Genomic DNA, 55,506 nt, shown 5'->3' on the forward strand with positions numbered 1-55,506 from the left:
GACCGCCAGCTCCGACTTGTTGCCGGGGGCCAGCACGATGTGACCCTCCTGGTTGGAGATCGCCATCAGCGCGGTGCCGCGCAGCCGGGACTGGATCCCCGAGCGGCGCAGCAGCTCCAACTCGGCGGCGCGTTGCCGCACATTGACCGTCAGCGTCGAGGCGATCGCGAAGAACACCAGCAGCGTGCCGTAACCGCCCACCACCCCCGCCGCCAGCCCCAGGGTGTCCGCGCTCACCGCGTCGACACCGTCGCCCGCCGCCGTGTCGTGCAGCGAGTTGAACGTCATGACGACCCCCGCGCCGAGGAAGGCGGACAGCAGGGTCGCGAGGAACTGTCCCGGCCGGTGCCGCACCGACCGCATGGCCAGAGCCCACATGGCTCACACCCCCGCGGTCAGGTCGTCGCCCAGGTGCGCCAGCCGCTCGGCCACCGCGTCCGGCGTCGGACCCCGCAGCTCCCCGGCCACCCGGCCGTCCGCGAGGAACACCACCGTGTCGGCGTACGAAGCGGCGACCGGGTCGTGCGTCACCATCACCACGGTCCGCCCGTGCACCCGCACCGCGTCCCGGAGCAGCCCCAGCACCTGCCGCGCGGCGCGGAGGTCCAGCGCGCCGGTCGGTTCGTCCGCGAAGACCACCTGCGGCTCGGCGACCAGCGCCCGCGCGATCGCCACGCGCTGCCGCTGACCGCCGGAGAGCTGGTGCGGCCGGTGCCCGAGCCGGTCGCCGAGCCCGACCGAGGCGAGGATCTCCCGGGCCCGCCGCCGGTCCACCCGGCGCCCGGCCAGCTTCAGCGGCAGCACCGTGTTCTGCGCGACGGTCAGGGTCTCCAGCAGGTTGTACTCCTGGAACACGAACCCGACCCGCCCGCGCCGGAACCTGGTCAGCTCCGTCTCCGTGCCGCCGGTCAGCTCCGTACCGTCCACGCGCACGATCCCGGCGTCCGGCCGCTCCAGGCCGGCCGCGCACCGCAACAGCGTCGACTTGCCCGACCCGGACGGCCCCATCACCGCGGTGAACGTGCCCGGTCCGAGGCCCAGTGTCACCCCGTCCAGCGCGGTCACCGCCCCGTCGCCGGTGCCGTACGTCTTGCTGACCTTGACCAGCCGCAACGCCTCGCGGGACATCGCCATCACCTTCCCCGACGGCACACCCTGTGCCTCGCCCACGACGCTACGAGCGCGCCGGTTCGGGCACAGTGGGCGCAGGGCCCGGATCCCGGGGTGTACTCAGCGCCACCCCGGGTCCGTCGTACCGTGCGCCAGCACCACCTCCAGGGTGCGCGGACCGTGCACCCCCTCCACCCGGTCCAGCTCGATGTCGCTGGTGGCCGAGGGGCCGGAGATCCAGGTCAACGGGCGGGCCGCGGCGAGCCGTTCGAGGGCCTGGGGCACGGAGGAGACCACCTGGCCGGGGACCCGGACGACACAGATGTGGTGGTCCGGCACCAGGGTGATCCGGCGGCGGCCCTGGTCGGGGGAGCCGTCCAGGACGAGGGTGCCGGTCTCGGCGATCGCGACGGCGCAGCCGGTGACGACACTGTCCACGCGGTCGAGGTCGGCCGCGGTGGCTTCGGCCAGGTCCGCGACCCGGGGGACGTCCGTCCGCGCCAGCCAGCCCTCGTCCAGCCCCGGCGGCACGACCACCGACCTGGACCCGCGCGCGGCGAGCAGCCCGGCGAGCACCGCCGGCAGCTCGTCCTCGGCGCACCGGTGCACCAGGGCCCGGTAGTCCGCCAGGTTCTCCGCCAGCAGCTCCACCGTCTCAGGGACGCTCCGCGCCCCGTGCTCGCGCAGATAGTCCCGCTCGTACGGTGCCTCCTCGCGCGGTACGTCCGCCAGCGCCCGCCGCACCCGGCCCAGAATCCGTTCCCTGCTGCTCACTTGGCCCCGTCCTTCCCACCGCGCGTGCGCTGCCACCAGTCCCGGAACGGTTCGGCCGGCACCGCCGGCAGATCCCGCCCGGCGCTCCACGCCCGGCCCGGACCGGGCAGGGTGCGCGGATGGAAGCGGCGGGTGCGCGAGGCCAGCCGCTGCCCGGTGCGCAGCGCGCCCGGATGCGTGAACGCCCACTGCGCGGCCCGCATCGCCGCCCGCTCGGCGGCATGTCCCTTGGCCGGTTTCAGGACGACCTTGTTGCCCTCGCGGACCGCCGGCCCGCCCTGCACCACCCGCTCCCGCAGGTGCACCAGCACCTCGGGGATGTCGATGGCCACCGGACACACCTCGTAGCAGGCGCCGCACAGCGAGGAGGCGTACGGCAGGGAGGCGTCGATCTCGCTCGCCGTACCGCGCAGCTGCGGGCTGAGGATGGCACCGATCGGGCCCGGGTACACCGACCCGTAGGCGTGCCCGCCGGCCCGCTCGTACACCGGGCAGACGTTCAGACAGGCCGAGCAGCGGATGCAGCGCAGGGCCTGGCGGCCGACCTCGTCGGCGAGGGTGTCGGTGCGGCCGTTGTCGAGCAGGACCAGGTGGAAGACGCGGGGGCCGTCGCCGTCCGTGATGCCGGTCCACGTCGACGTGTACGGGTTCATCCGCTCGGCGGTGGAGGAGCGGGGCAGGGTCTGGAGGAAGACCTCCAGGTCCTGCCAGGTCGGCACGATCTTCTCGATGCCGACCACCGAGATCAGCGTCTCGGGCAGGGTCAGGCACATCCGGCCGTTGCCCTCGGACTCCACCACCACCAGCGTGCCGGTGTCCGCGACCACGAAGTTGGCGCCGGAGATGCCGACCTTGGCGCGCAGGAACTTCTCCCGCAGGTGCAGCCGGGCCGCCTCGGCCAGCTCGGCGGGGGTGTCGGTCAGCCCCTCGGGGGCCGGGCGGCCCCACTCGCTCATCTCCCGCTGGAAGATCTCCCGGATCTCGCCGCGGTTGCGGTGGATGGCCGGCACCAGGATGTGCGAGGGCCGGTCGTTGCCCAACTGCACGATCAGCTCGGCGAGATCGGTCTCGTAGGCCCGGATGCCCTCGGCCTCCAGCGCCTCGTTGAGCCCGATCTCCTGGGTGGCCATCGACTTGACCTTGACGACCTCCGACTCGCCGGTCGCCTTGACCAGGCCGGCGACGATCCGGTTGGCCTCGTCGGCGTCGGCGGCCCAGTGCACGATGCCGCCCGCCGCCGTCACCGACTCCTCCACCTGCTCCAGGTAGCGGTCCAGGTGGCGCAGCGTGTGGTCCTTGATCCGCTTGCCGGCCTCGCGCAGCTCGGCCCAGTCGGAGACCTCCGCGACCGCCTTGGCCCGCTTGGCCCGGATGGTGTGCGTGGCGTGCCGGAGGTTGCCCCGCAGGGTCGGGTTCCGTACCGCCTCGTGCGCGGCCTTCGGGAAGGCCGGGTGGGCGGGCGGGGGAAACACCGGCATTCCTACGAACGTGCCGCTCATGCCGCCGGCTCCTCCTTCGTGCTGGCCAGAATCTCGGCGATGTGCACCGGCCGCATGCCGGTCCGCAGCCGGCTCATCGTCCCGCCGATGTGCATCAGACAGGAGTTGTCGGCCGCGCACAGCACCTCGGCGCCGGTCGACTCGGCGTTGCGCACCTTGTCGGTGCCCATCGCCAGTGACACGTCCGCGTTCTTCATGGCGAAGGTGCCGCCGAACCCGCAGCACTCCTCGGCGCCCGGCAGCTCCACCAGGTCGAGCCCCTCGACCGCCCGCAGCAGCGCCAGCGGCCGCTCGCCGAGCCCGAGGGAGCGCAGCCCGTGACAGGTCGGGTGGTACGTGACCGTGTGCGGGTAGTACGCCCCGACGTCCGTCACCCCCAGCACGTCCACCAGGAACTCCGTCAGCTCGTACGTCTTCGGCACCACCGGCGCCAGGGTGGCCGCGAGGGTGTCCCCGCGCCCCTCGGCCCGGGCCCGATCGCCCAGCCGCGGATACAGCTCGCGCACCATCGCCCCGCAGGAGCCGGACGGCGTCACGATCGCCTCGTACTCCCCGAATACCTCGGAGAAGTGCCGGGCCATCGGCTCCGCCTCGTGCCGGTAACCGGTGTTGTAGTGCGCCTGCCCGCAGCAGGTCTGACCGGCCGGGAAGTCGACATCGACGCCCAGCCTGGTCAGCAGTTTCACCACCGCGCGCCCGGTATCGGGATAGAGCGTGTCGTTGACGCAGGTCAGGAACAAAGCGACACGCATCGCGGCTCCTTGCTGTTGATCATCGGATGAAAGAAGGGTAGTGCGGTGGCCGGGAGCCGGGACAGACCCCGGTCACCGCTCGGCGAGTCGGGACGCGGCGGCCCGCCAGCGGGCGCCGTCCCCGCGCGGCTCGTAGCGGACCGGCCGCTGGGTACGGACCAGCAGGTCCCGCATCCCGGCCAGGTCACCGACCAGCCCGCCCGCGCGGGCCTGCACGAGGACGTTGCCGAGCGCCGCGGCCTCCGCCGGACCGGCCACCACCGGCAGCCCGCAGGCGTCGGCGGTCAGCTGGCACAGCAGCGCGTTGCGCGCCCCGCCGCCCACGATGTGCACGACGTCCACCGGGTGCCCGGCGAGCCGCCGCGCGTCCTCGACCGCCCCCCGGTGGGCCAGCGCCAGCGAGTCCAGGATGCACCGGGTGATCTCGGCGGGCGTGGCCGGCACCGGTTGCCCAAGGGCCCGGCACGCCGCGGCGATCCGCTCCGGCATCCGGCCCGGCGCGAGGAACGCCGCGTCCCCCGCGTCCACCACCGACCGCAGCTCGGGCACCTCGCCGGCCGCCCGCAGCAGCTCGCCCAGGTCCGTGACGCCCCAGGCCCGTACGCACTCCTGGAGCAGCCACAGCCCCATGATGTTCCGCAGGTAGCGGACCGTGCCGTCCAGTCCCAGCTCGTTGGTGAAGTTGGCGGCCCGGCTCTCCTCGGTCAGCACCGGCGCGGTCAGCTCCAGACCGGCCAGCGACCAGGTGCCGGTGCAGATGTACGCGAACCGCTCGTCCGTCGCCGGCACCGCGGCCACCGCCGAGGCGGTGTCGTGCGAGCCGACCGCCGTGACCGGCACCGGCCCGGTCAGCCCCGTCTCCTCCAGCACCTCGGGCCGCAGCAGCCCCGCCGGATCACCGGGCAGCCGCAGCGGCGGGAACAGCCCGAGGTCGACGCCGAGCCGCTCGGCCACGTCGTGCGCCCAGTCCCGGGTGCCCGGGTCGATCAGCTGGGTGGTGGAGGCGTTGGTCAGCTCGGTGCCCTGCTCGCCGGTCAGCCAGTACGTCAGCAGATCGGGGATGAGCAGTGCCCTCCGCGCCTGCGCCAGCTGGGCCGTGCTACGGGCGGCCGTCAACTGGTAAAGCGTGTTGAACGGCGCGTACTGGAGCCCGGTCGCCGCGTACAGCTCGGCGGCCGGCACCGTCGCCCACACCTTCTCCGCGACCCCCTCGGTGCGGGCGTCGCGGTAGTGCACCGGGTTGCCGAGCAGCGCCCCGTCCGCGTCCAGCAGCCCGTAGTCCACCGCCCAGCTGTCCACGCCGACGGAGGCGACCTGCCCGGCCGCCCGCAGCCCGTCCAGCACCCCGGCGTACAGCCCCAGCACGTCCCAGCGCAGCCCCTCGGGCACCCGCACCGGCCGGTTGGGGAACCGGTGCGCCTCGGTCAGCTCCAGGGTGCCGGGGCCGACGCGGCCGACCATGACGCGCCCGCTGGACGCGCCGAGGTCGACCGCGGCGTACGAGGTCATGTCCGGGCTCATCGCAGGAACGCGGCGGCGACGCCGGCGTCGACCGGGACGTGCAGGCCGGTGGTGTGCGTGAGGTCACCGCCGGTCAGCGCGAACACGGCGTTCGCCACGTGCTCCGGGAGCACCTCGCGCTTGAGCAGCGTGCGCTGGGCGTAGAACTCGCCCAGCTTCTCCTCCGGCACCCCGTAGACGGCCGCCCGCTTGGCGCCCCAGCCGCCCGCGAAAATGCCCGAACCGCGCACCACTCCGTCGGGGTTGACCCCGTTGACCCGGATGCCGTGCTCGCCCAGCTCGGCCGCGAGCAGCCGCACCTGGTGCGCCTGGTCGGCCTTGGTGGCGGAGTAGGCGATGTTGTTCGGACCGGCGAAGACGGCGTTCTTCGAGGCGATGTAGACGATGTCGCCGCCGAGTTCCTGCGCGATCATCACCCGGGCCGCCTCCCGCGAGACCAGGAACGACCCGCGGGCCATGATGTCGTGCTGGAGGTCCCAGTCCTTGGCGGAGGTCTCGAGCAGCGGCTTGGAGATGGAGATGCCGGCGTTGTTCACGACCAGGTCGACCCCGCCGAACGCGAGCACGGCGGCCCGGAACGCGGCGGCGATCTGCTCCTCGTCCGTCACGTCCACGGTCACCGCGACGGCCTTGTCCGGCCCGCCCAGCTCCTCGGCCACCCGGGCCGCGTTGTCCCCGTTCAGATCCGCTACGACGACACAGGCGCCCTCGGCCACCAGCCGCTCGGCGATCGCCCGGCCGATCCCGCTGCCCGCGCCGGTCACCAGCGCGACCCGGGTGGCCAGCGGCTTGGGCTTCGGCATCCGCTGGAGCTTGGCCTCCTCCAGAGCCCAGTACTCGATCCGGAACTTCTCCGACTCCTCGATCGGCGCGTACGCCGAGACCGCCTCGGCGCCCCGCATCACGTTGATGGCGTTGACGTAGAACTCGCCCGCCACCCGCGCCGTCTGCTTGTCCTTGCCGAAGGAGAACATGCCCACGCCCGGCACCAGCACGATCGCCGGGTCGGCGCCGCGCATCGCGGGGGAGTCCGGCGCGGCGTGCCGCCGGTAGTAGGCGGCGTACTCCTCGCGGTACGCGGTGTGCAACTCCTTCAGCCGGGCGATCGCGTCCGGCAGCGGCGCGTCCGGCGGCACGTCCAGGACCAGCGGGCGGACCTTGGTGCGCAGGAAGTGGTCCGGGCAGGACGTACCGAGCGCGGCGAGCCGCGGGTGCTCGGCGCGGGAGACGAAGTCCAGCACCACGTCGGAGTCGGTGAAGTGGCCGACCTGCGGCCGGTCCTGGGCGGCGACCGCCCGGACGTACGGCGCGAGGGCGGCGGCCCGCTCCCGCCGCTCGGCCTCGGGCAGCGGCGCGTACCCCTCGACGACGGGCCCGAACGGCTCGGCCTTCCCGCGCTCCGCGAGGAACTTCTCGGCGGTCCGGATGATGTGCAGCGAGTTGCGCTCGCACTCCTCGGAGGTGTCGCCCCAGGCGGTGATCCCGTGCCCGCCGAGCACACAGCCGATGGCCCCCGGGCTGGCCTCCTTCACCGCCGCGATGTCCAGCCCGAGCTGGAAACCGGGCCGGCGCCACGGCACCCACACCACGGTGTCGCCGAAGCACTCGGCGGTCAGCTTCTCGCCGTCCGCCGCGCAGGCCAGCGCGATACCGGAGTCGGGGTGCAGATGGTCCACGTGCGCGGCCTCGACCAGCCCGTGCATGGCGGTGTCGATGGAGGGCGCGGCCCCGCCCTTGCCGTGCAGGCAGTAGTCGAACGCGGCGACCATCTCGTCCTCGCGCTCGACGCCCGGGTAGACCTCCTTGAGCGCCCGCATCCGGTCCAGCCGCAGCACGGCGAGCCCGGCCTCGGTCAGCGTCCCGAGGTCACCGCCCGACCCCTTGACCCACATCAGCTCCACATCACCCCCGGTGACGGGATCGGTCTCGGTGCCTTTCGCGGAGGCGTTGCCCCCCGCGTAGTTGGTGTTGCGGGAATCGGAACCGAGCCGATGGGAACGAGCGATCAGTGCGTCGGCTTCGGGGTGGGGTGCCATGTCTTCCAGTCCTTTTCAAACGAGGGAGATGTATCCGAAGGGGCGCGGGGAACTGCGCGACCAGCCACAACCGGCCCGCAGCCCGCGAAACAGCAGAACCCGGCAATCGCTTACGCGCCCCACCCCGCCTGCTCCCCGCCAACCCGCTCGGCGACGACCTGCTCCGCCCACCCGGACGCCTTGTACGCCTTCAGCGGCTCGGGGTCCAGCCCCATCTCCTCGCGCACCTCGCGCAGCAGCGGCCGCACATCCGTGTTGTACGCGTCCATCACCACCGCGTTGGCCTCCAGCACGTCCCCCGAAGCCTGCGCGGCGTCCAGCGCGTCCTGGTCCACCAGCAGCGCCTTCGCCGTGGCCTCCTGCACGTTCATCACCGACCGGATGATCGCCGGGATCTTCGCCTCGATGTTGTGGCACTGGTCCAGCATGAACGCCACGTCCGAGCCGAGCCCGCCGCCCCGCACCACCTCGTACATGATCCGGAACAGCTGGAACGGATCGGCCGCACCGACCATCAGGTCGTCGTCCGCGTAGAACCGCGAGTTGAAGTCGAACCCGCCGAGCTTCCCCTCCCGCAGCAGCGTGGCGACGATGAACTCGATGTTGGTGCCCGGCGCGTGGTGCCCGGTGTCGACGACGACCTGCGCCTTGTCGCCCAGCTTCAGGCAGTGCGCGTACGCCGTGCCCCAGTCCGGCACGTCCGTGGCGTAGAACGCCGGCTCGAAGAACTTGTACTCCAGCAGCATCCGCTGGTCGTCGCCGAGCCGCCCGTACACCTCGGCCAGCGCCTCGGCCAGCCGGTCCTGCCGCCCGCGGATGTCGTCCTGACCGGGGTAGTTGGTCCCGTCGGCGAACCACAGCTTCAGGTCCCTGGAACCCGTGGCGTCCATGATGTCGACGCACTCCAGCAGATGGTCCACCGCCTTGCGGCGCACCGCCGCGTCCGGGTGGCAGACACTGCCCAGCTTGTAGGCGTCGTCCTGGAAGGTGTTGGAGTTGATCGTGCCGACCCTCACCCCCCGCTTCTCGGCGTACCCGGCCAGCGCGGCGAAGTCGTCGACCCGGTCCCAGGGGATGTGCAGCGCGACGATCGGCGCCGCACCGGTGAACTCGTGGACCTTCGCGGCGTCGTCGACTTTTTCGAACGGGGAGCGCGGCACACCGGCCTGCGCGAACACCTTGAACCTGGTGCCCGAGTTCCCGTACGCCCACGACGGCGTCTCGACTGCCTGGGTCTTCAGCGCGGCCTTCACCGCGGCGAGCTCGGTCACGTCGGCTCCTGACGTCGGGTCGCACCGTGCTGCGTACGACCATGTGTGAAACGATTCAGAACGCGAAGCTATGAGGCCACCGAAGGGGTGTCAAGCCCTCTGGCCAAGCCGGACCCCCGTGATCCTGTCGTGACCTTCGGCTATCGAAAGTTTTTCGACCCGGACCCATTGACGTGACATGCCTCACCTGCCTAACGTCCCGGCAACCCAGTTGAAACCTTTCACGACGCCGTGAGGGCCGTCCCGCCGGCGTCGTCGAGGAGCCCCCATGACCCACCCGTCGTCCGATACGGGTCCGGCCCCGGTTCTCGCCCTGAAGGACGTGTCCAAGTCCTTCGGCGCGGTCCGTGCCCTGCGGGACGTCTCCCTGGAGCTGTGCCCCGGGGAGGTGCACGCCCTCGCCGGTGAGAACGGCGCGGGCAAGTCCACCCTGATCAAGACGCTCGCCGGAGTGCACCGTCCCGACGCCGGCCAGGTGCTGCTCGACGGTGAACCCGTCGTCTTCCACGGCCCCGGCGACGCCCGAGATGCCGGCATCGCCGTCATCTACCAGGAGCCGACCCTCTTTCCCGACCTGTCGATCGCCGAGAACATCTTCATGGGCCGCCAGCCGCGGCGCGCGCTCGGCCGGATCGACCACAAGGCCACCCACGCCGTCACGGCCGACCTGATGCGCCGCCTCGGCGTCGACCTCGACCCGGACCGCCCGGCGCGCGGTCTGTCCATCGCCGACCAGCAGATCGTGGAGATCGCCAAGGCGCTCTCCTTCGACGCCCGCGTCCTGATCATGGACGAGCCGACCGCCGCCCTCACCGGCAGCGAGGTGGCCCGCCTCTTCGGGGTGGTGCGCACCCTGCGCGAGGAAGGCGCGGCGGTGCTGTTCATCTCCCACCGGCTCGAGGAGATCTTCCAGATCTGCCGCCGGGTGACCACCCTGCGCGACGGCGCCTGGATCTCCAGCGAACTCCTCGACGGCATGACCGAGGACGACCTGGTGCGCCGGATGGTCGGCCGCGATCTGGACGAGCTGTACCCCAAGCAGGAGGTCACGCCCGGCGAGGTCGCCCTCAGCGTGCGCCGGCTGACCCGCGAGGGCGTCTTCACCGACGTCTCCTTCGAGGTGCGGCGCGGCGAGATCGTGGGCCTGGCCGGACTGGTCGGCGCCGGGCGCACCGAGGTGGCCCGCGCGGTGTTCGGCGTGGACCGCTGGGACGCCGGTGAGGTCGAGGTCGACGGCAAGGCGCTGGTGAACGGCGCGCCGTCCGCGGCCATGGCCGCGGGCCTCGCCCTGGTCCCCGAGGACCGGCGCGCCCAGGGCCTGGTGATGGACATGTCCATCGAGCGGAACATCGGCCTCACCGGACTCCGTACGTCCGTGAAGGCCGGCCTGGTGGACCGCGGCGCCGAGCGCAGCCGGTCCCTGGACTGGGCGGTCAAGCTCCAGGTGAAGTACGCCCGGATCGCGGACACCGTCAACACCCTGTCCGGCGGCAACCAGCAGAAGGTGGTCCTCGCCAAGTGGCTCGCCACCGGCCCCAAGGTGCTGATCGTCGACGAGCCCACCCGCGGCATCGACGTCGGCACCAAGGCCGAGGTGCACCGGCTGCTGAGCCGGCTGGCCGCCGACGGCGTCGCCGTCCTGATGATCTCCTCCGACCTGCCGGAGGTGCTCGGCATGGCCGACCGGGTGCTCGTGATGCACGAGGGCCGGCTGACCGCCGAGATCTCCCGCGCCGAAGCCACCGAGGAGACCGTGATGGCCGCAGCCACCGGGAGGGCCGCCGCATGACCGCCATCCCCAGGACCGCGCGCCCGGCCCCGGCCGCCCCCGGGCCGGCCGGCCGTACCGTCCCCGGTGCCCGGCGTACCGCGGGCAGTGCCTGCGGTAGGGCCTCGGTCGCTGGTGCCATCGTCCCCGGGTCCGTGTGTTCGGCGGGGACGGCAGCTCCCATGTTCTCCACCGGAGGGGTCACCGCCCCCGGTTCCCGGCGTACCGCGGGCGGTGCCCGCCGTAGGGCCTCGGTCGCTCGTGCCATCGTCCCCGGGCCCGCGTGTTCGGCGGGGACGGCAGCTCCCATGTCCTCCACCGGAAGGGCCACCGCCCCCGGTTCCCGGCGTACCGCGGGCGGTGCCCGTCGCAGGGCTCCGATCGCTGGTGCCACCGCCCCCCGGCCCGCGTATTCCGTCGGGACGGCAGCCCACATGACCTCCACCGGAAGGGCCACCGCCCCCGTGTCCCCGCGTACCACCGGGAGGGCCGCCGCATGACGGTGACCGCGCCCGACAAGACCCCCGTCGCCGAGGTGCCCAAGGCCGGCGCCACCCGGCTGGTCGACCGCGTCTTCAAGATGCGCGAGCTGGCCATCCTGGTCGTCTTCCTGGTGATGATCGCCGTCACCCAGGCCGGCAACAGCGAGTTCCTGTCCGAACAGGGCATCAAGGACCTGCTGCTCAACGCGACCATCCTGGTGCTGGTGGCCACCGGCCAGTCGCTGGTCGTCATCACCCGCAACGTCGACCTGTCGGTCGGCTCCACCCTCGGCATCAGCGCCTTCGCGGCCGGCACCTACCTCCAGGGCGGCGGCAACCCGGTCGTCGCCGTGGTCCTCGCCGTCCTCATGGGCGTCGGCTTCGGCCTGCTCAACGGTCTGCTGGTCAGCCTCGGCCAGGTACCCGCGCTGGTCGTCACGCTCGGCACGCTGTACATCATCCGCGGCATCGACTCCATCTGGGTCGGCTCCCGCCAGATCACCGCGGCCGACCTGCCCGGCGGCTTCGTCGACTTCGGCGCCGGCGGCATCTCCGCGGTGCCCTACCTCGCCCTGATCGCCCTGGTGGTCGTGGTGGGAACGGCGTACTACCTCAAGCAGTTCGGCAGCGGACGCGAGCTGTACGCGCTCGGCTCCAACCCCGAGGCCGCCCGGCTGGCCGGCATCCCGGTGCGCAAGCGCATCCTGGCCGCCTACACCTTCTGCGGCGCCCTCGCGGGCCTGGCCGGAGCCCTCTACCTGGCCCGGTTCGGCAACGTCGACTCCGGCACCGGCAACGGCTACGAACTCACCGTGGTCAGCGCGGTCGTGGTCGGCGGCGTCGTCTTCACCGGCGGCTCCGGCAGCGTCTACGGCGCCGCCCTCGGCGCCCTGCTGCTGACCAGCATCAACAGCGTGCTGCCCGCCCTCGGGGTCAGCTCGGTCTGGGTGATGGCGATCAACGGCATCCTGCTCATCCTCGCCATCGCGGTCGACCGGATCGTCGCCCTGCGGGTGGCGACCGCCCTGAAGAAGAGGAACGCCCGCCATGGCTGACTCGTCCCTCACGCGCGCCGTCCGCTGGGACACCGTCGTCGGCGCCCTGCTCGTCGTGGTCGTCCTGCTGTCCTTCGGCTTCGTCGACGGCTTCGGCAACTCGCTGAACCTGTCGTTCCTGATCGGCAACACCCTGCCGATCGCCCTGATCGCGCTGCCGATGACGCTGCTCGTGGTGGCCGGCGAGATCGACCTCTCCGTCGCCTCCACGGCCGGCCTGTCCGGCGCGGTGATGGGCGCGCTGTGGAACCAGGGCATGACCATCGAGACGATCATCCCGGTCTGCCTGGTCCTCGGCGTGCTGTGCGGCCTGGTCAACGGCCTGCTGGTGACCCGGCTCGGGCTGCCGTCGCTGGCCGTCACCATCGGCACCATGGCCGCCTACCGGGGCATCGCGCAGATCGTGCTCGGCTCCGACGCGGTCACCGACTTCCCCTCCCAGTACCTGGACTTCGCGGCCGGCCGGATCGGCGACACCTTCATCCCGTACGCCCTGCTGCCCTTCCTGGTGCTGCTGGCGGTCGCCGTGGTCGCGCTGCACGCCACCCCGTTCGGCCGGGCGCTGTTCGCCATCGGCGCCAGCGAGGAGGCGGCCCGGTTCGCCGGCATCCGGGTCAAGCGGCAGAAGCTGCTGCTGTTCGTCCTCACCGGCCTGCTGTCCTCCCTCACCGGCATCTTCTGGGCCCTGCACTACGCCAGCGCCCGCTACGACAACGCCACCGGCCTGGAACTCTCCGTCGTCGCCGCCGTCCTGCTCGGCGGCATCGACTTCGACGGCGGCAAGGGCACCCTCGGCGGCGCGATCGCCGGTGTGTTCCTGCTCGGCGCGCTCCAGAACGTGATGAGCCTCAAGGACGTCTCCGCCCAGTCGCAGATCGTCGTCACCGGCGTCCTGCTCGTCCTCTCCGTGCTCGGCCCCCGGGTCGCACGCCAGATCGCCGTCGCGCGGGCGGGGCGCCGGGCGGCCTCGCCGCCACCCCTGTCGAAGACGCCGGCCCCCACCTCGTGAACACCCCTCTCCAGAACTAAGGACCCCGCCATGCGCAAGTCGTCGATCCGCCGTACCTGTGCGGCCCTGGCCGCCGTCACCTCCCTCGCCCTCGCGGTCACCGCCTGCGGCGGCACCACCAAGAAGGACGTCGCGGACGAGGGCGGCTCGGCCGCCGCGGCCGGCAAGGCCGACCCGAACGCCGCCACCAAGAAGGGCCTGACCGTCGGCTTCCTGCCCAAGCAGGTCAACAACCCCTACTTCACCGTCGCCGACAAGGGCGGCGAGAAAGCTCTGAAGGAGCTCGGCTCCAGCTACAAGGAGGTCGGCACCTCCAGCGGCACCGACACCGCCGGCCAGGTCTCCTACGTCAACACGCTCACCCAGCAGCAGGTCGACGCGATGGCCGTCTCCGCGCAGGACCCGGGCGCCCTGTGCACGGCGCTCAAGCAGGCCATGCAGAACGACATCAAGGTCGTCACCTACGACTCGGACGCCAACCCCGAGTGCCGCAACGCCTTCATCTCCCAGGCCTCCGCCGACGACCTCGGCCGCACCCAGGTGCAGCTGCTCGCCGACCAGATCGGCAACAAGGGCGAGATCGCGATCCTGTCCGCCGCGCAGACCGCGACGAACCAGAACGCCTGGATCGAGATCATGAAGGACGAGCTGAAGGACCCGAAGTACAAGGACATCAAGCTGGTCAAGGTGGCCTACGGGGACGACGACGCCCAGAAGTCGTTCCAGCAGACCCAGGGCCTGCTCCAGGAGCACCCGAACCTGAAGGGGATCATCTCCCCGACCACCGTCGGCATCAAGGCCGCCGCCCAGTACCTGTCCGGCTCCAAGTACAAGGGCAAGGTCAAGCTGACCGGCCTCGGCACCCCCAACGACATGCGCAAGTACGTCAAGAACGGCACCGTCGACGAGTTCGAGCTGTGGGACCCGGCCAAGCTCGGCGAACTGGCCGCCCGCACCGCCGTCGCCCTGTCCTCGGGCCAGATCACCGGCAAGGAGGGCGAGACCTTCAAGGCCGGTGACATGGGCGAGTACACCATCGGCGCGGACGGCGTGATCAGCCTCGGCAAGCCGACCGTGTTCAACGCCGAGAACATCGACCAGTACAACTTCTGATAGCTCGTCAGTTCTGTTGGGAGGAGCGGTACTTCATGCAGCGTGTCTGTTTCCTGCTCAAGGTCCGCAAGGACAAGCTCGCCGAGTACCGCGAACGCCACGCCGCCGTGTGGCCGGAGATGCAGGACGCTCTCACGGCCACCGGCTGGCACAACTACTCCCTCTTCCTGAGAGACGACGGCCTGCTGGTCGGCTACCTGGAGACCGAGGACTTCGCGGCCGCCCAGGCCGGTATGGAGGCCACCGGGGTCAACGCCCGCTGGCAGGCGGAGATGGCCCCCTTCTTCGAGTCCCTCGACGGCGCCCGCCCGGACGAGGCGATGCGGCCGCTCACCGAAGTGTTCCACCTCGCCTGACCCACCCCCCCCACCCCCGGAGCCCCGCATGAGACGACGCACCCTGCTGGCCGGCGCCCTCGCGGCCCCCGTCCTGACCAGCACCGGAACCGCCCAGGCAGCCACCCCCGGTCCCTCCGTCACCCGCACCGGCACCACCACACTCGACCCCCAGGCCCTCTACTTCGTCTCCTACGACGGCCTGGTCAACAACAACTCCTTCCAGAAGAACGCCCTGCTCACCTACCAGGGCCACCAGTACGCGGCCTGGTACACCGCCGACCGGAACGCGGTCGTCGCCCGCCGCGCCCTGCCCGGCGGACCCTGGCGCACCGTCCGCATCGGCCACACCCTGCGCTACGACGACTCCCACAACGTCGTCAGCATGGGCGTCTCCCGCACCGACGGCCGCCTCCACCTCAACCTGGACTCGCACAGCGACGGCTTCACCTACGTCAAGTCCGCCGCCGGACTCCTGGACGCCCCGGCCACCACCAGCTGGACCGCGAGCCGCTTCGGCACCCCGGCGGCCACCCTCGACGGCCTCGCCCTCACCACCCAGTTCACCTACCCGCAGTTCGTCGCCACCCCCGAGGGCCGCCTCCAGCTCAGCTACCGGGCCGGCGTCTCCGGCAACGGCCGCAACGCGCTGGCCGATTACGACGGCGGCAAGTGGACCGCGCTGGGGGAGTGGAGCGCCTCGACCGGCGGCTACACCAGCGAGCACGGCAGCTCCACCGCCCGCAACATGTACCTGCACGGCATCGACTACGACCGGCGCGGCCGGCTGCACGCCTTCTTCACCTGGCGCGAGCAGAACGCCGCCGTGATGTGCTCCCCGGGCGGCCTCACCAACCACGACACCGGCTACGTGTACTCCGACGACCGGGGCCGCACCTGGCGCAACGACGCCGGGAGCGTCGTCGGCACCACCGGCGGCGGCGACCTGGTCTCCGTCACCGGTCCCGGCCTGGTCGTGGACCCGCTCAACCCCGACCACTCGCTGATGAACCAGGAGAGCCAGGCCACCGACTCGGCCGGCCGGCCGCACGCGGTCATCTCCTACGTGCCCGGCCGCTTCGGCCAGTGCACCACCGACTACGTCGCCGACCGCGTCGCCCACGGCCGCGCCTTCCACCTGCGCCGGACCGCCGCCGGTACCTGGCGGAAGACCGAGATACCGGTCCCGCTGAACTCCAGCCAGCGCACCCGGCTGCTCCTCGACCGGTACGACAACGCCTACGCGGTCCTCCCGTACGGCCGGATCGCCGCCGCCTCGCAGGCGTCCGGACACACCGACTGGCGGCTGCTGTTCGACGGCGCGGACCTGAACGCCTTCGGCGAGGTCCTCGTCGACGAGACCCGGCTGACCCAGGACGGCGTGCTCTCCGTCCTCTACCAGGAGCGGTCCACCGGCACCGCGCCCTCGCCGCTGCGCGTCGCCGACTTCCGGCTGCCCGTGTGACGTCCCGCCCGCCCGGGGCGGCGACGGTAGTGTGAAGGTCTTCCGGCCGCCACCCCGCGTCCCTCGCGCGTTTCCCTAGTTCGACCCTGGAGGTCCCTCCCCGATGGCCCAGTCGGTGGGTATCAAGGACGTCGCCCGTGCCGCCGGAGTCTCCGTGGGCACGGTCTCGAACGTCATCAACCGCCCGGACACCGTCGCCACCGAGACCCGGGCGCGCGTGCTCTCGGCGATCGACCGGCTCGGCTACGTCCGCAGCGAGTCCGCGCGCCAACTGCGCGCCGGCCGCAGCCGCATCATGGGCCTGCTCGTCCTGGACATGGGCAACCCCTTCTTCGTCGACGTCGCCCGCGGCGCCGAGCGCGCCGCCCGCGACGCCGGGCTCGGCGTGATGGTCTGCAACAGCGCCCAGAACCCCGGCGAGGAGGCCGAGTACCTGTCCCTCTTCGCCGAACAGCGGGTGCGCGGCGTGCTGCTCACCCCGGCCGAGGCCACCGGCCGCAACATCGACACCTTCCGGCGGCACAACATCCCCTTCGTCCTGGTCGACCGGGTCGCCGAGGGCACCACCGAGTGCTCCGTCTCCGTCGACGACATCGCGGGCGGCGCGCTGGCCGTGCGCCATCTCGCCGACGCCGGACACCGCTCCATCGCCTACGTCAGCGGCCCGCCCGGCCTCAACCAGGTCCGCGACCGCCGCACCGGCGCGCTGCGCGCCCTCACCGAGGCCGGTCTCGGCCCGGACGCGCTGCGTGAACTGCCCACCGAACGGCTCGACGTCGCCGCCGGGCGGGACGCCGGCGCCCGCCTGCTCGGTCTCGCCGACCGGCCCACCGCCGTGTTCTGCGCCAACGACCTGCTCGCCCTCGGTGTCCTGCAGGCCATGTACGCGGCGGGCGTCCAGGTCCCCGACGACCTCGCCATCGTCGGCTACGACGACATCGAGTTCGCCGCCGCCGCGGCCGTCCCCCTCACCTCGGTGCGGCAGCCCGCCCAGACCATGGGCGCCCTCGCCGCCGACCTGCTCCTGGAGGAGACCGAGGCGGCGGCGACCGGCGCGCCGCACCAGCACCGCAAGGTCGTACTCCAGCCGGAACTGGTGGTGCGCCGCTCCAGCCTCGCCGCCCGCTGACCGCGCGCGGACCGGCCGCCGGGCGAGGATCTCCCGGTGCCGGGGGCGGCGGCCGCAGGACCCTGTGCTCAACTGGGAACCGACCGAAAATCCGTTGCCCCAGCAGACCGGGAGTCCTCGTTGAGCGTCAGCTACCGCCAGCCCGGCGTCGTCCTCACCGACCGCCGCTTCACCGTCCCCCTCGACCACGCCGACCCCGGCGGGGAGACGATCGAGCTGTACGCCCGTGAGGTCGTCGCGAGCGACAAGGCGGACCGGGACCTGCCGTGGCTGCTCTACCTCCAGGGCGGCCCCGGCTTCGGGGCGAATCGTTTCATCGGCCGGCCCGCCTGGCTCGGCCGCGCCCTGAAGGAGTACCGCGTCCTCCTCCTGGACCAGCGCGGCACCGGCGCCTCCACCCCTGCCAACCGGCAGACCCTCCCGCTGCGCGGCGGCCCCGCCGAACAAGCGGACTACCTCACCCGCTTCCGCTCCGACTCCATCGTCCGGGACTGCGAGGCGATCCGCCCGCAGGTCACCGGCGGTGCCCCCTGGACCGTCCTCGGCCAGAGCTTCGGCGGCTTCTGCACCGTCGCCTACCTGTCGCTGGCCCCCGAGGGCCTCGCCACCGCCCTGATCACCGGCGGACTGCCGTCCCTCGACGCCCACGCCGACGACGTCTACCGGGCCGCCTACCCGCGCGTCGAACGCAAGGTGGCCGCCCACTACGCCCGCTACCCCCAGGACGTCGAACGCGCCCGCCGCATCGCCGACCACCTCCTCACCCACGACGTGGTGCTGCCCGGCGGCTACCGGTTCACCGTCGAGGCGTTCCAGTCGCTGGGCATCATGCTCGGCGGCGGCGAGGGCAGCCACCGCCTGCACTTCCTGCTGGAGGACGCCTTCGTCCCGGCTCCCGGCGGCCCCGAACTCTCCGACGCCTTCCAGGAACAGGTCCAGGGCCTGCTGTCGTTCGCGGCCAACCCGCTGTACGCCGTGATCCACGAGGTGATCTACGCCCAGGACGCCCGCCCCACGAACTGGTCCGCCGAGCGGGTCCGCGCCGAGTTCCCGCGCTTCGACGCGGCCAAGGCCCTCGCGGGCGACGAACCGCTGATGTTCACCGGCGAAACCATCCACCCCTGGATGTTCGACTGCGACCCGGCCCTGCGCCCGCTGCGCGAGACCGCCGGCCTGCTCGCCGCCCGCACCGACTGGACCCCCCTGTACGACCCGGCCCGGCTGGCCGCCAACGAGGTGCCGGTCGCCGCCGCCGTCTACCACGACGACATGTACGTCGACACCGGCCACGCCCTGGCCACCGCGCGCGCCGTCCGCGGGCTGCGCACCTGGGTCACCGACGAGTTCGAGCACGACGGCGTCCGGGCCGGCGGCCCCCGCGTCCTGGACCGGCTGCTCGCCCTCGCCCGCGACGAGGTGTGATCCGGGCATGCTGTGATCCGGGCGTGTGATCCGGGGCGCGCTGTCAGTGGGCCCGGCTAGTCTGCGAAGCATGACCGAGCCGACGACGACTGACGCGCGCGACTCGCCTGCCGCGCCACTGGAGCCCATGCCCGGCGACTGGCGGCGCGCCCTCGCGGTCGTGGCCCACCCGGACGACCTGGAGTACGGCTGCTCGGCGGCGATCGCCGCCTGGACCGACGCGGGCCGCGAGGTCGCCTACGTCCTCGCCACCCGCGGCGAGGCGGGCATCGACACCCTGCCGCCCGCCGAGTGCGCCCCGCTGCGCGAGCGTGAGCAGCGGGCCGGCGCCGCCGTGGTCGGGGTGACGGAGGTGGAGTTCCTCGACCACCGCGACGGCGTCGTCGAGTACGGCCCCGCGCTGCGCCGGGACATCGCCGCCGCGATCCGCCGGCACCGGCCCGAACTGGTCATCACCCTCAACCACCACGAGGAGATCCTCGGCGGGACGTACTGGAACACCCCGGACCACGTGGCCGTCGGCCGGGCCACGCTGGACGCGGTGGCCGACGCCGGCAACCGCTGGATCTTCCCCGAGCTGACCGACGCGGGTCTGCCACCGTGGCAAGGGGTCCGCTGGATCGCCGTCGCCGGTTCCGACACCCCGACCCACGCGGTGGACGCCACGGACGGCCTGGAGCGCGCGGTCCGCTCCCTGCTCGAACACCGCACGTACATCGAGGCGCTGACCGACCAGGACCCGGAGGAGTACGTGCGCGGTTTCCTGCTGCCGTACGCGCGGGAGGTCGGGCAGCGGTTCGGCGGCCGGCCGGCGGTCGCGTTCCAGGTGTTCGCCCGATGACCGGCGCGGACACCCCGGCGCACCTCGCCGACCGGTTCGAGGAGCACCGCGGCCGGCTCGGCGCGGTGGCCTACCGCATGCTCGGCTCACTGGCCGAGGCGGAGGACGCCGTGCAGGAGGCCTGGCTGCGGCTGGCCCGCACCGGCGCCGACGGCATCGACAACCTGGGCGGCTGGCTGACCACCGTCACCGGCCGTATCTGCCTCGACATGCTGCGCTCCCGGGCCGCCCGCCGCGAGGAGCCGATGACCGAGGACGGCGGTACGTTCGTGCCGGACCCGGTGTTCGGGCCGCTGCCGGCCGGCGACCCGGAGCAGCAGGCGCTGCACGCCGACTCGGTGGGCATGGCCCTGCTGGTGGTCCTGGAGACCCTGGAGCCCGCCGAGCGGCTGGCGTTCGTGCTGCACGACATGTTCGCCGTGCCGTTCGACGACATCGCCGCGGTCGTCGAGCGCACCCCGGCCGCCACCCGGCAACTGGCCAGCCGCGCCCGTCGCCGGGCCCGGGCCGCGGCCCCCGGCGCCGACCCCGACCTCGGCCGGCAGCGCAAGGCGCTGGAGGCGTTCATGGCCGCCAGCCGGGCCGGGGACTTCGAGGCACTGGTCGCCGTACTGCACCCGGACGTCGTCCTGCGGGCGGACGCCGGCGCCTCCCTCTCCCGGCTGGTGCGCGGCGCCCGGACGGTGGCCGAACAGGCCAGGCTCTACCGCCAGGACGCCTTGCAGACACGGTTCCTGCTGGTCAACGGCGCGGTCGGGGTACTGGCCCGGCGGTCCGGACAGCCGGTGTCGGTGCTGACCGTCACCGTCGTCGACGACCGGATCACCGAGCTGTACATCCTGGCCGACACCGACCGCCTCGACCGCCTGGAGCTGCCCGCCGCATAATCCGACCGACGTCGAACGGATGTTCCGTATGCTGGCCGTCATGCGGAACGACACGGCCGAGCGGCCGTCCCTAGGGGACCTGCGAGGCGACTGCGCCCGGTGCTTCGGCCTGTGCTGCGTCGCCCTGCCGTTCGCCGCCTCGGCCGACTTCGCCTTCGACAAGGAGGCCGGCCGGCCCTGCCAGAACCTCGCCGCCGACCACCGCTGCACCATCCACGACCGGCTGCGGCAGCGCGGCTTCACCGGCTGCACGGTCTACGACTGCTTCGGCGCCGGGCAGCGGGTCTCCCAGGCCGTCTTCGGCGCGGCGGACCGGCGCACCGCCGCGATGACCGAGGTGTTCCCGCTCGTGCGGCAACTGCACGAACTGCTCTGGTACCTGACCGAGGCGCTGACCCTGCCGGCCGCCCGCCCGGTCCACGGCGACCTGCGGCGGATGCGGGACCGGACGGCGGAACTGGCGGCCGGTACCCCGGCGGAGCTGGCGGCGCTCGACGTGGCGGCGCACCGCCGTGCGGTCGACCCGCTGCTCGACCGGGCCAGCCGGCTGACCCGGGCCCGGACCTCCCCGGGCCGCAAGCAGCACCGCCGGCGCGCCGACCTGCTGGGCGCCCGGCTGCGCGGCGTCGACCTGCGGGGTGCCGACCTGCGCGGCGCCTGCCTCATCGCCGCCGACCTGACCGGCGCCGACCTGCGCGGTGCGGACCTGATCGGCGCGGACCTCAGAGACACCGACCTGACCGACGCGGACCTCACCGGCGCGTTCTTCCTGACCCAGCCGCAGACGAACGCGGCCCGGGGGAGCACCGGCACCCGGCTGCCGGACTCGGTCACGCGCCCGGCACACTGGGCGCCGGGCGCCTGACGCGGCCGGCCGGCGGGCGCGGGCGCCTCGGCAGCCGCCCGCCCGTCGTTGTCAGTCACCCACCCGATGCCGCACGGGGCAGCGAGCCGCCGGCCCTGCCGGCCCTTCCGGTTCCCGGGCCGGCGCGGGCACCGGCGGTACCTGGGACGCGGCGGCCGTCGCGGTCCGGCGCTCGGGCCGCAGCCGCAACCCCTCCGGCATCAGGGTCAGCCGTTCCGTCACCCGCAGCCGGTACTGCGGGTCCGGCCGCAGGTCGTAGCGGCGCAGCAGCAGCCCGAGCACCAGCGTCGCCTCGTGCAGCGCGAACTGCCGCCCGATGCAGGCCCGCGCGCCGGTCCCGAACGGTTTGAAGGTGTGCGGCGCCCGGGAGCGCACGGCCGCCGCCTCGAAGCGGTCCGGGTCGAACCGCCCGGCGTCCGGCCCCCACACCTCGGGGTCGCGGTGCAGCATCGGCGTGAGCACCAGGGCCCACGCGCCGCGCCGCATCGGATGGACCCCGCCGAGCACCGTGTCCGCGCGGGCCTCCCGGGCGAACGCGGGCGCCGTCGGCCACAGCCGCAGCGACTCGTCCAGCACCCGGCGGACGTACCGCAGTTTCGCCACCTGCTCATAGCCCGGCGCCGCCGCGTCGCCCCACACCCGGTCCACCTCGGCGCGGGCCCGGTCGGCCACCTCGGGGTTCCGGGCGAGGTAGTGCAGGGCGAAGGAGAGCGCGCCCGAGGTCGTCTCGTGGCCGGCCACCAGGAAGGTGATGACCTGACGACGCACGTTCTGTGCCGACAGCCGCTCCCCGGTGCCGGGGTGGGCGGTCTCCAGCATCCGGTCGAGCAGGTCCCCCTCGCCCGGCCCGGACCGGCGGGCGCGCACCAGGTCGTCGACGGTGCGGTTGAGGTGGGCGATGTCGGCCGCGTTGCGGCGACTGGCGCGGCGCAGCAGCCATGGAGTGAGCGGGGCGGGCACCGTGTTGCGGCGCTGCGCGAAGGTGAGCGCGCCGACCATCGCGGTGACGAAGGGATGCGGCCGGGACCGCTCGAAGGACCCGAAGTCGTGCCCGAACCCGGTGCGCGCGATCGTCTCCAGCGTCAGCTTGGTCATGTCCCCGGGCACGTCGACCGTCCGGCCCGCCGCCCCCGCCCGGTCCCAGTGGGCGATCAGCCGGTCCGCCACGGCCAGCATCATCGGGTGGTAGCCCGCCATCGCCTCCCGGCTGAACCCCGGGGCGAGGACGTCGTGCGCGAGCTGCCAGTTGGGTTCGTGGTTGTACGCCGTGAACAGCCCGTCCCCGGCGACCGGACGCAGATTGGCCACCCCCAGGCCGACGTGCTTGGCGAACCGCGCGTCGTCCGCCAGGTCCGCCGCGAGCGCCGCGCCCCACACGAACACGAACTCCTTGCCGAAGGCCCGCCGCCGGAAGATCGGCCCCAGCGGTTCCGCCTGGCGCATCGTGTCCTGGAGCGGCGTGCGCCGGCTCGCCCCGAGCACATCCCCGAGCAGCGGGACCCGGTGCGGCGGGCGGGGTATTCGCCGCAGCTCGGGCCAGCCCAGCTCGGCACTGCGGAACCCCTTCGGCAGGCCGTCCGTCGTCTCCGCCATGACGCGATCTCCGTGGTGAGTGAGCGTGTTGTACTCCGGTTCAATAAGGCGCCGCCTCAGTCTCGACCCGTTGTTGAACCGGCGTCAAGTAAAGTGCGGGCATGGCCGCCGACCAGGGCACGCGTATCCGCCGCCGGCTCAGCACCGAGGAGCGCCGGGAGCAACTGCTGTCGGTGGGCGCCCGGTTGTTCTCCGAGAGCCCCTACGACGACGTGTGGATCGAGCGGGTCGCCGAGATCGCGGGCGTCTCCCGGGGGCTGCTCTACCACTACTTCCCGGGCAAACGGGACTTCTTCGCGGCGGTCGTCGAGCGGGAGAGCGCGCGGATGCTGCGGATGACGGCGGCCGTGCCCGGCGTCCCGGTGCGCGAACAGCTCGCCGCCGGTCTCGACGCCTATCTGCGCCATGTCGAGGAACACGCCCACGGCTACCGGGCCTTCCACCGCGCCGACGCCGCGGGCGACCCGGCCGTGCGCCGTGTCTACGGGCAGGCGCTGGACGCCCAGCGGCGGCAGATCCTGGCCGCGCTGGCCGCCGACCCCGGCTTCGGCGCGGCGTTCGCGGCGCGGCCCGACGTACGGCTGGCGGTGCGCGGCTGGCTGGCGTTCACCACCGCGATCTGCCTGGAGTGGCTGCGCGAGGGCGAGCCGTCCCGGGAAGCGGTGCGCGACCTCTGCGCCCGCGCGCTGTTCGGCGCGCTCGCGCCCTGAGCCGGCGCCGAGGTCTCACCTCTCACCCTGAAGGTCTCGTAAAGATCACGCGTCGTGGTTGGCGCACACCCCGATCTTCGGTAGGTTAGGTGAGGCTTACCTAAGGAGGTTGGGATGGCAGACAGCCAGACCTGGACCGCCGCACCCGCGGCTGCCGAGCGTGCCCGGTCGATGCTGGCCGCCGCGTGGTCCTGCGCGGTGACCGCGGAGGGCGGACGCGAGGAGTTCGTCGGCGCGCACACCGTCGCGGACGACGGCCGGGTGCTGCTCCAGGTGCCCGAGGACAGCGCCCTGCTCGGCGCGGCGATCTGCGCGCCCCGGGGGGAGCCGTCGGCCGTCCTGGAGTTCGCCGACGTGGCGCCGGTCCCGGTCCGCGGCAGGATCCGGGCCCGGCTGTGGATGGCCGGCTGGATGGCCGTGGAGGAGGGCCAGTTGGCCTTCCACCCCACCCGTGTGGTGCTGCGCGAGCCGGCCGGCTCCGCGGTGGTGGACCGGGACGAGTTCACCGCCGCGAAACCGGACCCGCTGGCCACGGCCGAGGCCCGGCTGCTGACCCATCTCGCCGACTGCCACAGCGACGCGGTGGAGCGGCTCACCCGGCTCGTCGACCCGGACAGCCTGCACGGCGTCGTCCGGGTCCGGCCGCTCGCCGTCGACCGGCACGGACTGACCCTGCGCATCGAACGCGCCGCCGCCCACGGCGACGTACGCCTGCCGTTCCACGCCCCAGCCGACGACGTCTCGCAGCTCACCGAGCGGATGCACGTGCTGCTCACCCAGGCGAGCGCCGCGTCCTGCCCGCGCGCGCTCCAGCGGCAGCGCACGGAGGGCGACGGGTGACACGGGAACGGGCGACAGGGGGACGGGCGGCACGGCGACGGACCAGCCGGCCGGGCGGCCCGCCGGTGACCGGAGCGCCGTAGCGCGGCCGCGCCTCAGGCGGAACGCCGGCCGGCACCCCGCCCCCGGCGCAGTGGCCGCCCGCGGCGCAGCCGGTCCCGCAGCCCGGTCAGCCGGGGCAGCCGTTCGCGCTGCTCCCGGGTGTGCCGGTCCAGCTCCTCCAGCAGCCGGCGCGACCGGTGCTCGGTGTCCATCTCGTCGATGATGCGGTTGACCTCGGTCAGCACCGCGCCGTGCAGCTGCCACTGCCGGGCGTCGCGCTGCACCTGAGCCAGCAGCAGCTGGGCGAGCCGGTCCCGGGTCACCGCCGCCTGCCGCAGTTCGGCGGTCAGCCGCTCCTCCGCGGACTCGGCGTTCTCGCTGGCGCTCGTGGTCACCAGCACCGCGAAACTGACCACCGCGTCGCCGATCTCGGACAGCAACTGCTGCACGGTCGCACCGGTCTCCGCCGGGAACAGCGGCTCGGGTTCGCGCTCCTTGGCGAGGTCGGTGAGCGTACGGGCCAGCACCCGCAGCACGACCGTGCAGATCTCCAGCGTGTCCAGTCCGGTGCGCAGCACCACCCGGTGCAGCAGACCCTCGCGCACCCGCGGGTTGAACCGCAGGCTGTCCTCCGCCTGCCGCAGGTCCTCGTCCACCTCGGAGATGTCGTGGTCGAGGTCGCGAGCCTCGTGCAGCCGCGCCGCCGCCTCCAGGAACGGGGTGTTGTCGGCGGCCTCCTCGCCCACCCGCAGCATCAGCTGCCGCAGCCGCCGCGCCAGGTCCTCGATCGACGCGCCGGCCTGCTCCACCCACACCGGGGGAGCGAGCACCAGGTTGAACGCCAGTCCGACGATCGCCCCGATCAGCGTCTCCACCACCCGGGCCCAGGCCAGCGCCCCGTGCGCGGTCACCCCGAGCACCAGCATGGCGCTGATCGCCACCTCGGCGGTGAACTCGTGCGCCCGCACCAGATGTCCCACGCCCAGCGCCGCCACGATGATCAGCGCCAGACTCCACCAGCTCAGCCCCACCACCGAACTGAAGACGATGGCGACGAGGACCCCCGCCACCACGGCGTTGACCCGTCGGATGCTCATCTTCAGCGTGGCGTACAGGGTGACCTGCACAACCAGCAGCGCGGTGAGGGGAGCGGTGAGCGGCGCCGGCTCGGGACTGAGCCGCACCGCGATCACATAGGCGATCGACGCCGCGGCCGCCGAACGGAACGCCTGCACCACCACGGGGTCACGGTGCGCCGTCTTCAACGACCGGACCAGGGCCTCCGACCTCTCACGTACATCCAGCATGATCGGAAGGTAACCGCAGGCGCGCGACTCACTCCGCTCCCACGCGCCACGCGGGCCGCCGGTAATTTCCCGGCGACTTAGTTCAGGGTATGAATTAAGGTATCTTGCAGGTCGGGCACGGGGTCGGAGGGAGCCACATGACGGGGCGGAACGGGCGCACGGTACGCGACCTCAGAAGGGCCAACCGGACGGCCGTCCTGCAACGGCTCTACTTCGACGGACCCCTCAGCCGCTTCGAGCTGGGCCCCGCGACCGGGCTCAGCTCCGGTTCGGTCAGCAACGTCGTCGCGGACCTGGTCGGCGACGGTCTGGTCGAGGAGGCCGGCAGCGTCGACTCCGACGGCGGCCGCCCCCGCACCCTGCTGCGCGTGGCGCCCGGCAGCGGCCACCTGATCGGCGTGGACGTCGGCGAGACCCGGGTCCGCGTCGAACTGTTCGACCTGACCCTCACCGAACTCGCCCGCGCCGAACGCCCGCTCGCCCCGCAGCGCTACGACGTCGAGGTGGTCGTCGGCCACATCCGGGACGGCATCGCCGAGGTGCTCGGCGCCGCGGCCCTCGAACCCGGGCGGCTGCTCGGCGCCGGGGTCGGCGTACCCGGCATCGTCGAGCACACCCCCGACCGGGGCGCCGTGGTGCACGGCCAGACCATCGGCTGGGACGCGGTCCCGCTGGAGGCGCTGCTGCGGGCCGGCTCCCCGCTGCCCGACACCGTCCCCTATCTCATCGACAACGGGGCCAAGACCCTCGGCCAGGCCGAGATGTGGTTCGGCGCCGGCCGCGGCGCCCGCAACGCGGTCGTGGTGCTCTTCGGCTCCGGCGTCGGCGCCAGCCTGGTCACCCCCGACGTGGAGCAGGGCCGGGCGGTGGAGTGGGGGCACCTGACGGTACGGGTCAGGGGGCGCCGCTGCCGGTGCGGCGCGCTCGGCTGCCTGGAGGCGTACGCGGGCGCCGAGTCGCTGCTCGCCCGCTGGCGCGAGGCGGGCGGCCGAATCCCGCCGGCCGGTGCCGCCGACTCCGAGGAGACGGCGCTCACCGCGATGCTCGCCGCCGCCCGTCCCGCGGGGGAGGACGCGGCGGACCCGGTCGCGCTCGCCGTCCTGGAGGAGACCGCCGAGTACCTGGGCGCCGGCCTGTCCGACCTGATCAACCTCTTCCAGCCGGAGCGGATCATCGTCGGCGGCTGGGCCGGCCTCCAGCTCGGCACCCGCTTCCTGCCCGCCGTACGCCGCCACGCGCGCTCCTACGCGCTGCGCCACCCGGCCGAGAAGGTCACCATCGACCTGGGCCGGCTCGGGCCGGACGCGGTGACCGTCGGGGCCGCGATCCTGCCGCTGGCCGGCTTCTTCGCCCGCGGCGGCCGCCGCCCCGAACCGGCGCCGGAGTACCCCCGGCCGGCCTGGCGCACGGCGCTGAGCGAGCGGGCGCCGCGCTGAGGTTTCGCCGGCCGGCCCGGAGGTACCCGGCACCGCTCGTACCAGCAAGGACACCCGCGTGCGGAACGCGGACCGACCGGAGGGAGAGCGCCGTGACCGACCACCGTGCCGAGGGACCCGGCGAGAACGGTTCCCCGGTGCCGCGCGACATGCCGGACCAGCAGGCCGACGCGGGGGAGGACCCCTGGGAGGTCGCCCCCGGCCTCGCCGCCCGCGAGGACGCGGCGGACGACGCCGGTGACGCGGAGGACGGGGCGACCGGTGCCGACGTACCGGACACCGACGAGGCGGGCACCGGCCGGCAGGGCGCACCGCACTCGGGAGCGGTCCACCCCGAACACCCGGTACCGGACGAGTCGTCCGGCTGATCGTCCGGCCCTGCCCGGCGGGCGCGCCCGCCGGGCAAGGCCGGCACCTGGGTCCCCTTCCACGGTGAGGCCGGGGAAGGGGACCCAGGTCAGCCGACCCTGCGTCCCCGCAGCGGCCGCGTCGGACCGCCGGCGCCCTCCCGGAAGCCGCGCAGGAACTCCGCCAGCACCTCGGGGGCGGTGCGCTCCGGACGCCAGCCCAGTTCCGCGCGGGCCCGGGTGCAGTCGAGCAGCGGCAGCCGCAGTACCGCGTCGAACAGGTGCGGCGAGGCCGGCAGCAGCCGCAGCCCCCAGGCGGCGGCGATCGCGGACCGCGCCGCGGACCGGGGCAGCCGTACCCGGCGCGGGGTGCCGACCAGCTCGCCGAGCAGTTCCGCGTCGACCGGCGGGTCGGCCGCCAGGTTGAACGGCCCCCGGGCGTCGGGGGAGCGCACCGCGAGCCGGTAGGCGTTCGCGGCGTCGTCGGTGTGCAGCGCCTGCATCCGCAGGCCGGGGATGTCCGGCAGGAACGGCAGCAGGTCCGGGCGGGCCAGCGGACCCGGCAGGTACTTGCCGCCGAAGATCCGGCGCTGTTCGCTCGCCGCCTGCCGCTTGAACAGGAACGCGGGCCGCATCCGGACCACCCGGACGCCGGGGTGGTCGCGTTCGAAGATGTCCAGGGACCGCTCCAGGTACGCCTTCTCCCGGCAGTACGCCGCGTCGGGCCAGCCGTGCGTGGGCCAGGACTCGGTCACCGCGCGGTCCTTCGGGCCCGGCGAGTACGCGCCGACCGACGAGGCGTGCACCAGCGCCGGCACCCCGGCCGCCGCCACCGCCTCGAACACCCGCAGGGAGCCGAGGACGTTGGTGCGCCAGGTCGTGGCCGGGTCGTGGGTCGGCTGGAACGCCCAGGCCAGATGGACCACCGCGGCGGCGCCCGAGAACCACTTGGTCAGGTCGGCCTGCTCGGTGGCGAGGTCGACGGCGGCCCACTCCGTCTTCGCCGGTGACCAGTCGGGCACCCGTCGGGCCAGGCCCAGCACCGACCCGACCGCCGGATCCTCCGAGAGGAGCCGCACCACACTGGTGCCCACGTTGCCGGTGGCCCCCGTGACCACGATCCTGCTGCCCGTTTCGCCGCTCACCTTGCGCTCCTCTCGGCAGCCCGTCCGCCTGCGGAGGTCACCGGGTACCCGACCCGCGCGCACCCGATGCACGCGCCGCCCGATGCCCGATGCCCGATGCCCGCGGCCCCGGCCCCGGTGGCTCAGGCGGCGAAGGCGTCCACGCCGGTCAGTTCCGCCGACAGCCGCCACAGCCGGGCGGCCTGTTCCGGGTCCACGGCCCAGTCCCGCACGCCGGAGCCCGCGCCGTCGGCCGGGGCGGGCCCGGCGATGTCGCAGTCCTCCAGGTAGACGCCGCCGAGCCCGGCCAGCCGCGGCGACGTCGCGGCCCACACCTGGGTCGCCGCACCCTGCTGCGGGGTCTTGAAGACGTCCGGGTCGGCCGGCCGGCCGCTCTCGTCGATCCAGCCGAACCGCACCATCTCGGCCGTGGTCAGATGGCGCTGGAGCGGGGTGAGGATGCCGCCGGGGTGCAGCGCGAAGGCCCGTACCCCGCGGCCCCGGGCGAGCCGGTCGAGGTGCACGGCGAACAGCACGTTGGCGGTCTTCGCCTGCCCGTAGGCCCGCCACTTGTCGTATCCGGTGCGCCAGTGCACGTCGTCCCAGCGGATCCCCGAGGCGTGGTGGCCGCTGGAGGAGACCGAGACGACGCGGGCGCCGCCCGCCTCGAGGGCCGGCCACAGCCGGTTGACGAGCGCGAAGTGACCGAGGTGGTTGGTGGCGAACTGCGCCTCCCAGCCGGGCCCGACCCGGGTCTCGGGGCAGGCCATGATCCCGGCGCTGTCGATGACCATGCCGACGGTCCGCCCGGTGGCGAGGAACCGCTCGGCGAACCCGCGCACGCTGTCCAGGTCCCCGAGATCCAGCTCGTCCACCTCGGCCCCGGAAAGGCCCGCCAGCGACTCCCGCGCGGCGGCCGGGCGCCGCGCGGGCACCACGACCCGGGCGCCGGCCGCGGTCAGCGCCCGGGTCGTCTCCAGGCCGATGCCCGAGTAGCCGCCGGTGACGATCGCCAGCCGTCCGGTCAGGTCGAGGCCGGCGAGGACCTCGGCGGCGGTGCTGCGGGCCCCGAAGCCCGAACCGATGCTGTGCTGTGGGGTGTGCTGCGAAGTGCTCATGCCCGGAACGCTACGAATTGGAGTGCTCTCGAAGTCAAGCGGCGGCACGGCGGTTACGGCCGGCGGGCAGCGGAAAGCCCCGACCGGACGGGGGGATCACGGTCGGGGCGGTCTGGGGTGCGGGCACGGATGGCGGTCGCCTCTCGGCGGGGGCTCCACAGGGCTTCAGCCGAACGATCTTCCCTGTGGGCGATGGGTGAGGCCCGGGGACACTGTTCCATCCGTACCCACGCTCTCTTCAACGGCGAGGCGCCCTGTGGTGTTCCGCGTTCTGTGCCGCTTTGGGGTGATCCGCGTCACCCGGTCCGGTGCCGCCCGCGGGCTCGCCGTCCGGCACCGTCCCGGCCCAGAGGTTCTCGGCCTGGAGCAGCAGCGTGCCCAGTACCGCCGCCGTCCGCGAGCCGCGCCGGGCGTGCTCCCGCAGCCCTTCCTGGAGCCGCCGGTGCAGGTCCTCCATCGCCTCCCGGGTGGGCTGCCGCGGACCGGTCGCCCCGTCGCCGCCGCCGAGCCGGTCGGCCTCCACCTGGCAGGCGTCGCCGATCAGCGCCAGCAGCCGGGCGTACAGCCGCAGCACCGGTTCCTCGGGCGGGGCGGGCGTGCGGTGCTCGTCGGCCGTCACCGCCAGCGTCCGGGTCAGCGCGGTGACGTTGTCGGCGAGCTGACCCCACCGCCGGTCCTCGTCCTCGGGCGGCACGGCCGCCGCCGGCGGCACCCGGTGCAGGGCCCGGAGCGGTCCGTAGGTCAGCCGCAGGCTCTCCCGGCTCCAGGCGCGGGCGGAGCGCAGCGCCTCGACGCGGTACCGCAGCCGGGCGGCGGCGCCCGCCCAGTCGGCGGCGCTCTGCTCGTCCCACTCCTCGCACAGCCCGTCGGCGACGGTGTGCAGGACCTCGCCGGTCTCCCGGGCGAGCAGCGCGAGGTTCTCCCGCACGTCCCGCAGATGCACCGGGGGCAGCACCAGCGCGTTGACGGCGACGCCGATGACCGCGCCGAGCGCCGCCTGCCCCAGCCGGTGGGCGACCGCGTACTCCGAGACGGTCCCGGAGGCCAGGATGAACACGGCGGTGGTGGCGGTGTAGCTGCCCTGGGCGCCGAGGCGCGGCCAGTTGGCGAGCAGCATCAGCGGCGGCAGCGACACCGCGAGCGCCACCGTGGTGTTGTCGGTGAGCTCCTGCGCCCCCGACGCCACCAGGGTGCCGACGCAGATGGCCGCGAACTGCTGGCCGGCCTGGCGCACCGAGCTGTAGACGGTGGCCTGCACCAGCACCACGGCCACCCAGGGCGCCATCAGCGCCATCGGGTCGTCCATCCACACGCCCGCCACCAGCCAGGCCAGCAGCCCCGCGCCGGCCGCCTTCAGCGACTGTTTGACCAGGTCGCGTTCGCGTCCCGGCGCGCGCACCGCGGCCGCCGCGGTCCGGCCGGCGGCGGCCGCCTCCCGGCGTACCGCGTCCACGAACCGTACGGCCGCCTCCCTCGGCCCGGTCATGATCCGCCGGATGTCCGCAGGATCGGCACGCTCACCGCAGCGGGCTTCCGGCCAGTTCCTTCAGCAGGCCGGCGGGGCCGTCGTAGACCGCCTCCGCACCCGCCGCCACCAGGTCGGCGCGCGGGATGCCGCCGCTCAGCACCCCGACGCAGCGCACCCCGGCCCGGCGCCCCGCGGTCATGTCCCAGACGGTGTCGCCGACGAAGACGGCCCGTTCGGCTGGCACCCCGGCCAGTTCCAGGGCGTGTTCCACGGGTTCGGGCGCGGGCTTGCCGGCGTCCACGTCGTCGGAACTGGCGGTCGCGGTGATCGCCTCGTCGGCGTCGATGGCCCGGCGCAGGGCGCCCAGCTCCGCGCCGCCCGCCGAGGTGGCCAGCACCACCCGCCAGCCGTCGGCGGCCAGCCGCCGCAGCAGTTCCCCGGCACCGGGCAGCGCCGGCAGCCGGTCGAAGTACTGCCCGTACAGCGCCTTGTGCGCGGCGCTCAGCTCGGCGTCCTGGCCGGCGTCCCGGTCGTCGCCCAGCAGATGGGCGACGAGGTCGGCGGACGGCAGGCCCACGGCGCGGTGCACGGCGTGCATGGGCACCTGGTGGCCGGCCTGCCGGAACGCCTCCCACCAGGTGACGACATGCAGGTGGTTGGTGTCGGCGAGAGTGCCGTCCACGTCGAACACGGCCGCGCGTTCCATGCACCGGTCCCTTCCTCGGTTGCTGCTGAGTCAGCCGGCGGGTACCACGTCAGCCGCCCGCCACGCCGGGCGGAACCCGGCCCTCGCGGGTCCAGGCCAGCAGCTCCGTCCGGGACCAGGTGGTCACCACCCGCTGCGGCGGCACACCGCACTCCTCGGCCCGCGCGCAGCCGTGGCGCTGCCAGTCCAGCTGACCGGGGGCGTGCGCGTCGGTGTCGACGGAGAACAGCACGCCCGCCGCCACCGCCCGGCGCAGCAGCCGCCGGGGCGGGTCGAGCCGCTCCGGCCGGCTGTTGATCTCCACCGCCGTGCCGCTCTCGGCGCACGCCGTGAACACCGCGTCCGCGTCGAACTCGGACTCCGGGCGGCCCCGCCCGGTCAGCAGCCGCCCGGTGCAGTGCCCCAGGATGTCGGCGTGCGGATCGCGTACGGCGGCGATCATGCGGCGGGTCATCGACCGGGCGTCCATCCGCAGCTTGGAATGGACGGAGACGACCACCACGTCCAGCCGGGCCAGCAGCTCCGGCTCCTGGTCGAGCGAGCCGTCGTCGAGGATGTCGCACTCGATGCCGGTCAGCAGCCGGAACGGCGCCCAGCTCTCGTTCAGCTCCGCGACCACGTCCAGTTGTTCGCGCAGCCGGTCCGCCGACAGGCCGCGCGCCACGGTCAGCCGGGGGGAGTGGTCGGTGAGCGCCGCCCACTCGTGGCCGAGGGCCGCCGCGGTGCGGCCCATCTCCTCGATCGGGCTGCCGCCGTCCGACCAGTCGGAGTGCAGATGGCAGTCGCCGCGCAACAGCGCCCGCAGCCCTTCGCCGCCCTCGGCGAGCGGGGCGTCCGCCTCGCCCGCCAACTGCCGCAGGTAGCCGGGCACCTGTCCGGCCAGCGCCTCCCGCGCCACCTGCGCGGTCTTCGGCCCGACCCCCTTGAGGGACTCCAGCGAACCGGCGTCCGCCCGCTGCCGCACCTCGTCGGCGGACAGCGCGGACAGCACCCGGGCCGCCGTGCGGAAGGCCCGGACGCGGTAGGTCGGCGCCTGGGACCGCTCCAGCAGGAAGGCGATCCGGTCCAGCGCCTCGACGGGGTCCATCGGGTCTGCCGCATCCATCGCGCGAGCCACCTCCTCGTCCCCAGGGTTCCCCGGAGACGGGCGGGCCGCACGGCGGACGCCGGCGGTTTGTCCGCATCCCGCCCGGGTACTGCGACGGCCCGTCACTCCCGCCACCGAGGAGGCCGTCATGTCCCCTGCCGCCCGCGCCGCCGTGATCACCGGCGCCGACTCCGGCATCGGCCGGGCCACCGCCGTACGCCTGGCGCGGGCGGGTCTGGACATCGGCATCACCTGGCACACCGACCAGCAGGGTGCCGAGCGCACCGCCGAGGAGGTGCGGGCGCTGGGCCGGCGGGCCGAGACCGCCCGGGTCGACCTGACCCGGCTGCCCGCGGCCGCGGACACCGTGGACGGGCTGTGCGAACGCCTCGGCCGGGTGGACGTCCTGGTCAACAACGCCGGTACGGGGACCGCGACGCCCTTCCTCGACCTGGGCCTGGACGACCTGCGGCACGTCCTCGACGTCGACCTGGCCGGACCGTTCCTGTGCGGGCAGCGGGCGGCCCGGCGCATGATCCGGCAGGGCGACGGCGGCCGGATCGTCAACGTGACGTCCGTGCACGAGCACCAGCCGCGGGTGGGCGCCGCGCCGTACTGCGCCGCCAAGGGCGGTCTCGGTCTGCTCACCCAGGTGATGGCGCTGGAACTGGCCGAGCACGGCATCACCGTCAACGCCGTCGCCCCCGGCGAGATCGCGACGCCGATGACCGGGCAGGAGGACACCGATCCGCACACTGAGCACCGCCCCGGCGTACCGCTGGGCCGACCCGGAGACGCCCGGGAGGTCGCCGCCGTGATCGCCTTCCTCGCCGGGCCCGACGCCTCGTACGTCACCGGTGCGTCCTGGAGCGTGGACGGCGGCATGCTCCGGATGGGCCCGATGGCCGGGTCGCATCTGCCGAGCGACGCCTGGCGGCGGCCCTGACCAGGGCGAACGGCCCAAGTGGCGGTCCGGGGGGAACGAACCGGCGGCCGGGAGGGCCCCGGCCGCCGGTTCGTTCTAGGCTCGGTACATGACCGAAATCGTGAGCCCGCACATCGCCCGGCCGCGGATCCTGGTCCTGGGCGTCCAGCCGGCCGTTCCGCCGTTCCGGATCGTGGAGATCGACGGGCAGGTCGTCGGTGAGGCGAGGGCCGTCACCGACGTCCTGCGGGCCGCCGCCGCGTACGGCATCACGGTCCACGACCTGGACGACCCGGAGGTGGTCCGCTGGGTCGGCGGCGACAAGTTCACCTGGACGACCCGTTAGACGGGGTGTTCAGGAGGTCGTCACCGACACCTGGTCGACCACCAGTTGCTGGGGGAAGGCCGTGGAGCCGTCCGGGTCGCCGGGCCAGTAGCCGCCGACCGCCAGGTTCAGGATCAGGAAGAACGGCTTGTCGAACACCCACTGGTTGCCGCCCAGGTCGGCGGGGGTGCGGGTCTGGTAGACGGTGCCGTCCACCGACCAGGTGATCGAGCCGGGCGCCCAGTCGACGGCGAAGGTGTGGAAGCCGTCCGCGAACGCCGCGCCGCCCGGCAGGGTGTAGCCCGCGCCGATGCCCGCCGAGCCGGAGTAGCCGGGGCCGTGGATGGTGCCGTGCACGGTCGAGGGCTCGAAGCCCACGTTCTCCATGACGTCGATCTCGCCGGAGGCCGGCCAGCCGACCTGGCCGAGGTCGTCGCCGAGCATCCAGAACGCGGGCCACATGCCCTGGCCGCGCGGCACCCGCAGCCGGGCCTCGACGTGCCCGTACTGGGCACTGAACTTCCCGGACGTGTTCAGCCGGGCCGAGGTGTACTCGCAGGTGCCGTACCAGCACTGGTAGCCGCCCGGGTTCTCGCGCCGGGCGGTGATCACCAGATGGCCCTGGCCGTCGAGGGCGGCGTTGGCGTTGCCGGCCGTGTAGTACTGCCGCTCGTGGTTGCTGACGTTGTCGCCGGTCTCGAGCTGCCACTTGGAGGAGTCGGCGGCCTGCCCGGCGGGGCCGTCGAAGGTGTCGGAGAAGGTCGCGGCGGCGGACGTGACGTGGGGGTCGTCCGCCCGCGCGGGACCGGTCGCGAGGGCACCGGACAGCAGCGCGGCGCTGAGGGCGGTGAGGAGGCATCGGCGGAGCACACGTGGTGGGGTCACGGCTCTCCCTTTCCGAGCGAGGTGGGGGGATGAAGGAGATGCCTCCCGATCCAACGGGTGCGGCGCGAGCATGTCAATACTCTGGTACGGACCATTCCGCTTTCCGCGCGCTTCCCCCGCGCTGCGCTCACGCGGGGGAGCGGCGCGCGTGCACCCGGCTCATCCGGCGCCCCAGCAGCAGGTAACCCAGCAGCGCGCCACTGGTGTTGAGGATGACGTCGTCGATGTCGAAGGCCCGCCCGGTCACCATCGAGCCCTGCGCCAGCTCGACGAGCAGCATGACCACGGCGGTCAGCAGCAGCACCCGCAGCGGCCCGCGGGTGCGCGGGGCGACGACCGGCACCAGCACCCCGAACGGCACCCCGAGCAGGATGTTGCCGCCGATCTGCTTGACCGCGTCGCGCAGCGCGGGCTGCCCCAGGTACTCCCGCAGTGAGCGGCCCGGGTGCAGGTTGGTGTGGGTCAGCGCCTCCGAGGCGGGCGAGGGATGCAGGGTGAGCCGGGCCAGTACGACGGCGAAGGCCACCATGAAGACGAACGCGCACAGCGTCGCCAGCAGGCGCAGCGGCCAGGGCACCGCGTGCCGCCGGCGCGGGGCGGACTCGGGTTCGTCCGGCGTCTTCGCGGCGCGCGGGCGCAGCGCGAAACGCGACCGTGGGGCGGCGGCGCGGGTCATGGGGTCCTCCGGTTCTGAGCGGGGCGGGGGCGGGCGGGCACTCACTCCGGGTAGGTGACCCGGACCTCCTTGAAGCCGAGTGAGCGCAGCAGGTTCTCGAGCATCTGGGTGGTGTTGGTCTCGGCGCGTTCGGTCAGCCCGCTCTCCTTCGCGGCGGCACCGATGTGCCGCACCGCGAGCTGCTGGACGGCCTGTTCGCTGTTCGGGTTGTCGGAGAACAGGTCGCCGAGGCGGTCGAGCAGCCCGCGCTGCTTGGAGACGGCGTAGGAGCGCTCGGGGTCCAGGGCGGGCTTGCCGAGCGCGGCGTGCGGCAGCCGGAGGGTGGCGGACGTCCGGTCCTTGTTCACCCGCACGTCGTCGTCGCCGACCTTGCCCAGGTCGACGTAGGCGTCGACCGAGCCGGCGCCGACGTACAGGGTGCGCGAGCCGCGGACCGCGTCCGGCAGGAACTTGGTGTCCTTCTCCAGGTCGACCACGACCTGGAAGTTGCCGGAGGCGGCCTCGAACCGGCTGATGTCCTGGATGGACTCCAGCAGCGCGGGGCCCGTGCGGTCGTGGGTCTCGGTGCCGAACAGGTCCTTCAGGCCCGGGATCACGCTCAGCCGGAGCCCGGCGAACAGCACGACGAGCACCAGTGCGACGGCACCGACGGCCTTGGCCCAGCCGGGTACGCGCCGAGGCAGGCTCCTGTTGGGAGTCGTCATGGCGACGGCCCTCCTTCCTACTCACCACATGCCCACCACTTCCCTTGCCAGACCGGCGAGTTGGCGGACGCCGGGAAGCAGGTGGGCACGGGCGGCGAGCAGGTGCCACTGACCTGCGGCCGGGGCGGGAGGGGGCGCGACGGTGAGATCGGAAGGGACCGCGCGGCAGCCGTCGACGGGCGCCGTCAGGGGCGGGCGCCCGGGGCGCCCGGCGGGTGCGGGCCCGCCGCTACGGCAGTCGCGGTCCGGTCACCACGTCGTCCACCGTCGGGCGCGGCGGCAGCAGCCGGGCCAGGCCGGTGACGCGCAGCACGCGCAGGGTCAGGGCGTGGGTGCACACCAGGTGCAGTTCGCCGCCGCGGTCGAGCACCCGCTGCCTGGCCCGGGTCAGCAGCCGCAGCCCCGAGCAGTCGAAGAACTCGATGCCGCCGAGGTCGAGCACGACCCGGGCCCCGGGGACGCCGGTGGCCCGGTCCAGGAGCGGGGCGATCTCCGTGGCCACGGCGATGTCGATCTCGCCGTGGAACTCCAGCACGGTGTGTCCCCGGTCGTCGTGGACACGCAAGTGCTGGGTGAGCGGTGTGGGATTCTGCCGCACGGTCACATCACCTCCCGCCTGCCTTCCACAGTTTCCCTCATTCGAGGGAATCTGAGCATGTTCGATTGACATATGTCATCGGTTTCTCATGCCCAGCTGGTGAACGGCAGGCGGGCGGCGGCTCAGTCCACGACCAGGACCAGCTTGCCGGTGGTGCGGCCGCGCTCGCCGAGCGTGTGCGCCTCGGCCGCGGCGGCCAGCGGGAAGGTCCGCTCGACGGCGGCCCGCAGCCGGCCCGACTCGGCCAGCGCGGCGATCTCCCGCATCCCGCCCCGGTCGGCGTCGACCAGCATCCGCGCCGCCCGCACGCCGAGCCGCTCCGCCTCCCGGTACAGCTCGTCCGGCCCGACCGGCAGGATCGACACCACGATCCCGCCCGGCCGCAGCACGCCGAGCGAACGGGTCAGCGTGTCCCCGCCGATCGTGTCCAGGACCACGTCGACGTCCTTGACCGCCGCGGCGAAGTCGGTCTCCCGGTAGTCCAGCGGCTCGTCCACGCCGACCGACCGCAGGAAGTCGTGCTTGGCGGCGCTGGCCGTGCCGATCACATGGGCGCCCCGGGCCTTGGCGATCTGCGCCGCCACGTGCCCCACCCCGCCGGCCGCCGCGTGCACCAGCACCCGCTGCCCCGGCCGCACGTCCGCCCGCTCCACCAGCGCCTGCCACGCGGTCAGCGACACCAGCGGCAGCGCGCCGGCCTGTACGTGGTCGAGCCCGGCCGGCTTGTGCCAGAAGCCGCGGGCCGGGGCGGCGACGTACTCGGCGTGGGAGCCGTGCCCGTACGGGTACGACAGCATGCCGAAGACCTCGTCGCCCGGCCGGAACTCCGCGACGCCGATCCCCGCCGCCTCGACCGTGCCGGAGACGTCCCAGCCCAGGACGAACGGCGGCGCGCCGAGGAAGCCGCCGTTCGCGCGGTGCTTCCAGTCGGTGGGGTTGAGACCGGCGGCGCGGACCCGCACCAGGATCTCGTTGGGGCGGGGCGCGGGACGCTCCAGCCGTACTTCCGTCAGCACCTCGGGGCCGCCGAGGGCGTCCTGGCGGATGGCTCGCATGGTGGTCACATCGGTGTTCACATCGCTCATGGTCACCCAGCCTGCCGCTCCCCGCCCGTCCGGGAAATGGCAAGATGGTCATGAACCGTTAAGATCGTGCCATGTCGCACGCGCAGCGCCCGGAACGGGTCGTGGTCCTCGCCCTCGACGGCGTCTACCCCTTCGAACTGGGCATCCCCAGCCGCGTCCTGGGCGCCGCCGACGGCCGGTACGAGGTGCTGACCTGCACCGTCGACGGACGCCCGGTGCGCACCGAGGCGGACTTCACGGTTACCGCCGAGCACGGCCCCGAGGCGCTGGAGACGGCCGGCACGGTGGTGGTCGCCGCCGTCGAGCCGTCCCGGATCAGCGCCGCCCTCACCGACGCGGCCACCGCCGCCCTCGCGCGCGTCCCGCCCACGGCCCGCCTGCTCTCCATCTGCACCGGCGCCTTCGTGCTGGCCGCGGCCGGGCTCCTCGACGGCCGCCGGGCGACCACCCACTGGCAGCTCACCGACGCCTTCCGCCGCAGGTTCCCGCGGGTCACCCTCGACCCGGACGTGCTCTTCGTGCACGACGGCCGCATCCTCACCTCGGCCGGAGCGGCCTCCGGCGTCGACGTCTGCCTGCACCTGATCCGCGAGGACCACGGCAGCGAACTGGCCAACGCCGTCGCCCGGCGCTGCGTCGTCCCGCCGTTCCGGGACGGCGGCCAGGCGCAGTACATCGAACAGCCGGTGCCGGGGACCGGCGCCGCGAGCACCGCCGCCACCCGGACCTGGGCGCTCCAGCGGCTCGACCAGCAGCTGGCCCTCGCGGACCTCGCGGCGCACGCCGGGATGAGCCCGCGCACCTTCGCCCGCCGCTTCCACGACGAGGTGGGCATCAGCCCCGGCCGCTGGCTGATCCAGCAGCGCGTGGCCCGCGCCCGGCACCTGCTGGAGGCCAGCGACCTGCCGGTCGACCGGATCGCCGGGCAGGTCGGCTTCGCCACCGGCGCCTCGCTGCGCCAGCACCTGCACGCCTCGATCGGCGTCTCGCCGGGCGCCTACCGGCGTACGTTCCGCGCGGCCCGCTGACCCCCGGCCCGGCCGACTGAATCGGGCGGGCGCGGATATCAGCTAGGTACAGGGCGGCGGGGCAGCACCGTCCCGCGCCCCGGACCTTCGGAGGAAGAAGATGACACTGGTGAATGCGGGCGTCGTGGTGCTCGACTGTGCCGAGCCCGAGACGCTCGCGGAGTTCTACAAGGAACTGCTCGGTGCCCAGGAGACCGACATCGCCGCCAACCGGATCGAGATCGCGGCGGCCGACGGCTTCCGCATGGCGTTCCGCCGGGACGTCAACGCCACCCCACCGAGCTGGCCCCGTCCCGAGAACTCCCTCCAGGCCCATCTGGACTTCCTGGTCGACGACCTCGACGAGGTCGAACGGGCCATCATCGGGCTCGGCGGGCGTCCCCTGGAGACGAAGGACGCGCCGGGTCCGCTGGAGGAGCGCGGCTTCTCCGACCCGGCGGGCCACTCCTTCACACTGCGCCGCGCCACCTCCACGGCGCCCAAGCAGAACTGAACCCCCGCGTCAGTCCCGGCCGCCCGATCCCTGGACCGGCCAGACCCCGGTGGACCGTTCGATGGCCTTGGCCCCCGAGCGGTCCACCGCGCTGCGCACCGCCGCGAAGATGGCCCCCTGGATCGCGGCGGCCAGCAGGATCTCGCCCCAGCCGCGGTCCGGGTCCAGCGCGTCGGGCGCGTCGTCCTCGTGCCGGATCAGCTTCCACGTCTTCTGGAACGCCAGCCCGGCCAGTGTGCCGCCCGCCCAGCCCAGTACGAAGCCGACCGGCTTGTAGGCCAGCGGGAGCTTCTGCCGCTTCTTCTTTCCCACGGTTCCTCCTCGTTGCGGATTTCTGGTACGCGGATCAGGGCCTGCCGGGCGCCGGTACTTCCTCGCCCGCCGGGACCGGCCCCGGCGGGGTGCCGTCGCCGAACGGCCGGCCGCCCAGCTCCTCGCGGTGGTGCGGGGTGAGCCAGCCGGACAGATCGGGGCCCAGCGGCACGACCCGGGTCGGATTGACGCCCGTGTGCACCTGGTAGTAGTGGCGTTTGATGTGGTCGAAGTCGACGGTGTCGCCGAACCCCGGCGTCTGGAACAGGTCGCGGACGTAGGCCCACAGGACCGGATTCTCCGTCAGCTTCCAGCGGTTGCACTTGAAGTGGCCGTGGTAGACGGCGTCGAACCGGACCAGCGTGGTGAACAGCCGGATGTCCGCCTCCGTGATGGTGTCGCCGACCAGATAGCGCTGCCGCGCGAGGCGCGGGACCAGCAGCTCCAGCCGCCGGAACACACCCGCGCAGGCGGCCTCGTACTCCTCCTGACCGGTGGCGAAGCCCGCCCGGTACACGCCGTTGTTGACGTCGTGGTAGACACCCGCCATCACCTCGTCGATCTCGTCCCGCAGTTTCCCGGGATACAGGTCGGGCGCGCCCGGCCGGTGCAGGGCGGTCCACTCGGTCGCCAGGTCCAGGGTGATCCGCTGGTAGTCGTTGGTGACCAGGGCGCCGCTCGGCACGTCCACGATGGCCGGCACGCTGACCCCGCCCGGATACCCCGTCTCCCGCTTGTCATAGGCCGCACTGAGGAAGCGGATGCCGAGCACCGGGTCGCGGTCGTCCGGATCGAGGGTGAACCGCCAGCTGCGGTCGTCCTGGATGGGGTCGGCGATCGCCAGCGACAGGGCCCGCTCCAGGCCGAGCAGCCGCCGGGAGACCAGCGCCCGGCTCGCCCACGGGCAGGCCCGGCTGACCACCAGCCGGTACCGCCCGGCCGCCACCGGCCAGCCGTCCCGGCCGTCCGCGGTGATCCGGTCCGCGAAATGGCTGCGGGAGCGCTTGAACGCCTTCCTGCCGTACGCGCTGTTGCCGGGCTCCCCGGCGCCCTCGCTCATGGCCCTCTCCTGTCTGCCGCACGGATGCCCTGGTGGACGCGTTCCCAGTTTTCGCCTCCCGGCACGGGCGGGCCACCCGCGAGGGGGTGTGATCCGGGCCGGCCGGGGGCAGTCGGCGAAAGGTGACCGGGACAACTACGCAGCAGACGAGCACACAGCAGCCGACCCCCCGGCCGGGCGAGGGACGCGAACCGGAACACGGCAGTGCCGACCGGCGCACCCGGATCACCGTACTGGTGGCGCTGGCCGCCAACCTGGTGATCGCCGTCGCCAAGGCGGTCGGCGGCGTCATCGCCGGGTCACCGGCCCTGCTGTCGGAGGCGGCGCACTCCGTGGCCGACAGCCTGAACGAGGTGTTCCTGCTCGCCGCCCTGCGCCGCAGCCGCCGCCCGGCCGACCGCCGGCACCCCTTCGGCTACGGCAAGGAACGGTACTTCTGGTCGCTGCTCGCGGCCGTCGGCATCTTCGTCATGGGCGGCTGCTTCTCCGTCTTCCAGGGCATCGAGGCGCTGCGCACCGGCGCCGAGGAGGAACTGAGCGGGTACGTCGCCGGCCTGATCGTGCTCGGCGTCGCCCTGCTGGCCGAGGGCGGCTCGCTGCTGCGGGCCCTGCACCAGGTGCGCCGGCAGGGCGGCGGGCTGAGCGACCCGGCACTGCGCACGGTCGTCGCCGAGGACGGCACCGCGGTGCTCGGCGTGACCCTCGCCATGATCGGCATGGCGCTGCACATGGTCACCGGCCAGGTGGTGTGGGAGGCGTCCGCCTCGCTCGCCATCGGCGCGCTGCTCGGATACGTCGCCTACCGGCTCGGCCGCGACGCCCGCGACCAGCTGATCGGCGAGGCCGCCGACCCCGAGGCCACCGGCCGGATCCGGGCGCTGCTCCAGGCCCAGCCGGAGATCGACAGCGTCGAGGCCCTGTTCACGATGAAGACCGGCCTGGACTCCACCCTGGTGGCCGCCCGGATCGACCTGGTGCCCGGCCTGGACAGCGAGCGGGTCGAGGAGGTCGCCGTCCGCATCAAGCGGTCCCTGGCCCACACCGTGCCGGAGGCGGGGCAGATCTTCCTGGACGTGACGGACGCCCAGGAGGCCCAGGGGGCCGAGGAGGCGGAGGGGGCAGCCGAAAGCCCCGCCGCGACGGGGGAACGCGGCGGGGCCTGACCCTCGGGTGCCCGGCTGCGGCCGGTTCATGCGCGGGCGCGCGAAAGAATCACCGGAGAGATTCCCGGCCGGTGCTCAGGAGCCGTCGGCCGGCTCCAGCACGAACACCGGAATCTCCCGGTCCGTCTTCTGCTGGTAGTCGGCGTAGTCCGGGAACGCCGCGACGGCGCGCTCCCACCACCCGGCCTTCTCCGCGCCGGTGATCTCCCGGGCCGTGAACTCCCGCTTCACCGGCCCGTCCTGGAGCTCCACGTGCGGGTCGGCCTTGATGTTGAAGTACCACACCGGGTGCTTCGGCGCCCCGCCCAGCGAGGCGACCACCGCGTACCGCCCGTCGTGCGCCACCCGCATCAGCGGCGTCTTGCGCAGCTTGCCGCTCTTCGCGCCCCTGGTGGTCAGCAGGATCACCGGCAGCCCGGTGTCCCGCAGGGTCGTGCCCTCGGTGCCGCCGGACCGCTCGTACAGCTCCACCTGCTCCCGCACCCACTGCGTCGGGCTGGGTTCGTACTCGCCCTCAAGAGGCATCTGCATCCGTCCCATCGTCGGTCGTACGGCTCACTGCACCGAGGTCCAACACCACCCGGCACATGATTCATTTCTACCGTGTGCCGCACCCGATCCACGCGAGCCGATCTGGCCGGATGTCGCGTCGCCGCCCGGACCCCCCGGGCATCTAATGGTCTGTCATGCCGGATCCGACCGAACCCGTCGCCTTCCCTCAGGACCGGACCTGCCCCTACCGGCCGCCGGCCGGCTACGACCGGCTGCGCGCCGCCCGGCCGCTGGCCCGCGTCACCCTCTACGACGGCCGCCCGGCCTGGCTGGTCACCGGGCACGCCACCGCCCGCCGGCTGCTGGCCGACCAGCGGCTGTCCACCGACCGCACCCGCCCCGGCTTCCCCGCCACCTCCGCCCGGCTGGCCGGGACCGCCGCCCGGCGCAGCGCGCTGCTGGGCGTCGACGACCCCGAGCACCGGGCCCAACGCCACCAGGTGCTCCCCGAGTTCACCCTGCGGCGGGCCGCCGACCTGCGCCCGCGCATCCAGCGGATCGTCGACGAGCACCTCGACGCGCTGACCGCCCAGGGCCCGCCCGCCGACCTGGTGAGCGCGTTCGCGCTCCCGGTGCCGTCCCGGGTGATCTGCGCGCTGCTCGGCGTCCCCTACGCCGACCACGACTTCTTCCAGGAACAGTCCCGCCGGCTGCTGCGCGGCCCCACCGCCGCCGACGCCCTGGCCGCCCGCGACCGCCTGGCGAAGTACCTCGGCGACCTGGTGGACCTGATGGCCCGCCGGCCCGCCGACGCCGGCGGCACCGGCCTGCTGCACGCGCTGGTGCACCGCCCCGGCCGGGACGCCCCCGGCCGGGACGACCTCGTCGCCCTCGCGATCATCCTGCTGGTCGCGGGCCACGAGACGACCGCCGACATGATCTCCCTGGGCACCTACACCCTGCTCCGCCACCCCGAGCGCCTGGCCGAACTGCGCGCCGACCCCGCCCTGCTGCCGGGCGCCGTCGAGGAGCTGATGCGCACCCTGGCGATCACCGACGGTCTGCTGCGGCTGGCCGTCGCGGACATCGAGACGGACGGGGAGACCATCCGGGCCGGCGACGGTGTCGTCTTCGCCCTCTCCCTGATCAACCGGGACCCGGCGCTCCGCCCCGACCCGGACAGCCTCGACTGGCACCGCCCGGCCCGCCTCCACCTCTCCTTCGGCTCCGGCATCCACCAGTGCCTCGGCCAGCACCTGGCCCGCGCCGAACTGGAGATCGCCCTCGGCACCCTGGTCCGCCGGTTCCCCGCACTGCGCCTGGCCGCCCCGGCGGCGCGGCTCCGCTGGAAACCCGGCGACACGATCCAGGGGATGCTGGAACTCCCCGTGGCCTGGTAGGAAGCTGACGGACCATGCGCATCGACATCGACAAAGACGTCTGCATCGGCGCCGGGCAGTGCGCCCTGACCGCCCCCGACGTGTTCACCCAGGACGACGACGGCTACGGCACCGTCCGCCCCGGCCGCGAGGACGGCGCCGGCAGCCCGCTGGCCCGGGAGGCGGCCCGGGCCTGCCCGGTGAGCGCGGTCACCGTGACGGACCCGGGCTGAGGGAGCTCCAGCACGGACAGCCGCAGGGCGCCCAGCCGGTCCGCGGCGGCCACCACCTCGTACCAGGCGACCCGGCCGTCCCGCACACCGACCCGCAGCACGCACAGCAGCCGCCCCCGGGGCGCCACCGCGAGCCCCGGCCGGCCGTCGACCAGGACGGGCACGGCCTGCCGTGCCCGGTCCCGCAGCAGCACCGTCCCCTCCGCCACCGCCCGCGCGCCCCGCAACTCGGCCGGCACCCCCGGCAACAGCACCGCCGGATCGGCCCGCCGTACGACGTCCGGTGCCAGCAGTGCCAGCAGCGCGCCTAGAGCATGTCTCTTTGATCGGTTGGTCAGTTGATCGGATGTGTCTGTCCGGTTAGTGATCACTGATGCGATGTGGGACCGGATCGAGCCGCTGATGCCGGCTGATCCGGTCCGTGGTCGGCGGTGGACCGATCACTGCCGCACCTTGGAGGCCATCGCGTGGAAGTACCGCACCTGCTCTCCCTGGCGGGACCTGCCGGACGAGCTCGGCCCGTTCCAGACCGCTCACAAACGCCTGATCAGGTGGGCCGTGGACGGCACCTGGGAACGTATCCTCGCCGCAGTTCTAGCAGCAGCCGACGCTGATGCCGACATCGGCTGGACCGTGTCGGTGGACTCCACCGTTTGCCGGGCTCACCAACATGCTGCCGGTACCAGGAAAAAGGGGCGCCGGGCCGGGCCGAACCTGACGACCACGCCCTCGGGCGCTCCCGTGGCGGCTTGAGTACGAAAATCCACCTCGCCAGCGACAGCCGCGCACGGCCCCTGACCCTTCACGTCACAGCAGGCCAGGCGGGCGACGCCCCGGCCTTCGAGACCGTCATGGCCGGCATCCGTGTTCTCAGGAGCGGACCCGGAAGACCCAGAACCCGACCCGATGCCGTTCTGGCGGACCGCGCATATTCATCCCGCGCGATCCGCAATCACCTCCGGCGGCGCGGAATCCATGCTGTCATCCCCCAGCCGTCCGACCAGGTCGGCCACCGGCTGCGGCGAGGCCGCGAGGGAGGCCCCCCACCGGCCTTCGACGCCGAGGACTACAAGCAGCGCAACGCCGTCGAACGGTGTATCAACCGACTCAAGCAGTGGCGCGGCCTGGCCATGCGCACAGACAAGCTCGCCATCGCCTACCAGGCCGCACTCCACCTCGCCGCCATCCTCATCTGGACGGCCGCTTGACCGCCGAAGCACCTTACCCGCGAGGATGGCCACATGGACGATCTTGTGGAGTTCCTCGTCGCACGTATCAATGACGACAACCACGCCTACGCCTACGTGGCCGGCACCCTGGGCGCCGAGGCTCTCCTCGACAGCCACCTCCCCATGCTCGACCTGATCGAGCAACTGGCGAACAACTACAGAGCCATGGACCCCTCGGACTCCCGCTCGGCCGGCCTGGCATACGCGCTGCGAGTCCTTGCCCAGTCATACGCCGAACACCCCGCCTACCAGCAGGAATGGCGCCCATAGCCTTTCAAGGAGACAGTCCCTAGGTCACCGCCGCGCGCGGCGGCCAGGAACGCCTCGACCACCTGCCGGTGGTGCGCCAGCTCGGCGGGCGCCGCCACCGGCGTACCGCGCACCTTGCGGCGGGCCCGGCTGGCGAGCTGCTTCGCGGCCGGCCGGGACCGCTCGACGACGGCCGCGATCCGTTCGAAGTCCACGGCGAACAGGTCGTGCAGCACGAACGCCACCCGCTCGGCCGGCGTCAGCGTGTCCAGCACCACCAGCAGGGCCAGCCCCACCGCGTCGGCCAGCAGCGCCTCGTCCTCCGGTCCGGTGCCCCCGGCCCGCTCGGGCACCCCGGCGCCGTACGGCAGCTCCGGGCGCGCGGCCCGGGCCCGCAGCAGATCCAGACAGAGGCGTGAGACCACGGTCGTCAGCCAGGCGGTGAGATCGTCGATGCCGTCGCCGCCCGCCCGGTCCAGCCGCAGCCACGCCTCCTGCACGGCCTCCTCGGCCTCGGCGGCACAGCCCAGCATCCGGTACGCGACCGCCCACAGCGGCCGCCGCCGCTCCTCGAACCGCCGTGCCAGCTCCTCGGGCCCGTCCATTCGGTCACCTTTTCCCGTCGTGCTCCGTCCCCCGTCCGACAGTCCGACGTAGCCGAGACCGCGAAGGTGACCACCCATGCTGCTGCACATCGACTCCAGCGCCGACACGGCGGCCGACTCGGTGACCCGGGACCTGACGGACCGGTTCGTGACCGAGTGGCGGACCCGGCACCCGGCGGCCGAGGTGTGCCGCCGCGACCTGGCCGCCGACCCGGTGGCGCCGCTGACCGCCGCGTACCCCGCCCTGGGCCGCCGGGTGGAACGCGCCGGCCTCCTGCCGCCGGAGCAGGTGCCCGCCCTGCTCGACGGCCCCGCCGAGGCACGGGAGTGGGCGCTGACCCTGCCCCTGCTGACCGAACTGCGCTCGGCGCACACCGTGCTGCTGGGCGTGCCGATGTACAACTTCTCGGTGCCGGCCCTGCTGAAGGCGTGGATCGACCGGGTGGCCTTCCCGGGCGCGTTCACCGACCCGGACACCGGGGAGAGCCTGCTGCGGGACACCCGCGTGGTGGTGGTCATGGCCCGGGGCGGCGGCTACGGCCCCGGCACCCCCCGGGCCGGCCACGACTTCCAGACTCCGTACCTCAGGGCCTGGCTGACCGCCCTCGGCGTGCGCCCCGCCCACCTCGCCCTGGTCGCCGCCGAACTCACCCGGGTGGACGTGCTCCCGGCCCTTGCCGGCCTGGCGAAGGCCGCCGCCGCCTCCCACGCGGCGGCCCGCGAGACGGTCACCTCCCTGGCCGCCCGCTGAGTACGCTGCCCGGATGACCGAACCGGACCGGGAACCCTTCCTCTACGTGGTCGTCTGCGCCGCCGGGAGCGCCGCGGGCGTCGGTGAGCTGATCGGCGCGGCGCGGCGGCGGGGGTGGGCCGTCGGAGTGATCGCCACCCCGACCGCCGCGCACGACGGCTTCCTCGACCTCGCGGCCGTCGAGGCGCTGACCGGCCGCCCGGTGCGGGCCCGCTCGCGGCGCCCCGGCGAACCGCGCCCGTTCCCCGCGCCGGACGCCGTGCTCGTCGCGCCCGCCACCTTCAACACCCTCAACAAATGGGCCGCCGGCATCGCCGACACCCTGGCCCTGGGCACCCTGTGCGAGGCGTACGGCCTGGGCGTGCCCATCGGCGTGCTGCCCTGCGTGGGCGACGCGCTGGCCGCCCACCCGGCCTACCGGGAGAGCCTCGCCCGGCTGCGCGCGATGGGCGTCCGCTTCGGCGAGCCCGCCGGCACCGGCGACTTCCCCTGGGAGGGTGCCCTGGACCTCGTGGCGCGGCCGGCTCAGGCCCGGTCGCAGCCCACCGCCGGCCCCACCAGCATCCCGCCGGTGAACACCTCCTGACCGCGCGGCATCCAGTACCCCAGCTTCGACACCACCGTCGAACAGGCCCCCTTCAGGGTGACCCGGACCCGCACGGTGGACGGCCGGCCCGGCTGGAGGTCGGTGAGCGCGCAGTCCAGGGAGTGCCTCAGCCGCTCGGTCGACGGGTGCCGGCCCACCAGCGGGTTGACGCAGCGGGCGTCGTCCGTGGCCAGCTCCGCCCCGGAGTCCGCCTCGCCGATCAGACCGAAGCGGGCACTGCCGTCGCCCGCGTCGCTGTCCCGGTGCACGGTGTAGGTGAGCGTGGTGGTGGCGCCCGGCCGCAGCACGCGGTGGTCGACCTCGATCCGGTGGGTGGCGGCCGGCTCGGGAGCGGTGAGGGTCAGCGCCGCGCGTACCGTTCCGCGCAGGTCCACGCCCTCGGGTGCGGAGCGCGCGTGCACGGCCGCGGTGATCTCGTACGTCCCCGGGCCCGGGTAGGCGGCGTCCGCGCCGGGCAGCGCGCCCGAGGCGACCGTCGTCCCGCCCCGGCGCGCGGTCCAGGTCCCCGAGGTCAGACAGCTGTACCGGGTGCCCGTGCCGCTGGTGCAGGTGGCGGGCGCCGACACGGACAGGCCGCGGGGGCCGCCGCCCGCGCACAGGCTGACCGCGACCCGCTGATCGTGCTCGCCGCGCAGGGTGCCGGCCGGGGCGCACAGCGTCGCCGCCGACTCGCCCCCGGGGCGCGGCGCGGGGCCCGGCCGGCCCCAGGCGGACGGGACGAGGGACAGGCACAGCACGGCGGCACCGGCCAGGATCGGGACACTTCTCGGACGGGTCGGCACATCTTCCTCCGGTGGCGAAGCGATGGGATTCTGCGCCGAGGATGCGCGAGCCCGCCCGTACCCGGGCCGCTCCCACGCCGGACGGTCACCTCAAGGCCGTAGGCTCGGCGGGGAAGATCACTCGTCCTGAAGGCGGGAGCGGCAACGATGCAGTACGTGAAGCTCGGTTCGACGGGCCTGGACGTCTCGCGGATCTGTCTGGGGTGCATGACCTACGGCGTGCCCGAGCGGGGCCCGCACGAGTGGACCCTCGACGAGGACGCGTCCCGCCCGCTGATCCGGCAGGCGCTGGAGGCCGGGATCACCTTCTTCGACACGGCCAACGTCTACTCCGACGGCACCAGCGAGGAGATCGTCGGCCGGGCCCTGGCCGAGTTCGCCCGCCGGGACGAGATCGTGCTCGCCACCAAGGTGCACGGCCGGATGCGGCCCGGACCCAACGGCGGCGGCCTGTCCCGCAAGGCGATCATGACCGAGATCGACCACAGCCTGCGCCGGCTGGGCACCGACTACGTGGACCTGTACCAGATCCACCGCTGGGACCCGCACACGCCGGTCGAGGAGACGATGGAGGCGCTGCACGACCTGGTCAAGGCGGGCAAGGTGCGCTATCTCGGGGCCAGTTCGATGTACGCCTGGCAGTTCGCCAAGGCCCAGTACACCGCCGAGCGGCACGGCTGGACCAGGTTCGTCAGCATGCAGAACCACTACAACCTGATCTACCGCGAGGAGGAGCGGGAGATGCTGCCGCTCTGCGCGGACCAGGGCGTGGGCGTACTGCCCTGGAGCCCGCTGGCCCGCGGCCGGCTCACCCGCGACTGGGGCACCGCCACCCGGCGCAGCGAGAGCGACAACTTCGGCGGCAGGCTCTACCAGGAGGGCGACCGCGCCGTCGTCGAGGCGGTCACCCGCATCGCCGGCGAGCGCGGTGAGCCGCGCGCCCGAGTCGCGCTGGCCTGGCTGCTGCGGCAGTCCGCGGTGACCGCGCCGATCGTCGGAGCGAGCCGGCCCGGTCATCTGGAGGACGCGGTGGCGGCGGTCGCGCTGGAGCTGAGCGACAAGGAGGCCGAGGAACTGGAGCGGCCCTACACGCCGCACCCGGTCGTCGGCCACTAGGGCGACGGCTCAGGGGCCGGTGCCGGGGGTCAGGGCGCCGAGGGAGACCTCGGACTCGTTGCCGCCGACCGGGACCTCGCCGGCCTTCCAGGTCACCTCCAGGGCGTCCCGTTCGTCCGGCGGGGTGACCAGCAGGGTCGCCGGGGCGGCGGTGCGCGCGCCGCTGGTGTCCGGGCTGGCGAACGACAGCGGGGCCCAGGCGCTCTGCCCCGGGGGCAGGGTGACGGTGCGCGGTGAGGCGGGGTCGCGCGCCGGGTCCGGGCCGAGCTGCTTGCCGGACGCGTCGGTGAACGCGGCGCCCGGATAGCCGTACAGGGTGCAGGTGCGCGACGAGGTGTTGGTCAGGACCACCGGGAAGTTGCGCTGGCCGGCGCCCGGGTCGACGCGGCCCACCGAGGCCCGCAGCTCGGTGCTGCGGCAGCGTCCGTCGGTGCGCGAGGAGGCCGACGCGGACCCGGCGGTGTCGCTCGGTACGGCGGTCGCCGACGGGCTGTCGGGGACCGCCGTACCGGGCGACGCGGTCCTGGTCCCCGGCGCCGTCGACGAGGTCGCCGTCGCGGCGGTCGACGTGGACCCGTCCGGCGCCGTCCGCGTACCGCTGTCGCCGCCGCAGGCGGTCAGCGCGCCGAGCAGGGCGACCGTGCCCGCGAGCAGCGCCGTCCCGCGCACCGGCCGGTATGTGTTCGCCATCGCTGCCTCACACTCCTGGGGATTCGTCACGACCGGACCCGGGTTCGTTCCGTACGTCCTGTCTGTCCGGATGTCCCGTGCGCGGGGCGCGGAAACCGCCGATCACTCCTCGTCCAGCAGTGCCAGCTCCGCCCAGATCGTCTTGCCCTCGGTGGTGTGCCGGCTGCCCCAGCGCTGGGTGAGCTGGGCGACCAGCAGCAGACCGCGGCCGCCCTCGTCCCAGGTCTTGGCGCGGCGCAGGTGCGGGGCGGTGTGGCTGGTGTCGGACACCTCGCAGATCAGTGTGGTCGCGTCGTGGATCAGCCGGAGCCGGATCGGCGGGGCGCCGTAGCGGATGGCGTTGGTGACCAGTTCGCTCACCACCAGCTCGGTGGTGAACGACGCCTCCGTCAGCGACCAGGCGGCCAGCTGGTCCAGGACCTGCTTGCGGACCGGTGCGACCAGCGCCGGATCGGCGGGGATGTCCCAGGTGGCGACCCGGGACGGGGGCAGGCCCCGGGCGCGGGCCAGCAGCAGCGCCACGTCGTCGGCGGCGCCGCCGGGCGGCAGCAGGGTGCGCAGCACCCGGTCGCAGGTCTGGTCCAGGGTGCCGGACGCGGCCGCCAAGGTCTCGCACAGCAGTGCGATACCGGCGTCGCCGTCCCGCTCCCGGCTCTCGATCAGCCCGTCGGTGTAGAACGCCAGCACCGAGCCCTCGCTCAGGTCCAGCTCGGCCGACTCGAACGGCAGCCCGCCGAGGCCGAGCGGCGGCCCGGAGGGCAGCTCGACCTGCTGGGGCGGTCCGTCCGGCGGGACCAGGACGGGCGGCGGATGGCCGGCCCGGGCCAGCGTGCAGCGCCGGGAGACCGGGTCGTAGACCGCGTACAGGCAGGTGGCGCCGACTTCGCCGGTGCCGTCGCCGCCGGACTCGTCGGACAGCCGGACGACCAGGTCGTCGAGGTGGGTCAGCAGTTCGTCCGGGGCCAGGTCGATGTCGGCGAGGGTGCGCACGGCGGTGCGCAGCCGGCCCATGGTCGCCGACGCCTGGATGCCGTGACCGACCACGTCCCCGACCACCATCGCGACCCGCATCCCGGACAGCGGGATGACGTCGAACCAGTCGCCGCCCACGCCGGCCCGGGCGGCCGGCAGATAGCGGGAGGCGGCCTGCACCGCGGCGGTGGGCGGCAGATGGCGGGGGAGCAGGCTGCGCTGGAGGGTCAGCGTGGTCTCCCGCTCCCGGGAGTAGCGGCGGGCGTTGTCGATGCAGACGGCGGCCCGCGCGCTGACCTCCTCGGCCAGCAGCACGTCGTCGTGGGTGAAGGGCTCCGGACGCCGGAAGCGGGCGAAGACCGCGACCCCGAGGGTGGTGCCGCGGGCCTGGAGGGGGACGGTCATCGTGGAGTGGATGCCGTACTCCTCCACCCGCTGGAAGCGGACCTCGTCCCAGGTCCGCCACAGCTCGGTGTCCCCGGAGGGCACCGCGGCCACGATGGTGCGGCCGGTGACCAGGGACTCGGCCTGCGGGGAGCCGGCCGGGTAGTCGTCGAACCGGCCCGGCTCGGCCACCGCCTCCGGACAGCCCGGGGTGATCGACCGGTGGGCGGCCCGGCGCAGGGAGACCGGCGGCACCGGCTTGCCCGGCTGCTCGCCGCCGTGCTCCCCGGGGTCGAGCAGGTCGACGCTGACGAAGTCGGCCAGCGCCGGGACGCAGACCTGGGCCAGCTCCTGGGCGGTGCGGGTGACGTCGAGCGTGGTGCCGATGCGCACGCTGGCCTCGTTGACCAGCTGGAGCCGCTCCCGGGCCAGGTGCTGCTCGGTGAAGTCGTGGACGCTCACGCAGATGCCGCGGACCCGGCCGTCGGGTCCGGTCAGCCGCGCGACCCGGGCCAGCCACGCCTGGGCGTGCTTCTTGCCGGCGACCCGCTGGAACGTCTCCACCTCGTGCTGCTGACCGGTGGCCAGTACGCGGCGGAGGTTCTCCTCGTACTTGACGTACTCCGGCTCGCTGTCGATGTCGGTGAGCCGCAGCCCGATCAGGTGTTCGGGCGGCAGTATCATCAGGCGGGCCATCGCGTCGTTGACGCCGTACAGGCGCAGCTGTTCGTCGAAGACCAGCATGGCGCAGGGGGACTGGGTCAGCGCCAGGTTGACCAACGGGTCCTGTGCCGGATCCGGCTGTCTTTCCAGGGCCGCGACCGCCAGCCAGCCGTCCGGGTGGCCGTCGTCCGGCCGCCGGCGGTGGGCGAGCACCCGGGTGGACACCAGGTGCCCGTCGCGGTGCCGCAACTTCAGCATGCCGTGCCAGCGTTCGTCGCGGGGACCCGGCAGGGTGCCCTGGCCGCCGCCGGCCAGCAGGTCGGCGGCGGGCCGTCCCACGACCCGTTCCGGCGGGTGGCCGAGCAGCCTGTGCGCCCCCTCGTTCCAGTGCAGTACCACGCCGGTGTCGTCGATGACGGCCCGGGCCGTGGCGGCTTCGTCGTACGGGTTGACCGGGCTCATCGTCGCCACTCCATCGCGCACACTCACAGTGAACGGTGTGTCACTTGGGTTACAGAGTAGTGCGTCACAGGGCCCGTGCGGACCCGAACTGCTGCTGTGCGGCACCCGGTGGGCGCACGGGGCTTTCAACCGGCGCGACGCGTGCGGCACGTGCGGCAGAAGTGCGCCTCCGCCCCCTTGACGGGCTGCTGTGACACATCGACAGAATCTGTTTGTTCACGATCAATTGTGAGTACTTCTGGGTCCTGATGAGGGAGAGCCATGACAGTCACACGCAGATCGGTCCTGATCGCCTCCGCCGCGGCGCCGGCCGCCGGGACGCTGCTGGGCGCACCCGCGGCTTGGGCGGCGGACTTGGCGGGGGACGCTCCGGGCCGCCGGGTCCTCGCCCTGCGCGACGGCTGGCGCTTCACCCTGGCCGATCCGGTGGGCGCCGCCGAACCCGACGCGGCCGCCGCGGCCCCCGGGTACGACGACTCCGCCTGGCGGGAGGTCGCCGTCCCGCACGACTGGAGCATCGAACAGGCGCCCACCACCGAGCACGGCACCACCAGCGGCACCGGCTTCCTGCCGGGCGGCCTCGGCTGGTACCGCCTCTCCTTCACACTGCCGGCCGCGCTCACCGGCAAGCGGATCTCGGTGGAGTTCGACGGCGTCTACATGGACGCGTACGTGTACTGCAACGGCACCGAGGCAGGCCGGCATCCGTACGGGTACACCGGTTTCGCGCTGGACCTCACCGGCCTGGTGCACACCGACGGCGAGACCGAGAACGTCCTCGCGGTCCGGGTCCGCAACCGGCTGCCCAGCAGCCGCTGGTACTCCGGCAGCGGCATCTACCGCGAGGCCCGCCTGGTCGTCACCGAGCCGGTGCACGTGGGCCGCTGGGGCACCCGGGTCACCACCCCCGAGGTCACCGACGAGCGGGCCGTCGTCCGGGTGGCGACCACGGTGGTCAACGCGTCCGGCGCGGCCCGCGAGGTCGAGATCCGCTCCGCGGTCCAGGACCCCGACGGCCGCATTGTGGCCCGCGCCGCCAGCACCGTCACCGTCGGCGCCGACGGGCACACCGAGACCCACGAACTGACCGTCGCCCGGCCCCGCCGCTGGGACTTCGCCACCCCCGACCGGCACACCCTGCGCACCGAACTGCGGGTCGGCGGCCGGACGGTGGACACCTGCGACACCGGGTTCGGCGTCCGCACCTTCCGGATCGACCCCGAGGAGGGCTTCCACCTCAACGGCGTCCACACCAAGCTCAGGGGCGTCGACCTCCACCACGACCTGGGCGCGCTCGGCGCCGCGGTCAGCGCCGACGCGGTCCGCCGCCAGCTGGAGATCATGAAGTCGATGGGCGTCAACGCCCTGCGCACCTCGCACAATCCGCCCGACCCGGCGGTGATCCAAGTCTGCGAGGAACTCGGCATCGTCATGCTGGTCGAGGCCTTCGACTGCTGGCGCACCGGCAAGAACCGCTGGGACTACGGCCGGTTCTTCGACGAGTGGTGCGAGCGGGACGCCGGCGAGATGGTGCGCGCCGCCCGCAACTCGCCCGCCGTGGTGATGTGGTCGATCGGCAACGAGGTCCCCGACTCCACCGCCACCGCCGGTCTGGCCATGGCCGACCGGATCATCGGCGCCATCAAGGCCGCGGACGACACCCGTCCGCTGGTCATCGGCTCCGACAAGTACCGTTCGCTGCCCGCGCGGGGCTCGGCGGCCGACCTGATGCTGGCCAAGCTGGACGGACTCGGCCTCAACTACAACACCGCCAAGTCGGTCGACGCGCTGCACGCCGCCTACCCGCACCTGTTCCTCTTCGAGTCCGAGTCGTCCTCGGAGACCTCCACCCGCGGCACCTACCAGGAGCCCGAACACCTCAACACCGGCGAGAACCACACCCCCGGCAGACGGGCGGCCTCGTCCTACGACAACAACCTGGCGTCCTGGACCATGAGCGGCGAGTACGGCCACAAGAAGGACCGGGACCGCAAGTGGTTCACCGGGCAGTTCCTGTGGTCCGGCATCGACTACATAGGGGAGCCGACGCCGTACGACGTCTTCCCGGTGAAGGCGTCCTTCTTCGGCGCCGTCGACACGGCGGGCTTCCCGAAGGACATGTACCACCTGTTCCGCAGCCAGTGGACCGACGAACCGATGGTCCACCTGCTGCCGGCCACCTGGAACCACGCGGCGGGCGACACCGTCGAGGTGTGGGCCTACGCCAACGTGGACACCGTCGAACTGTTCCTCAACGGCCGCTCGCTCGGCGTCCGGGAGTTCGACCGCAAGAAGACCGTCGACGGTCGCGCCTACCTGGAGACCACCGAGGCCACCGGCGACGACAAGACCTTCACCGGCGGCCCCTACCCCGGCAGTTACACCAGCCCCAACGGCAGCGCGGGCAAGCTCCACCTGACCTGGCGGGTGCGCTACGCGCCGGGCGAGCTGAAGGCCGTCGCCCGCAGGGGCGGGAAGACGGTCGCCACCGATGTGCTGCGCACGGCCGGTGAGCCGTACGCCGTC

General features: G+C 73.5%; 52 protein-coding genes and 3 pseudogenes (1 of these 55 only partly in view). 28 read left to right on the forward strand and 27 right to left on the reverse strand.

Going from position 1 to position 55,506, the window contains the following annotated elements; translation table 11 throughout:
- The 8 genes and pseudogenes from AB0G32_RS30395 to rhaI form a co-directional block, all read right to left on the reverse strand.
- Window positions 1-378 (reverse strand): annotated as a pseudogene (locus tag AB0G32_RS30395) (hypothetical protein); the annotation flags it as partial.
- Window positions 379-381: 3 nt separating this feature from the next.
- On the reverse strand, window positions 382-1,128 hold the full coding sequence (locus AB0G32_RS30400; RefSeq protein ID WP_361170356.1) for an ABC transporter ATP-binding protein: 747 nt from the start codon (window positions 1,126-1,128) through the stop codon (window positions 382-384).
- Between the two features lie 102 nt (window positions 1,129-1,230).
- Window positions 1,231-1,884 carry a lactate utilization protein C gene (locus tag AB0G32_RS30405; protein WP_361170359.1) on the reverse strand — a complete coding sequence of 218 codons (654 nt, stop codon included), beginning with the start codon at window positions 1,882-1,884 and terminating at the stop codon, window positions 1,231-1,233.
- Window positions 1,881-3,383, reverse strand: coding sequence for a LutB/LldF family L-lactate oxidation iron-sulfur protein (locus AB0G32_RS30410; RefSeq protein ID WP_361170362.1), 1,503 nt, complete (start codon window positions 3,381-3,383; stop codon window positions 1,881-1,883). Before AB0G32_RS30410 ends, AB0G32_RS30405 begins: the two co-directional genes overlap by 4 nt.
- Entirely contained in the window at window positions 3,380-4,135 is a 756-nt protein-coding gene (locus AB0G32_RS30415) for a (Fe-S)-binding protein (RefSeq protein ID WP_361170365.1), read from the reverse strand. The genes AB0G32_RS30410 and AB0G32_RS30415 overlap by 4 nt, the downstream gene beginning before the upstream one ends.
- Before the next feature lie 72 nt (window positions 4,136-4,207).
- Entirely contained in the window at window positions 4,208-5,644 is a 1,437-nt protein-coding gene (locus tag AB0G32_RS30420; protein ID WP_361170368.1) for a rhamnulokinase family protein, read from the reverse strand.
- An 8-nt stretch (window positions 5,645-5,652) separates the two neighbouring features.
- Window positions 5,653-7,692 (reverse strand): bifunctional aldolase/short-chain dehydrogenase, encoded by a 2,040-nt coding sequence (locus tag AB0G32_RS30425; RefSeq protein WP_361170371.1) that lies wholly within the window; start codon window positions 7,690-7,692, stop codon window positions 5,653-5,655.
- Window positions 7,693-7,802: 110 nt separating this feature from the next.
- Window positions 7,803-8,963 carry an L-rhamnose isomerase gene (gene rhaI, locus AB0G32_RS30430; RefSeq protein ID WP_361170374.1) on the reverse strand — a complete coding sequence of 387 codons (1,161 nt, stop codon included), beginning with the start codon at window positions 8,961-8,963 and terminating at the stop codon, window positions 7,803-7,805.
- A 268-nt stretch (window positions 8,964-9,231) separates the two neighbouring features.
- Here rhaI and AB0G32_RS30435 point away from each other — a divergent pair, with 268 nt between their 5' ends.
- The 11 genes from AB0G32_RS30435 (at window position 9,232) to AB0G32_RS30485 (ending at window position 21,334) form a co-directional block, all read left to right on the forward strand.
- Entirely contained in the window at window positions 9,232-10,752 is a 1,521-nt protein-coding gene (locus AB0G32_RS30435) for a sugar ABC transporter ATP-binding protein (protein WP_361170377.1), read from the forward strand.
- 475 nt (window positions 10,753-11,227) lie between these two features.
- Window positions 11,228-12,268, forward strand: a complete 1,041-nt coding sequence (locus AB0G32_RS30440) for an ABC transporter permease (protein ID WP_361170380.1) — start codon at window positions 11,228-11,230, stop codon at window positions 12,266-12,268.
- Window positions 12,261-13,277, forward strand: a complete 1,017-nt coding sequence (locus AB0G32_RS30445; RefSeq protein ID WP_361170383.1) for an ABC transporter permease — start codon at window positions 12,261-12,263, stop codon at window positions 13,275-13,277. The genes AB0G32_RS30440 and AB0G32_RS30445 overlap by 8 nt, the downstream gene beginning before the upstream one ends.
- Window positions 13,278-13,307: 30 nt before the next feature.
- Complete coding sequence (gene rhaS / locus AB0G32_RS30450) at window positions 13,308-14,390, forward strand: rhamnose ABC transporter substrate-binding protein (RefSeq protein ID WP_361170386.1); 1,083 nt, start codon at window positions 13,308-13,310, stop codon at window positions 14,388-14,390.
- A 35-nt stretch (window positions 14,391-14,425) separates the two neighbouring features.
- Window positions 14,426-14,746 carry an L-rhamnose mutarotase gene (locus AB0G32_RS30455; protein ID WP_361170389.1) on the forward strand — a complete coding sequence of 107 codons (321 nt, stop codon included), beginning with the start codon at window positions 14,426-14,428 and terminating at the stop codon, window positions 14,744-14,746.
- Between the two features lie 28 nt (window positions 14,747-14,774).
- Window positions 14,775-16,190: a BNR repeat-containing protein gene (locus AB0G32_RS30460; protein WP_361170392.1), complete on the forward strand. Its 1,416-nt coding sequence runs from the start codon at window positions 14,775-14,777 to the stop codon at window positions 16,188-16,190.
- 103 nt (window positions 16,191-16,293) lie between these two features.
- Entirely contained in the window at window positions 16,294-17,319 is a 1,026-nt protein-coding gene (locus AB0G32_RS30465; protein ID WP_361170395.1) for a LacI family DNA-binding transcriptional regulator, read from the forward strand.
- A gap of 120 nt (window positions 17,320-17,439) precedes the next feature.
- Entirely contained in the window at window positions 17,440-18,741 is a 1,302-nt protein-coding gene (locus tag AB0G32_RS30470; RefSeq protein WP_361170398.1) for an alpha/beta fold hydrolase, read from the forward strand.
- 70 nt (window positions 18,742-18,811) lie between these two features.
- A complete protein-coding gene (locus tag AB0G32_RS30475; protein ID WP_361170401.1) occupies window positions 18,812-19,582 on the forward strand; it encodes a PIG-L deacetylase family protein in 771 nt (256 codons plus the stop codon).
- Window positions 19,579-20,469 carry a sigma-70 family RNA polymerase sigma factor gene (locus AB0G32_RS30480; protein WP_361170404.1) on the forward strand — a complete coding sequence of 297 codons (891 nt, stop codon included), beginning with the start codon at window positions 19,579-19,581 and terminating at the stop codon, window positions 20,467-20,469. The genes AB0G32_RS30475 and AB0G32_RS30480 overlap by 4 nt, the downstream gene beginning before the upstream one ends.
- Before the next feature lie 40 nt (window positions 20,470-20,509).
- Entirely contained in the window at window positions 20,510-21,334 is an 825-nt protein-coding gene (locus tag AB0G32_RS30485; protein ID WP_361170407.1) for a pentapeptide repeat-containing protein, read from the forward strand.
- Between the two features lie 51 nt (window positions 21,335-21,385).
- On the opposite strand, the gene AB0G32_RS30490 is transcribed toward AB0G32_RS30485, so the two are convergent.
- Window positions 21,386-22,927 carry a cytochrome P450 gene (locus tag AB0G32_RS30490; RefSeq protein WP_361170410.1) on the reverse strand — a complete coding sequence of 514 codons (1,542 nt, stop codon included), beginning with the start codon at window positions 22,925-22,927 and terminating at the stop codon, window positions 21,386-21,388.
- 101 nt (window positions 22,928-23,028) lie between these two features.
- Here AB0G32_RS30490 and AB0G32_RS30495 point away from each other — a divergent pair, with 101 nt between their 5' ends.
- Both AB0G32_RS30495 and AB0G32_RS30500 read left to right on the forward strand, forming a co-directional pair.
- A complete protein-coding gene (locus AB0G32_RS30495; RefSeq protein WP_361170413.1) occupies window positions 23,029-23,637 on the forward strand; it encodes a TetR/AcrR family transcriptional regulator in 609 nt (202 codons plus the stop codon).
- 114 nt (window positions 23,638-23,751) lie between these two features.
- Window positions 23,752-24,477, forward strand: coding sequence for a DUF2470 domain-containing protein (locus AB0G32_RS30500; protein ID WP_361170416.1), 726 nt, complete (start codon window positions 23,752-23,754; stop codon window positions 24,475-24,477).
- Between the two features lie 95 nt (window positions 24,478-24,572).
- On the opposite strand, the gene AB0G32_RS30505 is transcribed toward AB0G32_RS30500, so the two are convergent.
- Window positions 24,573-25,826, reverse strand: coding sequence for an FUSC family protein (locus AB0G32_RS30505; protein ID WP_361170419.1), 1,254 nt, complete (start codon window positions 25,824-25,826; stop codon window positions 24,573-24,575).
- A 137-nt stretch (window positions 25,827-25,963) separates the two neighbouring features.
- Here AB0G32_RS30505 and AB0G32_RS30510 point away from each other — a divergent pair, with 137 nt between their 5' ends.
- The gene (locus AB0G32_RS30510) at window positions 25,964-27,262 is read left to right on the forward strand and encodes an ROK family transcriptional regulator (RefSeq protein ID WP_361170422.1); all 1,299 of its coding nucleotides are present in this window, start codon (window positions 25,964-25,966) and stop codon (window positions 27,260-27,262) included.
- Between the two features lie 92 nt (window positions 27,263-27,354).
- Complete coding sequence (locus AB0G32_RS30515; protein WP_361170425.1) at window positions 27,355-27,630, forward strand: hypothetical protein; 276 nt, start codon at window positions 27,355-27,357, stop codon at window positions 27,628-27,630.
- A gap of 89 nt (window positions 27,631-27,719) precedes the next feature.
- Here the strand turns inward: AB0G32_RS30515 and AB0G32_RS30520 are convergent, their stop codons facing one another.
- From AB0G32_RS30520 to AB0G32_RS30540, 5 genes are all read right to left on the reverse strand, one after another.
- The gene (locus AB0G32_RS30520) at window positions 27,720-28,754 is read right to left on the reverse strand and encodes an SDR family oxidoreductase (RefSeq protein WP_361170428.1); all 1,035 of its coding nucleotides are present in this window, start codon (window positions 28,752-28,754) and stop codon (window positions 27,720-27,722) included.
- A 122-nt stretch (window positions 28,755-28,876) separates the two neighbouring features.
- On the reverse strand, window positions 28,877-29,851 hold the full coding sequence (locus tag AB0G32_RS30525) for an SDR family NAD(P)-dependent oxidoreductase (protein WP_361170431.1): 975 nt from the start codon (window positions 29,849-29,851) through the stop codon (window positions 28,877-28,879).
- Between the two features lie 238 nt (window positions 29,852-30,089).
- Window positions 30,090-31,337 carry an FUSC family protein gene (locus AB0G32_RS30530; RefSeq protein ID WP_361170434.1) on the reverse strand — a complete coding sequence of 416 codons (1,248 nt, stop codon included), beginning with the start codon at window positions 31,335-31,337 and terminating at the stop codon, window positions 30,090-30,092.
- Window positions 31,338-31,368: 31 nt separating this feature from the next.
- Window positions 31,369-32,025, reverse strand: a complete 657-nt coding sequence (locus tag AB0G32_RS30535) for an HAD family hydrolase (RefSeq protein ID WP_361170437.1) — start codon at window positions 32,023-32,025, stop codon at window positions 31,369-31,371.
- Between the two features lie 49 nt (window positions 32,026-32,074).
- The gene (locus AB0G32_RS30540) at window positions 32,075-33,112 is read right to left on the reverse strand and encodes a PHP domain-containing protein (protein WP_361170517.1); all 1,038 of its coding nucleotides are present in this window, start codon (window positions 33,110-33,112) and stop codon (window positions 32,075-32,077) included.
- 148 nt (window positions 33,113-33,260) lie between these two features.
- On the opposite strand from AB0G32_RS30540, the gene AB0G32_RS30545 reads away from it, so the two are divergent.
- Window positions 33,261-34,058, forward strand: a complete 798-nt coding sequence (locus AB0G32_RS30545; RefSeq protein ID WP_361170440.1) for an SDR family oxidoreductase — start codon at window positions 33,261-33,263, stop codon at window positions 34,056-34,058.
- Window positions 34,059-34,146: 88 nt separating this feature from the next.
- Complete coding sequence (locus AB0G32_RS30550) at window positions 34,147-34,383, forward strand: hypothetical protein (protein ID WP_361170443.1); 237 nt, start codon at window positions 34,147-34,149, stop codon at window positions 34,381-34,383.
- Window positions 34,384-34,395: 12 nt separating this feature from the next.
- Here AB0G32_RS30550 and AB0G32_RS30555 read toward each other — a convergent pair.
- The 5 genes and pseudogenes from AB0G32_RS30555 to AB0G32_RS30575 form a co-directional block, all read right to left on the reverse strand.
- Window positions 34,396-35,247: pseudogene (locus tag AB0G32_RS30555) on the reverse strand (glycoside hydrolase family 16 protein); the annotation flags it as partial.
- A 127-nt stretch (window positions 35,248-35,374) separates the two neighbouring features.
- Window positions 35,375-35,923 carry a VanZ family protein gene (locus AB0G32_RS30560; RefSeq protein WP_361170446.1) on the reverse strand — a complete coding sequence of 183 codons (549 nt, stop codon included), beginning with the start codon at window positions 35,921-35,923 and terminating at the stop codon, window positions 35,375-35,377.
- 41 nt (window positions 35,924-35,964) lie between these two features.
- On the reverse strand, window positions 35,965-36,627 hold the full coding sequence (locus AB0G32_RS30565; protein ID WP_361170449.1) for a DUF4230 domain-containing protein: 663 nt from the start codon (window positions 36,625-36,627) through the stop codon (window positions 35,965-35,967).
- 229 nt (window positions 36,628-36,856) lie between these two features.
- A complete protein-coding gene (locus tag AB0G32_RS30570) occupies window positions 36,857-37,225 on the reverse strand; it encodes an anti-sigma factor antagonist (protein WP_361170452.1) in 369 nt (122 codons plus the stop codon).
- Window positions 37,226-37,347: 122 nt separating this feature from the next.
- A complete protein-coding gene (locus AB0G32_RS30575; RefSeq protein ID WP_361170455.1) occupies window positions 37,348-38,310 on the reverse strand; it encodes an NADP-dependent oxidoreductase in 963 nt (320 codons plus the stop codon).
- A 71-nt stretch (window positions 38,311-38,381) separates the two neighbouring features.
- Between AB0G32_RS30575 and AB0G32_RS30580 the strand changes: the two genes are divergently transcribed.
- Window positions 38,382-39,338, forward strand: coding sequence for a helix-turn-helix domain-containing protein (locus AB0G32_RS30580; RefSeq protein WP_361170458.1), 957 nt, complete (start codon window positions 38,382-38,384; stop codon window positions 39,336-39,338).
- Window positions 39,339-39,438: 100 nt separating this feature from the next.
- Complete coding sequence (locus AB0G32_RS30585; protein ID WP_361170461.1) at window positions 39,439-39,831, forward strand: VOC family protein; 393 nt, start codon at window positions 39,439-39,441, stop codon at window positions 39,829-39,831.
- A gap of 9 nt (window positions 39,832-39,840) precedes the next feature.
- On the opposite strand, the gene AB0G32_RS30590 is transcribed toward AB0G32_RS30585, so the two are convergent.
- Both AB0G32_RS30590 and AB0G32_RS30595 read right to left on the reverse strand, forming a co-directional pair.
- A complete protein-coding gene (locus AB0G32_RS30590; RefSeq protein ID WP_361170464.1) occupies window positions 39,841-40,143 on the reverse strand; it encodes a DUF4235 domain-containing protein in 303 nt (100 codons plus the stop codon).
- 34 nt (window positions 40,144-40,177) lie between these two features.
- Entirely contained in the window at window positions 40,178-41,203 is a 1,026-nt protein-coding gene (locus tag AB0G32_RS30595) for a glutathione S-transferase C-terminal domain-containing protein (protein ID WP_361170467.1), read from the reverse strand.
- Between the two features lie 224 nt (window positions 41,204-41,427).
- On the opposite strand from AB0G32_RS30595, the gene AB0G32_RS30600 reads away from it, so the two are divergent.
- On the forward strand, window positions 41,428-42,366 hold the full coding sequence (locus AB0G32_RS30600) for a cation diffusion facilitator family transporter (protein WP_361170520.1): 939 nt from the start codon (window positions 41,428-41,430) through the stop codon (window positions 42,364-42,366).
- Between the two features lie 75 nt (window positions 42,367-42,441).
- On the opposite strand, the gene AB0G32_RS30605 is transcribed toward AB0G32_RS30600, so the two are convergent.
- Window positions 42,442-42,891, reverse strand: a complete 450-nt coding sequence (locus AB0G32_RS30605; protein WP_361170523.1) for a nitroreductase family deazaflavin-dependent oxidoreductase — start codon at window positions 42,889-42,891, stop codon at window positions 42,442-42,444.
- Between the two features lie 161 nt (window positions 42,892-43,052).
- Here AB0G32_RS30605 and AB0G32_RS30610 point away from each other — a divergent pair, with 161 nt between their 5' ends.
- From AB0G32_RS30610 to AB0G32_RS30625, 4 genes are all read left to right on the forward strand, one after another.
- The gene (locus tag AB0G32_RS30610) at window positions 43,053-44,258 is read left to right on the forward strand and encodes a cytochrome P450 (RefSeq protein ID WP_361170470.1); all 1,206 of its coding nucleotides are present in this window, start codon (window positions 43,053-43,055) and stop codon (window positions 44,256-44,258) included.
- Between the two features lie 14 nt (window positions 44,259-44,272).
- Window positions 44,273-44,470 (forward strand): ferredoxin, encoded by a 198-nt coding sequence (locus tag AB0G32_RS30615; RefSeq protein WP_361170473.1) that lies wholly within the window; start codon window positions 44,273-44,275, stop codon window positions 44,468-44,470.
- A 378-nt stretch (window positions 44,471-44,848) separates the two neighbouring features.
- Window positions 44,849-45,678, forward strand: a protein-coding gene (locus AB0G32_RS30620) for an IS5 family transposase (protein WP_361170526.1) whose coding sequence is annotated in 2 segments (ribosomal slippage) — window positions 44,849-45,161 and window positions 45,161-45,678 — 831 coding nt in all. Because the reading frame shifts where the segments join, the coding sequence is not laid out codon by codon here.
- Window positions 45,679-45,711: 33 nt separating this feature from the next.
- Window positions 45,712-45,969 carry a DUF6221 family protein gene (locus tag AB0G32_RS30625; RefSeq protein WP_361170476.1) on the forward strand — a complete coding sequence of 86 codons (258 nt, stop codon included), beginning with the start codon at window positions 45,712-45,714 and terminating at the stop codon, window positions 45,967-45,969.
- An 11-nt stretch (window positions 45,970-45,980) separates the two neighbouring features.
- Here AB0G32_RS30625 and AB0G32_RS30630 read toward each other — a convergent pair.
- Window positions 45,981-46,553: pseudogene (locus AB0G32_RS30630) on the reverse strand (sigma-70 family RNA polymerase sigma factor); the annotation flags it as partial.
- Window positions 46,554-46,629: 76 nt separating this feature from the next.
- Between AB0G32_RS30630 and AB0G32_RS30635 the strand changes: the two are divergent.
- Entirely contained in the window at window positions 46,630-47,304 is a 675-nt protein-coding gene (locus AB0G32_RS30635) for an NAD(P)H-dependent oxidoreductase (protein ID WP_361170479.1), read from the forward strand.
- 13 nt (window positions 47,305-47,317) lie between these two features.
- Window positions 47,318-47,890, forward strand: coding sequence for a flavoprotein (locus AB0G32_RS30640; protein WP_361170482.1), 573 nt, complete (start codon window positions 47,318-47,320; stop codon window positions 47,888-47,890).
- On the opposite strand, the gene AB0G32_RS30645 is transcribed toward AB0G32_RS30640, so the two are convergent.
- On the reverse strand, window positions 47,830-48,693 hold the full coding sequence (locus AB0G32_RS30645; protein WP_361170485.1) for a hypothetical protein: 864 nt from the start codon (window positions 48,691-48,693) through the stop codon (window positions 47,830-47,832). The genes AB0G32_RS30640 and AB0G32_RS30645 overlap by 61 nt on opposite strands.
- Window positions 48,694-48,840: 147 nt before the next feature.
- On the opposite strand from AB0G32_RS30645, the gene AB0G32_RS30650 reads away from it, so the two are divergent.
- Window positions 48,841-49,809, forward strand: a complete 969-nt coding sequence (locus AB0G32_RS30650; RefSeq protein ID WP_361170488.1) for an aldo/keto reductase — start codon at window positions 48,841-48,843, stop codon at window positions 49,807-49,809.
- Window positions 49,810-49,818: 9 nt separating this feature from the next.
- On the opposite strand, the gene AB0G32_RS30655 is transcribed toward AB0G32_RS30650, so the two are convergent.
- The gene (locus AB0G32_RS30655) at window positions 49,819-50,499 is read right to left on the reverse strand and encodes a DUF4232 domain-containing protein (RefSeq protein ID WP_361170491.1); all 681 of its coding nucleotides are present in this window, start codon (window positions 50,497-50,499) and stop codon (window positions 49,819-49,821) included.
- Window positions 50,500-50,601: 102 nt separating this feature from the next.
- Window positions 50,602-52,980: a SpoIIE family protein phosphatase gene (locus AB0G32_RS30660; RefSeq protein WP_361170494.1), complete on the reverse strand. Its 2,379-nt coding sequence runs from the start codon at window positions 52,978-52,980 to the stop codon at window positions 50,602-50,604.
- Between the two features lie 261 nt (window positions 52,981-53,241).
- On the opposite strand from AB0G32_RS30660, the gene AB0G32_RS30665 reads away from it, so the two are divergent.
- Window positions 53,242-55,506: the 5' portion of a glycoside hydrolase family 2 TIM barrel-domain containing protein gene (locus tag AB0G32_RS30665; protein ID WP_361170497.1), read on the forward strand. The gene runs 825 nt beyond the window's last position; only the first 2,265 of its 3,090 coding nucleotides appear in the window; the start codon lies at window positions 53,242-53,244; its stop codon lies beyond the right edge, outside the window.

Source organism: Streptomyces sp. NPDC023723 (assembly GCF_040639815.1).
Lineage (GTDB): Bacteria > Actinomycetota > Actinomycetes > Streptomycetales > Streptomycetaceae > Streptomyces.

What these genes read in the sequence shown, in the direction of transcription:
- AB0G32_RS30525 (WP_361170431.1), bottom strand. Translation starts at nt 29,851, where the DNA reads ATGAGCACTTCGCAGCACACCCCACAGCACAGCATCGGTTCGGGCTTC.
- AB0G32_RS30535 (WP_361170437.1), bottom strand. Translation starts at nt 32,025, where the DNA reads ATGGAACGCGCGGCCGTGTTCGACGTGGACGGCACTCTCGCCGACACC.
- AB0G32_RS30545 (WP_361170440.1), top strand. Translation starts at nt 33,261, where the DNA reads ATGTCCCCTGCCGCCCGCGCCGCCGTGATCACCGGCGCCGACTCCGGC.
- AB0G32_RS30410 (WP_361170362.1), bottom strand. Translation starts at nt 3,383, where the DNA reads ATGAGCGGCACGTTCGTAGGAATGCCGGTGTTTCCCCCGCCCGCCCAC.
- AB0G32_RS30625 (WP_361170476.1), top strand. Translation starts at nt 45,712, where the DNA reads ATGGACGATCTTGTGGAGTTCCTCGTCGCACGTATCAATGACGACAAC.
- AB0G32_RS30505 (WP_361170419.1), bottom strand. Translation starts at nt 25,826, where the DNA reads ATGCTGGATGTACGTGAGAGGTCGGAGGCCCTGGTCCGGTCGTTGAAG.
- AB0G32_RS30490 (WP_361170410.1), bottom strand. Translation starts at nt 22,927, where the DNA reads ATGGCGGAGACGACGGACGGCCTGCCGAAGGGGTTCCGCAGTGCCGAG.
- AB0G32_RS30560 (WP_361170446.1), bottom strand. Translation starts at nt 35,923, where the DNA reads ATGACCCGCGCCGCCGCCCCACGGTCGCGTTTCGCGCTGCGCCCGCGC.
- AB0G32_RS30580 (WP_361170458.1), top strand. Translation starts at nt 38,382, where the DNA reads ATGTCGCACGCGCAGCGCCCGGAACGGGTCGTGGTCCTCGCCCTCGAC.
- AB0G32_RS30595 (WP_361170467.1), bottom strand. Translation starts at nt 41,203, where the DNA reads ATGAGCGAGGGCGCCGGGGAGCCCGGCAACAGCGCGTACGGCAGGAAG.
- AB0G32_RS30510 (WP_361170422.1), top strand. Translation starts at nt 25,964, where the DNA reads ATGACGGGGCGGAACGGGCGCACGGTACGCGACCTCAGAAGGGCCAAC.
- rhaS (WP_361170386.1), top strand. Translation starts at nt 13,308, where the DNA reads ATGCGCAAGTCGTCGATCCGCCGTACCTGTGCGGCCCTGGCCGCCGTC.
- AB0G32_RS30475 (WP_361170401.1), top strand. Translation starts at nt 18,812, where the DNA reads ATGACCGAGCCGACGACGACTGACGCGCGCGACTCGCCTGCCGCGCCA.
- AB0G32_RS30650 (WP_361170488.1), top strand. Translation starts at nt 48,841, where the DNA reads ATGCAGTACGTGAAGCTCGGTTCGACGGGCCTGGACGTCTCGCGGATC.
- AB0G32_RS30565 (WP_361170449.1), bottom strand. Translation starts at nt 36,627, where the DNA reads ATGACGACTCCCAACAGGAGCCTGCCTCGGCGCGTACCCGGCTGGGCC.
- AB0G32_RS30425 (WP_361170371.1), bottom strand. Translation starts at nt 7,692, where the DNA reads ATGGCACCCCACCCCGAAGCCGACGCACTGATCGCTCGTTCCCATCGG.
- AB0G32_RS30420 (WP_361170368.1), bottom strand. Translation starts at nt 5,644, where the DNA reads ATGACCTCGTACGCCGCGGTCGACCTCGGCGCGTCCAGCGGGCGCGTC.
- AB0G32_RS30440 (WP_361170380.1), top strand. Translation starts at nt 11,228, where the DNA reads ATGACGGTGACCGCGCCCGACAAGACCCCCGTCGCCGAGGTGCCCAAG.
- AB0G32_RS30550 (WP_361170443.1), top strand. Translation starts at nt 34,147, where the DNA reads ATGACCGAAATCGTGAGCCCGCACATCGCCCGGCCGCGGATCCTGGTC.
- AB0G32_RS30485 (WP_361170407.1), top strand. Translation starts at nt 20,510, where the DNA reads ATGCGGAACGACACGGCCGAGCGGCCGTCCCTAGGGGACCTGCGAGGC.
- AB0G32_RS30575 (WP_361170455.1), bottom strand. Translation starts at nt 38,310, where the DNA reads ATGAGCGATGTGAACACCGATGTGACCACCATGCGAGCCATCCGCCAG.
- AB0G32_RS30530 (WP_361170434.1), bottom strand. Translation starts at nt 31,337, where the DNA reads ATGACCGGGCCGAGGGAGGCGGCCGTACGGTTCGTGGACGCGGTACGC.
- AB0G32_RS30640 (WP_361170482.1), top strand. Translation starts at nt 47,318, where the DNA reads ATGACCGAACCGGACCGGGAACCCTTCCTCTACGTGGTCGTCTGCGCC.
- AB0G32_RS30495 (WP_361170413.1), top strand. Translation starts at nt 23,029, where the DNA reads ATGGCCGCCGACCAGGGCACGCGTATCCGCCGCCGGCTCAGCACCGAG.
- AB0G32_RS30635 (WP_361170479.1), top strand. Translation starts at nt 46,630, where the DNA reads ATGCTGCTGCACATCGACTCCAGCGCCGACACGGCGGCCGACTCGGTG.
- AB0G32_RS30445 (WP_361170383.1), top strand. Translation starts at nt 12,261, where the DNA reads ATGGCTGACTCGTCCCTCACGCGCGCCGTCCGCTGGGACACCGTCGTC.
- AB0G32_RS30480 (WP_361170404.1), top strand. Translation starts at nt 19,579, where the DNA reads ATGACCGGCGCGGACACCCCGGCGCACCTCGCCGACCGGTTCGAGGAG.
- AB0G32_RS30660 (WP_361170494.1), bottom strand. Translation starts at nt 52,980, where the DNA reads ATGAGCCCGGTCAACCCGTACGACGAAGCCGCCACGGCCCGGGCCGTC.
- AB0G32_RS30540 (WP_361170517.1), bottom strand. Translation starts at nt 33,112, where the DNA reads ATGGACCCCGTCGAGGCGCTGGACCGGATCGCCTTCCTGCTGGAGCGG.
- AB0G32_RS30655 (WP_361170491.1), bottom strand. Translation starts at nt 50,499, where the DNA reads ATGGCGAACACATACCGGCCGGTGCGCGGGACGGCGCTGCTCGCGGGC.
- AB0G32_RS30460 (WP_361170392.1), top strand. Translation starts at nt 14,775, where the DNA reads ATGAGACGACGCACCCTGCTGGCCGGCGCCCTCGCGGCCCCCGTCCTG.
- AB0G32_RS30455 (WP_361170389.1), top strand. Translation starts at nt 14,426, where the DNA reads ATGCAGCGTGTCTGTTTCCTGCTCAAGGTCCGCAAGGACAAGCTCGCC.
- AB0G32_RS30415 (WP_361170365.1), bottom strand. Translation starts at nt 4,135, where the DNA reads ATGCGTGTCGCTTTGTTCCTGACCTGCGTCAACGACACGCTCTATCCC.
- AB0G32_RS30400 (WP_361170356.1), bottom strand. Translation starts at nt 1,128, where the DNA reads ATGTCCCGCGAGGCGTTGCGGCTGGTCAAGGTCAGCAAGACGTACGGC.
- AB0G32_RS30585 (WP_361170461.1), top strand. Translation starts at nt 39,439, where the DNA reads ATGACACTGGTGAATGCGGGCGTCGTGGTGCTCGACTGTGCCGAGCCC.
- AB0G32_RS30465 (WP_361170395.1), top strand. Translation starts at nt 16,294, where the DNA reads ATGGCCCAGTCGGTGGGTATCAAGGACGTCGCCCGTGCCGCCGGAGTC.
- AB0G32_RS30605 (WP_361170523.1), bottom strand. Translation starts at nt 42,891, where the DNA reads ATGCCTCTTGAGGGCGAGTACGAACCCAGCCCGACGCAGTGGGTGCGG.
- AB0G32_RS30615 (WP_361170473.1), top strand. Translation starts at nt 44,273, where the DNA reads ATGCGCATCGACATCGACAAAGACGTCTGCATCGGCGCCGGGCAGTGC.
- AB0G32_RS30500 (WP_361170416.1), top strand. Translation starts at nt 23,752, where the DNA reads ATGGCAGACAGCCAGACCTGGACCGCCGCACCCGCGGCTGCCGAGCGT.
- AB0G32_RS30435 (WP_361170377.1), top strand. Translation starts at nt 9,232, where the DNA reads ATGACCCACCCGTCGTCCGATACGGGTCCGGCCCCGGTTCTCGCCCTG.
- AB0G32_RS30610 (WP_361170470.1), top strand. Translation starts at nt 43,053, where the DNA reads ATGCCGGATCCGACCGAACCCGTCGCCTTCCCTCAGGACCGGACCTGC.